The 51,937-nt window shown below is 66.5% G+C and carries 63 protein-coding genes, 2 tRNA genes and 1 other RNA gene (2 of these 66 running past the window's edge); 31 read left to right on the forward strand and 35 right to left on the reverse strand.

Features of this window, described 5'->3' with window-relative positions; genetic code table 11:
- The 9 genes in view from sufB to AAC067_RS01190 are tightly spaced (at most 10 nt apart) and all read left to right on the forward strand, a layout consistent with a single transcriptional unit that may run on beyond the window.
- Positions 1 to 287, forward strand: the end of a protein-coding gene (gene sufB, locus AAC067_RS01150; RefSeq protein WP_339928716.1) for a Fe-S cluster assembly protein SufB. It extends 1,180 nt beyond the left edge of the window; the window shows 287 of its 1,467 coding nt (coding positions 1,181-1,467); the start codon falls outside the window, past its left edge; the stop codon is at positions 285 to 287.
- Positions 284 to 592, forward strand: a complete 309-nt coding sequence (locus AAC067_RS01155) for a hypothetical protein (protein ID WP_339928718.1) — start codon at positions 284 to 286, stop codon at positions 590 to 592. Before sufB ends, AAC067_RS01155 begins: the two co-directional genes overlap by 4 nt.
- Complete coding sequence (locus tag AAC067_RS01160) at positions 589 to 894, forward strand: hypothetical protein (RefSeq protein ID WP_339928720.1); 306 nt, start codon at positions 589 to 591, stop codon at positions 892 to 894. The genes AAC067_RS01155 and AAC067_RS01160 overlap by 4 nt, the downstream gene beginning before the upstream one ends.
- Complete coding sequence (gene sufC, locus AAC067_RS01165; RefSeq protein WP_339928722.1) at positions 895 to 1,644, forward strand: Fe-S cluster assembly ATPase SufC; 750 nt, start codon at positions 895 to 897, stop codon at positions 1,642 to 1,644.
- On the forward strand, positions 1,641 to 2,663 hold the full coding sequence (gene sufD, locus AAC067_RS01170; RefSeq protein ID WP_339928724.1) for a Fe-S cluster assembly protein SufD: 1,023 nt from the start codon (positions 1,641 to 1,643) through the stop codon (positions 2,661 to 2,663). The genes sufC and sufD overlap by 4 nt, the downstream gene beginning before the upstream one ends.
- A complete protein-coding gene (locus tag AAC067_RS01175) occupies positions 2,663 to 3,898 on the forward strand; it encodes a cysteine desulfurase (RefSeq protein ID WP_339928726.1) in 1,236 nt (411 codons plus the stop codon). Before sufD ends, AAC067_RS01175 begins: the two co-directional genes overlap by 1 nt.
- A gap of 8 nt (positions 3,899 to 3,906) precedes the next feature.
- Entirely contained in the window at positions 3,907 to 4,299 is a 393-nt protein-coding gene (locus AAC067_RS01180) for an SUF system Fe-S cluster assembly protein (protein ID WP_339928728.1), read from the forward strand.
- Positions 4,300 to 4,309: 10 nt separating this feature from the next.
- Positions 4,310 to 4,705, forward strand: coding sequence for an iron-sulfur cluster assembly accessory protein (locus tag AAC067_RS01185; protein ID WP_339928730.1), 396 nt, complete (start codon positions 4,310 to 4,312; stop codon positions 4,703 to 4,705).
- A gap of 3 nt (positions 4,706 to 4,708) precedes the next feature.
- Positions 4,709 to 5,071 carry a TfoX/Sxy family protein gene (locus AAC067_RS01190; RefSeq protein ID WP_339928732.1) on the forward strand — a complete coding sequence of 121 codons (363 nt, stop codon included), beginning with the start codon at positions 4,709 to 4,711 and terminating at the stop codon, positions 5,069 to 5,071.
- On the opposite strand, the gene AAC067_RS01195 is transcribed toward AAC067_RS01190, so the two are convergent.
- The 3 genes from AAC067_RS01195 to AAC067_RS01205 all read right to left on the reverse strand — a co-directional run bounded on the left by AAC067_RS01195 (position 5,068) and on the right by AAC067_RS01205 (position 8,756).
- Positions 5,068 to 5,835 (reverse strand): 1-acyl-sn-glycerol-3-phosphate acyltransferase, encoded by a 768-nt coding sequence (locus AAC067_RS01195; protein ID WP_339928734.1) that lies wholly within the window; start codon positions 5,833 to 5,835, stop codon positions 5,068 to 5,070. The genes AAC067_RS01190 and AAC067_RS01195 overlap by 4 nt on opposite strands.
- A 56-nt stretch (positions 5,836 to 5,891) precedes the next feature.
- Positions 5,892 to 6,950, reverse strand: a complete 1,059-nt coding sequence (locus AAC067_RS01200; RefSeq protein WP_339928736.1) for a GGDEF domain-containing protein — start codon at positions 6,948 to 6,950, stop codon at positions 5,892 to 5,894.
- A 105-nt stretch (positions 6,951 to 7,055) separates the two neighbouring features.
- Complete coding sequence (locus AAC067_RS01205; protein WP_339928738.1) at positions 7,056 to 8,756, reverse strand: DEAD/DEAH box helicase; 1,701 nt, start codon at positions 8,754 to 8,756, stop codon at positions 7,056 to 7,058.
- Positions 8,757 to 8,995: 239 nt separating this feature from the next.
- Between AAC067_RS01205 and AAC067_RS01210 the strand changes: the two genes are divergently transcribed.
- A complete protein-coding gene (locus AAC067_RS01210) occupies positions 8,996 to 9,379 on the forward strand; it encodes a hypothetical protein (RefSeq protein ID WP_339928740.1) in 384 nt (127 codons plus the stop codon).
- Positions 9,380 to 9,512: 133 nt separating this feature from the next.
- Positions 9,513 to 10,841 (forward strand): MATE family efflux transporter, encoded by a 1,329-nt coding sequence (locus tag AAC067_RS01215; RefSeq protein ID WP_339928742.1) that lies wholly within the window; start codon positions 9,513 to 9,515, stop codon positions 10,839 to 10,841.
- Here the strand turns inward: AAC067_RS01215 and parE are convergent.
- From parE to AAC067_RS01240, 5 genes are all read right to left on the reverse strand, one after another.
- The gene (parE, locus tag AAC067_RS01220) at positions 10,838 to 12,937 is read right to left on the reverse strand and encodes a DNA topoisomerase IV subunit B (protein ID WP_339928744.1); all 2,100 of its coding nucleotides are present in this window, start codon (positions 12,935 to 12,937) and stop codon (positions 10,838 to 10,840) included. The genes AAC067_RS01215 and parE overlap by 4 nt on opposite strands.
- Positions 12,903 to 14,180 carry an O-antigen ligase family protein gene (locus AAC067_RS01225; protein ID WP_339928746.1) on the reverse strand — a complete coding sequence of 426 codons (1,278 nt, stop codon included), beginning with the start codon at positions 14,178 to 14,180 and terminating at the stop codon, positions 12,903 to 12,905. The genes parE and AAC067_RS01225 overlap by 35 nt, the downstream gene beginning before the upstream one ends.
- Before the next feature lie 116 nt (positions 14,181 to 14,296).
- Entirely contained in the window at positions 14,297 to 14,575 is a 279-nt protein-coding gene (locus AAC067_RS01230; RefSeq protein WP_339928748.1) for a type II toxin-antitoxin system RelE/ParE family toxin, read from the reverse strand.
- On the reverse strand, positions 14,572 to 14,898 hold the full coding sequence (locus AAC067_RS01235) for a hypothetical protein (RefSeq protein ID WP_339928750.1): 327 nt from the start codon (positions 14,896 to 14,898) through the stop codon (positions 14,572 to 14,574). The genes AAC067_RS01230 and AAC067_RS01235 overlap by 4 nt, the downstream gene beginning before the upstream one ends.
- 130 nt (positions 14,899 to 15,028) lie before the next feature.
- The gene (locus AAC067_RS01240) at positions 15,029 to 17,368 is read right to left on the reverse strand and encodes a UvrD-helicase domain-containing protein (protein WP_339928752.1); all 2,340 of its coding nucleotides are present in this window, start codon (positions 17,366 to 17,368) and stop codon (positions 15,029 to 15,031) included.
- A 167-nt stretch (positions 17,369 to 17,535) separates the two neighbouring features.
- On the opposite strand from AAC067_RS01240, the gene AAC067_RS01245 reads away from it, so the two are divergent.
- A complete protein-coding gene (locus AAC067_RS01245; RefSeq protein WP_339928754.1) occupies positions 17,536 to 17,748 on the forward strand; it encodes a hypothetical protein in 213 nt (70 codons plus the stop codon).
- A gap of 7 nt (positions 17,749 to 17,755) precedes the next feature.
- The gene (locus AAC067_RS01250; RefSeq protein WP_339928756.1) at positions 17,756 to 18,019 is read left to right on the forward strand and encodes a hypothetical protein; all 264 of its coding nucleotides are present in this window, start codon (positions 17,756 to 17,758) and stop codon (positions 18,017 to 18,019) included.
- A gap of 15 nt (positions 18,020 to 18,034) precedes the next feature.
- On the opposite strand, the gene AAC067_RS01255 is transcribed toward AAC067_RS01250, so the two are convergent.
- From AAC067_RS01255 to AAC067_RS01265, 3 genes are read right to left on the reverse strand one after another with little or no spacing between them, the layout of a single operon-like run.
- The gene (locus AAC067_RS01255) at positions 18,035 to 18,247 is read right to left on the reverse strand and encodes a ribbon-helix-helix domain-containing protein (protein ID WP_339928758.1); all 213 of its coding nucleotides are present in this window, start codon (positions 18,245 to 18,247) and stop codon (positions 18,035 to 18,037) included.
- On the reverse strand, positions 18,241 to 18,738 hold the full coding sequence (locus AAC067_RS01260) for an isoprenylcysteine carboxylmethyltransferase family protein (RefSeq protein WP_339928760.1): 498 nt from the start codon (positions 18,736 to 18,738) through the stop codon (positions 18,241 to 18,243). Before AAC067_RS01260 ends, AAC067_RS01255 begins: the two co-directional genes overlap by 7 nt.
- Positions 18,738 to 19,790: a 3-oxoacyl-[acyl-carrier-protein] synthase III C-terminal domain-containing protein gene (locus tag AAC067_RS01265; RefSeq protein ID WP_339928762.1), complete on the reverse strand. Its 1,053-nt coding sequence runs from the start codon at positions 19,788 to 19,790 to the stop codon at positions 18,738 to 18,740. Before AAC067_RS01265 ends, AAC067_RS01260 begins: the two co-directional genes overlap by 1 nt.
- A gap of 107 nt (positions 19,791 to 19,897) precedes the next feature.
- Here AAC067_RS01265 and AAC067_RS01270 point away from each other — a divergent pair, with 107 nt between their 5' ends.
- A complete protein-coding gene (locus AAC067_RS01270; RefSeq protein WP_339928764.1) occupies positions 19,898 to 20,662 on the forward strand; it encodes a Coq4 family protein in 765 nt (254 codons plus the stop codon).
- 19 nt (positions 20,663 to 20,681) lie between these two features.
- Here AAC067_RS01270 and AAC067_RS01275 read toward each other — a convergent pair whose 3' ends face one another.
- On the reverse strand, positions 20,682 to 21,224 hold the full coding sequence (locus AAC067_RS01275; protein ID WP_339928766.1) for an OmpA family protein: 543 nt from the start codon (positions 21,222 to 21,224) through the stop codon (positions 20,682 to 20,684).
- Positions 21,221 to 23,086, reverse strand: coding sequence for a sodium:proton antiporter (locus AAC067_RS01280; protein WP_339928768.1), 1,866 nt, complete (start codon positions 23,084 to 23,086; stop codon positions 21,221 to 21,223). Before AAC067_RS01280 ends, AAC067_RS01275 begins: the two co-directional genes overlap by 4 nt.
- Positions 23,087 to 23,273: 187 nt before the next feature.
- Between AAC067_RS01280 and AAC067_RS01285 the strand changes: the two genes are divergently transcribed.
- Positions 23,274 to 24,185, forward strand: a complete 912-nt coding sequence (locus AAC067_RS01285; RefSeq protein WP_339928770.1) for an EamA family transporter — start codon at positions 23,274 to 23,276, stop codon at positions 24,183 to 24,185.
- Here the strand turns inward: AAC067_RS01285 and AAC067_RS01290 are convergent.
- Positions 24,178 to 24,348 (reverse strand): hypothetical protein, encoded by a 171-nt coding sequence (locus tag AAC067_RS01290; protein ID WP_339928772.1) that lies wholly within the window; start codon positions 24,346 to 24,348, stop codon positions 24,178 to 24,180. The two genes, AAC067_RS01285 and AAC067_RS01290, sit on opposite strands and share 8 nt — an antisense overlap.
- A gap of 3 nt (positions 24,349 to 24,351) precedes the next feature.
- Positions 24,352 to 24,528 (reverse strand): DUF4169 family protein, encoded by a 177-nt coding sequence (locus AAC067_RS01295; RefSeq protein WP_339928774.1) that lies wholly within the window; start codon positions 24,526 to 24,528, stop codon positions 24,352 to 24,354.
- A 189-nt stretch (positions 24,529 to 24,717) separates the two neighbouring features.
- Here AAC067_RS01295 and AAC067_RS01300 point away from each other — a divergent pair, with 189 nt between their 5' ends.
- On the forward strand, positions 24,718 to 25,110 hold the full coding sequence (locus AAC067_RS01300; protein ID WP_339929748.1) for a YccF domain-containing protein: 393 nt from the start codon (positions 24,718 to 24,720) through the stop codon (positions 25,108 to 25,110).
- Here AAC067_RS01300 and AAC067_RS01305 read toward each other — a convergent pair whose 3' ends face one another.
- The 5 genes from AAC067_RS01305 to fumC all read right to left on the reverse strand — a co-directional run bounded on the left by AAC067_RS01305 (position 25,111) and on the right by fumC (position 28,543).
- A complete protein-coding gene (locus AAC067_RS01305) occupies positions 25,111 to 25,842 on the reverse strand; it encodes an AAA family ATPase (protein WP_339928776.1) in 732 nt (243 codons plus the stop codon).
- Positions 25,843 to 25,844: 2 nt separating this feature from the next.
- Positions 25,845 to 26,159: a CcdB family protein gene (locus tag AAC067_RS01310; protein WP_339928778.1), complete on the reverse strand. Its 315-nt coding sequence runs from the start codon at positions 26,157 to 26,159 to the stop codon at positions 25,845 to 25,847.
- Positions 26,156 to 26,401 (reverse strand): type II toxin-antitoxin system CcdA family antitoxin, encoded by a 246-nt coding sequence (locus AAC067_RS01315; RefSeq protein WP_339928780.1) that lies wholly within the window; start codon positions 26,399 to 26,401, stop codon positions 26,156 to 26,158. The genes AAC067_RS01310 and AAC067_RS01315 overlap by 4 nt, the downstream gene beginning before the upstream one ends.
- Positions 26,402 to 26,480: 79 nt before the next feature.
- Positions 26,481 to 27,152, reverse strand: coding sequence for a phytanoyl-CoA dioxygenase family protein (locus AAC067_RS01320; RefSeq protein ID WP_339929750.1), 672 nt, complete (start codon positions 27,150 to 27,152; stop codon positions 26,481 to 26,483).
- Entirely contained in the window at positions 27,152 to 28,543 is a 1,392-nt protein-coding gene (gene fumC / locus AAC067_RS01325) for a class II fumarate hydratase (RefSeq protein WP_339928782.1), read from the reverse strand. Before fumC ends, AAC067_RS01320 begins: the two co-directional genes overlap by 1 nt.
- An 82-nt stretch (positions 28,544 to 28,625) precedes the next feature.
- Here fumC and AAC067_RS01330 point away from each other — a divergent pair, with 82 nt between their 5' ends.
- Positions 28,626 to 28,991, forward strand: a complete 366-nt coding sequence (locus AAC067_RS01330) for a RusA family crossover junction endodeoxyribonuclease (RefSeq protein ID WP_339928784.1) — start codon at positions 28,626 to 28,628, stop codon at positions 28,989 to 28,991.
- A gap of 8 nt (positions 28,992 to 28,999) precedes the next feature.
- Here AAC067_RS01330 and AAC067_RS01335 read toward each other — a convergent pair whose 3' ends face one another.
- From AAC067_RS01335 to miaA, 3 genes are all read right to left on the reverse strand, one after another.
- Positions 29,000 to 29,476 carry a ClpXP protease specificity-enhancing factor SspB gene (locus tag AAC067_RS01335; RefSeq protein WP_339928786.1) on the reverse strand — a complete coding sequence of 159 codons (477 nt, stop codon included), beginning with the start codon at positions 29,474 to 29,476 and terminating at the stop codon, positions 29,000 to 29,002.
- Between the two features lie 111 nt (positions 29,477 to 29,587).
- Positions 29,588 to 29,955: a transfer-messenger RNA gene (ssrA, locus tag AAC067_RS01340) on the reverse strand.
- Entirely contained in the window at positions 29,955 to 30,836 is an 882-nt protein-coding gene (gene miaA / locus AAC067_RS01345) for a tRNA (adenosine(37)-N6)-dimethylallyltransferase MiaA (protein ID WP_339928788.1), read from the reverse strand. Before miaA ends, ssrA begins: the two co-directional genes overlap by 1 nt.
- Before the next feature lie 76 nt (positions 30,837 to 30,912).
- On the opposite strand from miaA, the gene AAC067_RS01350 reads away from it, so the two are divergent.
- Entirely contained in the window at positions 30,913 to 32,010 is a 1,098-nt protein-coding gene (locus AAC067_RS01350; RefSeq protein ID WP_339928790.1) for an Mrp/NBP35 family ATP-binding protein, read from the forward strand.
- A 62-nt stretch (positions 32,011 to 32,072) separates the two neighbouring features.
- A complete protein-coding gene (locus tag AAC067_RS01355; protein ID WP_339928792.1) occupies positions 32,073 to 33,170 on the forward strand; it encodes an NADH:flavin oxidoreductase in 1,098 nt (365 codons plus the stop codon).
- Positions 33,171 to 33,240: 70 nt separating this feature from the next.
- Here the strand turns inward: AAC067_RS01355 and AAC067_RS01360 are convergent, their stop codons facing one another.
- From AAC067_RS01360 to AAC067_RS01385, 6 genes are all read right to left on the reverse strand, one after another.
- A complete protein-coding gene (locus AAC067_RS01360; RefSeq protein ID WP_339928794.1) occupies positions 33,241 to 33,561 on the reverse strand; it encodes a YbjQ family protein in 321 nt (106 codons plus the stop codon).
- A 17-nt stretch (positions 33,562 to 33,578) separates the two neighbouring features.
- The gene (locus AAC067_RS01365) at positions 33,579 to 34,106 is read right to left on the reverse strand and encodes a dihydrofolate reductase (RefSeq protein ID WP_339928796.1); all 528 of its coding nucleotides are present in this window, start codon (positions 34,104 to 34,106) and stop codon (positions 33,579 to 33,581) included.
- Between the two features lie 8 nt (positions 34,107 to 34,114).
- The gene (locus tag AAC067_RS01370) at positions 34,115 to 35,140 is read right to left on the reverse strand and encodes a hypothetical protein (RefSeq protein ID WP_339928798.1); all 1,026 of its coding nucleotides are present in this window, start codon (positions 35,138 to 35,140) and stop codon (positions 34,115 to 34,117) included.
- Entirely contained in the window at positions 35,137 to 35,436 is a 300-nt protein-coding gene (locus AAC067_RS01375; protein WP_339928800.1) for a phosphoribosyl-ATP pyrophosphohydrolase, read from the reverse strand. Before AAC067_RS01375 ends, AAC067_RS01370 begins: the two co-directional genes overlap by 4 nt.
- A gap of 181 nt (positions 35,437 to 35,617) precedes the next feature.
- Positions 35,618 to 36,484, reverse strand: a complete 867-nt coding sequence (locus tag AAC067_RS01380) for a thymidylate synthase (RefSeq protein WP_339928802.1) — start codon at positions 36,482 to 36,484, stop codon at positions 35,618 to 35,620.
- A gap of 103 nt (positions 36,485 to 36,587) precedes the next feature.
- The gene (locus AAC067_RS01385; protein ID WP_339928804.1) at positions 36,588 to 37,130 is read right to left on the reverse strand and encodes a DUF924 family protein; all 543 of its coding nucleotides are present in this window, start codon (positions 37,128 to 37,130) and stop codon (positions 36,588 to 36,590) included.
- Between the two features lie 17 nt (positions 37,131 to 37,147).
- On the opposite strand from AAC067_RS01385, the gene AAC067_RS01390 reads away from it, so the two are divergent.
- Entirely contained in the window at positions 37,148 to 37,654 is a 507-nt protein-coding gene (locus AAC067_RS01390) for a hypothetical protein (RefSeq protein WP_339928806.1), read from the forward strand.
- Positions 37,655 to 37,725: 71 nt separating this feature from the next.
- Here the strand turns inward: AAC067_RS01390 and AAC067_RS01395 are convergent.
- A tRNA-Pro gene (locus AAC067_RS01395) sits at positions 37,726 to 37,802 on the reverse strand.
- Positions 37,803 to 37,958: 156 nt separating this feature from the next.
- Between AAC067_RS01395 and AAC067_RS01400 the strand changes: the two genes are divergently transcribed.
- Positions 37,959 to 38,032: transfer RNA gene (locus AAC067_RS01400), tRNA-Gln, on the forward strand.
- A gap of 236 nt (positions 38,033 to 38,268) precedes the next feature.
- Entirely contained in the window at positions 38,269 to 38,697 is a 429-nt protein-coding gene (locus tag AAC067_RS01405; RefSeq protein ID WP_339928808.1) for a response regulator, read from the forward strand.
- A 15-nt stretch (positions 38,698 to 38,712) separates the two neighbouring features.
- Here AAC067_RS01405 and AAC067_RS01410 read toward each other — a convergent pair whose 3' ends face one another.
- Positions 38,713 to 40,884: a S9 family peptidase gene (locus AAC067_RS01410; protein WP_339928810.1), complete on the reverse strand. Its 2,172-nt coding sequence runs from the start codon at positions 40,882 to 40,884 to the stop codon at positions 38,713 to 38,715.
- 90 nt (positions 40,885 to 40,974) lie between these two features.
- Between AAC067_RS01410 and AAC067_RS01415 the strand changes: the two genes are divergently transcribed.
- Entirely contained in the window at positions 40,975 to 41,772 is a 798-nt protein-coding gene (locus tag AAC067_RS01415; RefSeq protein WP_339928812.1) for a serine protease, read from the forward strand.
- 9 nt (positions 41,773 to 41,781) lie between these two features.
- Here the strand turns inward: AAC067_RS01415 and AAC067_RS01420 are convergent, their stop codons facing one another.
- Positions 41,782 to 43,566 carry an acyl-CoA dehydrogenase gene (locus tag AAC067_RS01420; RefSeq protein ID WP_339928814.1) on the reverse strand — a complete coding sequence of 595 codons (1,785 nt, stop codon included), beginning with the start codon at positions 43,564 to 43,566 and terminating at the stop codon, positions 41,782 to 41,784.
- A 131-nt stretch (positions 43,567 to 43,697) separates the two neighbouring features.
- On the opposite strand from AAC067_RS01420, the gene AAC067_RS01425 reads away from it, so the two are divergent.
- The 4 genes from AAC067_RS01425 (at position 43,698) to AAC067_RS01440 (ending at position 46,507) form a co-directional block, all read left to right on the forward strand.
- Positions 43,698 to 44,258, forward strand: a complete 561-nt coding sequence (locus AAC067_RS01425) for a cytochrome b (protein WP_339928816.1) — start codon at positions 43,698 to 43,700, stop codon at positions 44,256 to 44,258.
- Positions 44,255 to 44,815, forward strand: a complete 561-nt coding sequence (locus AAC067_RS01430) for a YceI family protein (protein ID WP_339928818.1) — start codon at positions 44,255 to 44,257, stop codon at positions 44,813 to 44,815. The genes AAC067_RS01425 and AAC067_RS01430 overlap by 4 nt, the downstream gene beginning before the upstream one ends.
- Position 44,816: 1 nt before the next feature.
- The gene (locus AAC067_RS01435; RefSeq protein WP_339928820.1) at positions 44,817 to 45,728 is read left to right on the forward strand and encodes an L-threonylcarbamoyladenylate synthase; all 912 of its coding nucleotides are present in this window, start codon (positions 44,817 to 44,819) and stop codon (positions 45,726 to 45,728) included.
- Positions 45,729 to 45,793: 65 nt separating this feature from the next.
- On the forward strand, positions 45,794 to 46,507 hold the full coding sequence (locus tag AAC067_RS01440) for an XRE family transcriptional regulator (RefSeq protein ID WP_339928822.1): 714 nt from the start codon (positions 45,794 to 45,796) through the stop codon (positions 46,505 to 46,507).
- A gap of 148 nt (positions 46,508 to 46,655) precedes the next feature.
- Here the strand turns inward: AAC067_RS01440 and AAC067_RS01445 are convergent, their stop codons facing one another.
- The 3 genes from AAC067_RS01445 to yaaA form a co-directional block, all read right to left on the reverse strand.
- On the reverse strand, positions 46,656 to 48,236 hold the full coding sequence (locus tag AAC067_RS01445) for an LA2681 family HEPN domain-containing protein (RefSeq protein WP_339928824.1): 1,581 nt from the start codon (positions 48,234 to 48,236) through the stop codon (positions 46,656 to 46,658).
- Between the two features lie 69 nt (positions 48,237 to 48,305).
- On the reverse strand, positions 48,306 to 49,154 hold the full coding sequence (locus tag AAC067_RS01450; RefSeq protein ID WP_339928826.1) for a 3-hydroxybutyrate dehydrogenase: 849 nt from the start codon (positions 49,152 to 49,154) through the stop codon (positions 48,306 to 48,308).
- A 70-nt stretch (positions 49,155 to 49,224) separates the two neighbouring features.
- Positions 49,225 to 50,001, reverse strand: coding sequence for a peroxide stress protein YaaA (gene yaaA / locus AAC067_RS01455; RefSeq protein WP_339929752.1), 777 nt, complete (start codon positions 49,999 to 50,001; stop codon positions 49,225 to 49,227).
- 138 nt (positions 50,002 to 50,139) lie between these two features.
- On the opposite strand from yaaA, the gene AAC067_RS01460 reads away from it, so the two are divergent.
- The 4 genes from AAC067_RS01460 to AAC067_RS01475 form a co-directional block, all read left to right on the forward strand.
- Entirely contained in the window at positions 50,140 to 50,358 is a 219-nt protein-coding gene (locus tag AAC067_RS01460) for a hypothetical protein (protein WP_339928828.1), read from the forward strand.
- Between the two features lie 50 nt (positions 50,359 to 50,408).
- A complete protein-coding gene (locus tag AAC067_RS01465; RefSeq protein ID WP_339928830.1) occupies positions 50,409 to 50,732 on the forward strand; it encodes a hypothetical protein in 324 nt (107 codons plus the stop codon).
- Between the two features lie 100 nt (positions 50,733 to 50,832).
- Positions 50,833 to 51,636: a helix-turn-helix domain-containing protein gene (locus AAC067_RS01470; protein ID WP_339928832.1), complete on the forward strand. Its 804-nt coding sequence runs from the start codon at positions 50,833 to 50,835 to the stop codon at positions 51,634 to 51,636.
- A gap of 69 nt (positions 51,637 to 51,705) precedes the next feature.
- On the forward strand, positions 51,706 to 51,937 hold the start of the coding sequence (locus AAC067_RS01475) for a serine hydrolase (RefSeq protein ID WP_339928834.1). It continues 869 nt past the right edge of the window; the window shows 232 of its 1,101 coding nt (coding positions 1-232); the start codon lies at positions 51,706 to 51,708; its stop codon lies off the right edge, out of view.

Genomic DNA, 51,937 nt, shown 5'->3' on the forward strand with positions numbered 1-51,937 from the left:
ATTTCACCCAGTGCGACAGCCTGCTGATCGGCAAGGACTGCGGCTCGCACACCATCCCCTATATCGAGGCCCGCAACGGCTCGGCCCATCTGGAGCACGAGGCGACGACGACCCGCCTGTCCGACGACCAGCTGTTCTACGCCCAGCAGCGCGGCCTGACCGAGGAAGAGGCCGTGGCCCTGCTGGTCAACGGCTTCGTCCGCGACGTGATGCAGAAACTGCCGATGGAGTTCGCCGTCGAGGCCCAGAAGCTGGTGGCGATCAGTCTCGAGGGATCGGTGGGATGACCGATGATCGAGCGCGCAACCGCCTCAATGCAGGAGAAGGTCTGATGGAGACGATTTCCGTTCCGTTCCAGTCGGATGCGGCCGACCGCCTCAAGCGCGCGGCGGCGGAAATCGGCATGCCGCTCGAGGTGTTCATCGCCTCGGCAGCCGAGCAGTTCGTCACCGACAACGAGGCCCGTCTGGGCGATCCGCTTTCGCCCGAACAGGTGGCGGCGATCGAACGCGGGCTGGCTGACGTCACGGCCGGTCGGACATCTTCCCACGCCGAGGTTTTTGAGGAGTTGAAAGTCCGCTTCGCGCGATGAGACAGGTGCGATGGTCAACGGAGGCTCGGAACGCCCAGCGAGACTGGCTCGATCATCTTGAGACCATCGATCCACGCCTGACCGATCGCGCCCTGGTGGAAAGCGAAGCGCTTTCGATCAGTACCGGCAAGCGACCCTACAGCTTTCGCCCCTCTCGCTGGGGCGGACTGCGGGAAGCGAGCCTTATCCGGTGGCACAAGGTCGTTGTCTTTCACGTGACGAAGGACGCGGTCGCCATCATCGCCTTCTACGACGCGCGGCAGGATCTGAGCCGCGTTCACCCCACGCCAGAGTCCAGTTGAATGCTCACCATCCAGAACCTCCACGTCACCATAGGTGACACCCCCATCCTCAACGGCCTGACGCTCGACGTTCCCGCCGGGGAGGTCCACGCCATCATGGGGCCGAACGGGGCCGGCAAGTCGACGCTGGGCTATGCCGTGGCCGGACGGCCCGGCTATGGCGCGACCGACGGGTCGGTCAGCTGGAAGGGCGAGGATCTGCTGGCGCTGGATCCGGCGGAACGGGCGGCCCACGGCGTGTTCCTGTCGTTTCAGTATCCGATCGAGATTCCGGGCGTCCCGGCGCTGACGTTTGTGCGCACGGCGCTGAATGCCCAGAAGCGCGCCCGGGGAGAGGACGAGGTTTCGGCCCCGGCCTTCCTGAAGCAGGTCAAGGCGGCGGCGGCGGCGCTGAAAATGGATTTCGACATGCTGAAGCGGCCGCTCAACGTCGGCTTCTCGGGCGGTGAGAAGAAGCGGATGGAGATCCTGCAGATGGCGCTGCTGGAGCCGTCGCTGCTGATCCTCGACGAGACCGATTCCGGGCTCGACATCGACGCCCTGCGCATCGTCGCGGACGGGGTCAACGCCATGCGGTCGCCGGACCGGGCCATGCTGATCATCACCCACTACCAGCGCCTGCTCGACTACATCAAACCCGACCGGGTGCATGTGCTGGTCGCCGGTCGCATCGTCGCTTCGGGCGGTCCCGAGATGGCGCATCAGCTTGAGGCGGAAGGCTACGATCAGTACCTTCCGGCGGCGGCGTGAACGCGCCCGTCCGTATCGATCTGAACGACGCCACGAGCTTCCCGTCGCGTCGGGTCGAGACGTGGAAATACACCGACCTGAAGCGCTGGCTGCGCGATGCGCCGCCGCCGTCACCGCCGGGTGTGGTCGACGGGGGCGGGCCCTTCTTCGCCCTGGGCGGGGACGGGGTGGTGTTCGCCAACGGCCGCGCCGTCGGGGCCGACGCCTATGTCGGTCGGGGCGAGAAGACCCTGCGTCTGCGCTTCGTGTCGGATGCGGTCGAGACCGGCCATACGACCACCGTCCGCATCGCGGCCCAGCCTGACGCCGACCTGCTGATCCTCGAGAGCCATGAGGGCCGGGGCTCGGCCTATGCCGCGCATAACCGCCTGACCATCGACGTCGCCGCCCGGGCCAGGGTGACCCGCATCGTCCTGGTCGATGAGCCCGAGGACGCCGTCTCGATCACCGAGGCCACGGTCAATGTCGGGCAGGGGGGTGTCTATCGCCAGACCGTCCTGACCACCGGTGCGCGGTTGCAGCGGCTGGAGACCCGGGTGGACCACGCCGGTCACGGGGCCGATGTGCGGATGGACAGCGTGTATCTGTTGTCCGGCAGTCGCCACGCCGACCAGACCACTGTGGTCGACCATGTCGGCCCCGACGGCCTGACCTCACAACTGACCAAGGGGGTGGTGCGCGACACCGCCCGTGGCGTGTTCCAGGGCCAGATCATCGTCGAGCGCGGGGCCGACGGCACCGACGCCCGCATGGGCCATCACGCCCTGATCCTCGGCGAACGGGCCGAGGTCGATGCCAAGCCGGAACTGCAGATCTATGCCGATGACGTGCAGTGCGCCCACGGCAATACGGTCGGCAATCTGGACGAGGCGGCCCTGTTCTATCTGCAGCAGCGCGGTCTCCCGCTGGACGAGGCCCGCGCCCTGCTGACCGAGGCCTTCCTGCGCGAAGTGACCGACCGGATCGAGCCTGAGGCGGTGCGAGGTTTGGTTAATCAATGGTTGACGGAGCGGCTGTGATGGACGGTTCCGTGCCGCCGCGCTTTGATGTGAACGCCGCCCGGGCTCAGTTCCCGATCCTGTCGCGTCAGGTCAACGGCAAGCCGCTGGTCTATCTGGACTCCGCCGCCTCGGCCCAGAAGCCGCGCGCGGTAATCGCCGCCATGACCGGTCTGATGGAAGCCCACTACGCCAACGTCCATCGCGGCCTGCACACCCTGGCCAACGAGACCACAGAGGCGTTCGAGGCCGCGCGCGAGACCGTCGCCCGGTTCCTGAACGCCGAGAGTGCCGACCAGATTGTCTGGACCAAGGGCGGCACCGAGGCGATCAATCTGGTCGCGGCCGGTCTTGGTCAGTCGATCAAGCCGGGCGACGAGATCGTGGTCACCCAGATGGAGCATCACGCCAATATCGTGCCGTGGCACATGCTGCGCGAGCGTTTCGGGGCGGTGCTGAAATGGGCCCCGGTGCTGGACGACGGGTCGCTGGACATGGACGCTCTCGCAGGCCTGATCGGGCCGCGCACGCGACTGGTGGCGGTCACCCATATGTCGAACGTGCTGGGCACGGTGAATGACGTGCGCGCTATCGCCGATCTGGCGCATGCGGCCGGGGCGCTGGTGCTGGTCGACGGTTGCCAGGGGGCGGTGCACTGCATGCCCGACGTTCAGGCGCTGGACGCCGACTTCTATGTGTTCACCGGCCACAAGCTGTACGGCCCCACCGGTATCGGCGGCCTGTACGGCAAACGCGCCGCGCTGGAGGCTCTGCCGCCGTATCAGGGCGGGGGCGAGATGATCGGCATCGTCGAACAGGACCGGGTCACCTATGCCGGGGTGCCGCACCGGTTCGAGGCCGGCACCCCGCCGATCATCGAGGCCATCGGTCTGGGCGCGGCGCTGGACTGGCTGTCCGGCTTCGATCGCGCCGCCATCGCCGCCCAAGAAGCGGCGCTGTATGACCACGCCCGCGACCGGCTGGCCGAATTCGACTGGCTGCGTATCCTCGGCACTGCAGAAGGGAAGGGGGCTATCCTGACCTTCACCGTGGCCGACGCCCACGCCCATGACATCGCGCAGATCATGGATCGCTACGGCGTGGCGGTGCGGGCCGGACTGCACTGCGCCGAGCCGCTGGCGAAACGATTTGGGGTGAGTTCAAGCGCCCGGGCCAGTTTCGCCCTATATAATACGACGGAGGACGCCGATGCCTTCGTCGATGCGCTGATCAGGGCGCGCGAGTTTTTTGTATGACGGATAAGATGGACGACGGAACCCTTACCACCAGCAGCGGCACCTTCGCCGAGACCTGGGACGAACCGGCAAAGAGCGCGATCTCGCAGGCCGAGCTCGACAAGCTGACGGACGACCTGATCACCGCGCTCAAGACCGTGTTCGATCCGGAGATCCCGGTCGACATCTATGAGCTGGGCCTGATCTACAAGGTCGACGTTTCCGACGACAAGGAAGTCCTGATCGACATGACCCTGACGGCCCCGGGCTGCCCGGTCGCCGGCGAGATGCCGGGCTGGGTCGAGGATGCGGTGATGACGGTGCCGGGCATCAAGTCGGCCCACGCCAGCCTGGTGTTTGACCCGCCGTGGGATCCGTCCAAGATGAGTGACGAGGCCAAGCTGGCCCTGAACATGTTCTGAGGATCAATCATTGACTGCACTACAGACCACGACCCGTCCGCGTCGACCCCGTCCCAAGGCTGTGACCTTGACGGATGCCGCCGCCGCACGCGTGCGTGAGATCATGGAGCGGGCCGAAACGCCGCGCGTCGGCCTGCGCGTCGGGGTCAAGAACGGCGGCTGTGCCGGGCAGGAATACACCTTCGCCTATGCAGACACGATCGAGCCGCTGGACGAGGTGGTCGAGGACAAGGGCGTCACCATCCTGATCGACCCCAAGGCCATCCTGTTCCTGATCGGCTCCGAGATTGATTTCGAGACCTCGACCCTGTCGTCCAAATTCGTGTTTCGCAATCCGAACCAGACCGACGCCTGTGGCTGCGGCGAGAGCGTCACCATCATCCCGGCCTCGGCGCTCGAGGACTGAGCGATGGCCTATGACCCGGCCTTCGGTGACTGGGTGCGGGAGCATTTCTCCGCCCTGGGGCCACTGGAGATCAAGCCGATGTTCGGCGCGGGCAGCGTCTATGCCAACGGGCTGATCTGGGCCCTGCTGGACGACGGCGTGGTCTGGCTGAAGGCCGATGACGACAACGAACCGGCCCTGCGTGCGGCCGGCGCGCGCCAGTTCACCTATTCGGCCAAGGACGGACGGTCGATGGCCATGGGCTACTGGAGCCTGCCGGACAGCGCCGCGGACGACACCGATGAGGCTGTGCGCTGGGCCCGGGCGGCGATGGCGGCGGCGGTGCGCAAGGCGGCGAATAAGAAGCCCCGCAAGCTGAAAGCCTAGAGCGAAGGGACCGCTTCGTTCGGACCGGTCACCCGCACCGCGGGGGTCACCGGCCGGCCAGTCGCCTCGGCGATCAGTTCAGCGGTGCGATCCTCAACCGCCGCTTCCAGCCGGGCCAGAAACTCGCCCTTGTCGAGGCCGGTGGGGATGGGCGGCAGGAACTCCAGCGTCGCCCGGCCGGGGGTCTTGCGATAGGCCTCCTGCGGCCAGAACAGGCCCAGGTTGCTGGCCAGCGGCACCACCGGCATGTCGAAGTCGCGGTACATGTGCCAGACGCCGGACCGATAACGGAATTTCTCACCGACCTTGGCCAGGCTGCCTTCGGGATAGATCAGGATGCGGCGGCCCCTGGCGTGGGCGTCGGCGGCGCGGGCCGCCAGCGCCTGACGCGCGTCATGGCCGCCGCAATTGTTGACGACGATCGCGCCCAGCTTGCGCAGCACCGTGCCCAGCAGCGGAAATCGCTCCAGATGGTCGCCGGTGACGAAGGCCAGGTCATCGAACTGGTCATAGGTGGCGAAGCCGTCGCCCCACGACTGGTGTTTCGATGCGATGACGAAGGCCCCGGCCGGCAGATGTTCGCGTCCGCGGACCTCGATATGGATACCGGCGAAGATCCGCATCGCCTGCACCATGCGGCGCACATAGCGGCGGATGATCCAGCCGGTCGCGGTCTGGCTGGGGGTCAGGGCTGCCAGGGCCGCCGCGCCCGCATAGGTGACGGACAGGATCCAGTAGGAGACGCTGAAGGTGAAGCTTCGCATTACCGGACTATGCCACCACAGGCCGCGGATGCATCAGCAAATCATCCCGCCGAAGATCAGGCGGCGGCCTGTTGCGGATCGTTGGCCCGGGTCGTCATGTCGCGACCGCCGCGCTTGGACTCATAGAGGGCGGCGTCGGCCCGTTCGAGCAGGGAGGTGGCGGTTTCGGACGGTCGACGTTCGGCGAAACCGATCGAGATGGTCACGGCCCCCAGGTCATCATCGGTCGAGCGTCGGCGCAACGAACGCGAGCGGATTTCCTTGCGGATGCATTCCAGCGCGGCCATCACCGCCGTCGTTTTCTCGGCCGGGAAGATTACCGCGAACTCCTCGCCGCCGTAGCGGGCGGCAAAGCGCGGCTCGGACGATATCCGCGCCAGCACACTGGCGACATAGCGCAGCACCTGATCGCCGGTCTGGTGGCCCCAAGTGTCGTTGAAACGCTTGAAATGGTCGATGTCGAGCACGGCCAGGGCCAGCGGCGTCGAATTCGCCTCGGCCGCTTCTGTGGCGCTGTCGAGCTGGATGTCGAAAGCCTTGCGGTTGGCCAGGTTGGTCAGGGCATCGGTCATGGCGTCGCGGCGCACCTGTTCGAGGTGTTCGCGCAGCCGGGCGACTTCCTGGGTCGAGTTGTCCAGCCGCTGTTCGAGGCTGGCGTTTTCAGCCTGGACCTGGTGGGTCGCGGCCGTCAGGCCGGTGACCAGAACCTTGAGTTGTTCCGGATCGTCGGCACTTTCGATATTGGCCGAAGCCTCGGCCAGGGTGGCGCCGAAGGCGACATTGCTGCTGTGGGCTTCGGAGATCGCCTCGGCGACGCTGGTCAACTCGCGGTCGAGCACGCGTCCGGCGTCACGGATTTCCTCGGACAGACGACCGCGCGGCAGGTATTCGGCGGCCAGCATGTCGGCGGTCGCTTCGCTGATCGGTTCGCGCGTATCCAGCAGGCGCTGGATCTCGCGCCCCAGGGCCCCGTCGGGTTCGCTGAGATAGTACAGCCAGAGCTCGAAATTGACCGGTGTCGGCCAGACCTCGGCGGCTTCCATCGCCTCAATGACGCGACGCGCCAGCGAGTAGGAGTCCGGTCCCCGAAGCGTGGTTTCTACCTGTGCAGCCATTCTTAGCCCCCACGGACCGCCGGAGGTCCTTGATGCGGAAAGACTAGGCCCGGCTTCCGTAACGTCGAGTTAAACCGACGGCAAAATAGAGACGGTCAGTTGGTTTCAACCCTTGAGGGTCGCGGGCCGGCGCAGGAAGGCGGGAACGTCGGACTCACCGAAGGCCTTGCCGGTGGCGGCGGACACCGGTTCGGCGGCCTCGGCTCCGGCACGGCGATCGACCTGGCGCAGCCGCGGTTCCTGAACCGGTCGTGCGTTGGGGGCGTCCGGTGTCACCGGTGCGGCTTCGACCGGCGCAGCCCGTTCGGGCCTGGCGGCCCGGCTACGTGTGCGTGTGCGTGTGCGTTCAGGCGCAGCAGACGCGGTCGGTGCGACAGGGACCTCGGCCGCGGGGGCTTCGGCCGGTGTCGGACGCGCGGTGCCGGGGGCGCTTTTGGGTGTGCGACGGCTGCGGGCGCGGCGCGGTGCGTCCTCGGTACCGGTGTCGGATACAGGCGTGACCGGCTCGGCCGCGACCTTGGCGACCGGTGCTTCAACGAGGGGGGCGTCAGCGGCCTTGGCGCGCGGGGCGCGGCCGCCCCGGCTTTCACTGCGGCTCTCGGCAGCGGGTTCGCTGCGACCCCGGCCGGACCGGCCTTCGTCGCGGCGCGGCGCGCTGCTCTTGCCAGTGCCGAAATTGAGATCCAGCACCAGTTCTTCCGGGTCCATCTTGATCAGCTTCAGGACCTTATCCAGCGACTTGTCGTCGCCCGGGGTCACGATCATGAAGGTCTGACCCTTCTTGCCGGCCCGGCCGGTACGACCGATGCGGTGCACATAGTCGTCGGCATGGTGCGAGACGTCGTAGTTGAACACGTGGCTGACGTCGGGGATGTCGAGGCCGCGCGCGGCCACATCCGAGGCGACCAGCAGCTTCAGTTCGCCGGAGCGGAAAGCCGCCAGGGTCTTGGTCCGCAGCGACTGGTCGAGATCACCGTGGATCGGCGCGGCGTCGAAGCCATGCTGCTTGAGCGACTTGGCGACGACATCGACCTCGGACTTGCGATTGCAGAAGACGATGCCGTTGCGAACATCGTCCCGGCCGATCAGGGCCCGCAGCGCCGCGCGCTTGGTCTTGGGGTCGCTGTTGGGGACGCGCACCAGATACTGGGCGATGGTCTCGGCGGTCATGGCCGGACGCGAGGCCTCGATGCGGGTCGGATCCTTGAGGAACTGCGTGGTCAGCCGGGTGATCTCGGGCGGCATGGTGGCCGAGAAGAACAGCGTCTGACGCTTGGGCGGGGTCAGTTTGAAGATGCGCTCGATGTCGGGGATGAAGCCCATGTCCAGCATGCGGTCGGCTTCGTCGACGACCATGATCTCGACGCCCGTCAACAGCATCTTGCCGCGTTCGAACAGGTCCAGAAGCCGGCCGGGCGTGGCGATCAGAACGTCGACACCCTTGTTCAGGGCCGCGACCTGCTCGCCCATGGAGACGCCGCCGATCAGCAGCACCCAGTTCAGCTTGGTGCCCTTGGCGTATTTCTCGAAGCTGGAGGCGACCTGGTCGGCCAGTTCCCGGGTCGGGGCCAGTACCAGCGCCCGCGGCATCCGCGCCCGGGCCCGGCCCTTGGCCAGGCGGTCGATCAGGGGCAGGGTGAAGGCTGCCGTCTTGCCGGTGCCGGTCTGGGCGATGCCCAGCACGTCGCGTCCGGCCAGGGCGACCGGAATGGCCTGCTCCTGAATGGGGGTGGCTGTGGTGTAGCCGGTATCAGCGACCGCTTTTAGGGTCGTGGGCGAGAGGCCCAGTTGATTAAATTCTGTCATGGATCCTTGGGAACAATAGGCGCCCCTCGCTAGGGGACGACGGCAAATGCACGGAACCGCCCCTCGATGGGCGAGCGGGCGGCGCGGATTCGCCAGACCTGTTCCGGATGGCAGCGGTATAGAAGACCCCGCGCCTGAGTCAAGTTTTCCGCCCCGGTCACGGTCTCGGCAAGTCGCTTGGCATTTCCTAACAGATCGTTAATGGTCGCTCCGACGGGATGGAAGTGGGGGCTTTGTCCATGCGCCTTATCGGTTTGATTATCGCACTGGCCGGATGCCTCGTGGCGTCTCCGGGTCATGCCGGTATTGATGTTGTCTTCGGCAACACCGTTGTCAGTCGTTATCCGGACGGCGGCTGGGTCAAACACTGGTTCAACCGTGACGGCTCCTATCTGGCCCGGTTTTCCGACGGTCGTGAGCTGCGCGCCCGGTGGGCGGTCAATGGCGATCGCGTCTGCCTCAACCGGATGCAGCCCAGCATGATCATCCCCCGTTTCTGCACGGCAATGATCGACGCCTCGGTCGGCGAGACCTGGCAGTCGCGCGACCCGCTGGGCCGTCGCGTCCAGAATGTCCTCGTCGCCGGACGGCAGGGCGACAATGCTGCGGGCGGCAGCCAATAATTTACCCGGGTAATATTGACGACGAGGTTTTGTCCGGGTAAATCCCCGACCGCCCGGCATGAATGGCTCATGTCCGGACATTCTGGACGGCCGCGATGCAACAAGACCTGACCCACGGCTCGATCACTTGTCCATGGCCGCCTTTATCGGCATCGGCCTGGTGTTCCAGACCGCCTATTTCCTCATCGATCTGTATTTCGTCGCCGGTATCGGGCCGACAGCGATTGCCGGTGTCGGCCTGGCGGGAACCAGCTTCTTTCTGTCGATGGCTGCGGCCCAGATGATCTCGGTCGGGGCCCTGTCGTTGATCGCCCGGGCCATCGGCGGCAAGCGCCCGCAAGAGGCAGCGGCCGTCTATCATCAGTCGATGATCCTGGCCCTGGGCCTGACCGTCCTGACCCTGGCGGGGGGTTATCTGTTCGCGCGATCGGGCATGGCGCTGCTGGCTGCCGATGCCGACACGGCCGGGCAGGGGACGGCCTATCTGTACGGCTTCCTGCCGGCCTTGGCCCTGATGTTTCCGACCAATGCCATGGGCGCAGCCCTGCGCGCCGCCGGGGTGGTGAAGCCGACCATGCTGATCCAGACCGGCACCGTCGTTTTGAACGCCCTGCTGGCCCCGGTGCTGATCGCGGGCTGGGGCACCGGCGTGCCGCTGGGGGTGTTCGGGGCCGGTCTGGCCAGCACCATAGCTGCGGCCGTCGGCTTTCTCGGGGCCCTGTGGGTGTTCGGTCGGGTCCAGACCCTGATCGGCGGGCCGTTGCGCCTGCCGCGACCGGACTTCGCCGTCTGTCGCAGGATCATCGGTATCGGTCTGCCGTCGGCGGCGGAGTTCCTGCTGATGTTCGTCACGGCCGGGGTTGTCTATGGCGTGATCCGCCAGTTCGGCAGCGAGGCCCAGGCCGGCTACGGCGTCGGCACCCGGGTCATGCAGGCGGTGTTCCTGCCGGCCATGGCGGTCTCCTTCGCCGTGGCCCCGGTCGCCGGCCAGAATTTCGGGGCCGGACGTGGCGACCGCGTGCGCGAGACCGTGCGTCAGGCGGCCCTGATCAGCACCGGGCTGATGGTCTGTCTGACCGTGTTGTGCCAGATCGAGGCTGACACGCTGGTCGGCCTGTTCGCCCGCGACCCCGAGGTGATCCGGATCGGCGCGACCTTCCTGCGCATCATCTCGCTGAATTTCGTGGCCACCGGCCTGATCTTCACCGCCTCAGGCACCTTTCAGGCCCTGGGCGACACCCGTCCGGCCTTGTTCGGCAGTGGCTCGCGGCTGGTCACCTTCGCCGTGCCCGCCATTTGGCTGTCGACCCAGCCCTGGGCGCGGCTGGAGCACGTCTGGTGGCTGTCGGCCGCTTCGGTCGCCCTGCACATGCTGATTGCCCTGTGGTTCCTGCGACGCGAGCTACGACGGAAGCTGGCCGATCTGCCGTCGCCGGAGGTCGTTGTGGTCCCGGCCGTCTAGACGTCGAGGTCGGCCACCGCGAACTGGGCATTGTCCTGGATGAAGCGGAAGCGGGCGTCGGCCTTCTTGCCCATCAGGCGCTCGACCAGATCCTCGATCTCATCCTCGCTCTCGGGCAGGGTGACGCGGGCCAGGGTGCGCTTCTTCGGATCCATAGTGGTCTCCTTCAGCTGGGCGGCCATCATCTCGCCCAGACCCTTGAAGCGGCCGATCTCGACCTTCTTGCCCTTGAAGGTCGTGGCCAGAAGTTCGTCGCGGTGGGCGTCGTCGCGGGCATAGTCCGACAGGGCCCCGGCGCTGATCCGGTACAGCGGAGGCAGGGCCATGAACAACCGCCCCTGACGGATGACCTCGGGCATGGCGCGATAGAAGAAGGTGATCAGCAGGGCCGCGATATGGGCCCCGTCGACGTCGGCGTCGGTCATGATGACGATCCGCTCATAGCGCAGGTCGTCGATGTTGAAACGCGGCCCCGTGATCACGCCCAGCGCCAGCTGCAGGTCGGACAGTTCGATGTTCTGGCGCAGCTTGTCGGCCGTGGCCGAGGCGACGTTCAGGATCTTGCCGCGCAGGGGCAGGATGGCCTGGGTGGTGCGGTCGCGCGCCTGTTTGGCCGAGCCGCCGGCCGAGTCGCCCTCGACGATGAACAGTTCGGTGCCGTTGGCCGACTGGCGCGAACAGTCCGACAGCTTGCCCGGCAGGCGCAGCTTGCGCGTGGCCTGGGCGCGCTGGACCTCCTTGTCCTTGCGGCGGCGCAGTCGGTCCTCGGCCCGTTCGATGACGAAGCCCAGCAGGGTGTTGGCCTGTTTCGGACTTTCGGTCAGCCAGTGGTCCAGCGGGTCGCGCAGCAGCTGTTCGACCAGGCGCTGGGCGTCCGGCGATGACAGCCGGTCCTTGGTCTGGCCCTGGAACTCGGGTTCACGCACGAACACCGAGATCATCGCCCCGGCATTGGCGATCACATCCTCGGCCGTGATCAGGCTGGCGCGCTTTTCGTTGCTGAGCTCGCCATAGGATTTCAGCCCCTTGACCAGGGCGGCGCGGAAGCCTGCCTCGTGGGTGCCGCCGTCGGGTGTCGAGACGGTGTTGCAGTAGGACTGGACGAAACCGTCGGACTCGCCGAACCCGATCGGCGACCAGGTCACGGCCCATTCAACGGCCCCGGCCTCGCCCTTGCGCTCGACCCGACCCTCGAAGGCTGGAGTGACCGTCTCCAGATCGCCGACCCGTTCGGCCAGGGCGTCGGCCAGGCCGTTGGGGAAGTGGAACACCGCCTCGGTCAGGGTGTGATCGATGATCCGTTCCGGCGCGCAGCTCCAGCGGATCTCGACCCCGCGGAACAGATAGGCCTTGGACCGGGCCATGCGGAACAGACGGGCCGGTTTGAACGATGCGCCGGTACCGAAGATCTGCTCATCCGGGCGGAAGCGGATCAGGGTGCCCTTCTTCTTCGACGCGGCACCGCGTTCGATCGGACCCAGTGGCAGGCCGCGACTGAACGACTGTTTCCACTCATGGCCGTCGCGCCAGACGGTAACGTCCAGCCGCTCGCTCAGGGCATTGACGACACTAACGCCGACACCGTGCAGGCCGCCCGAGGTCTCATAGGCCTTGCCCGAGAATTTGCCGCCCGAGTGCAGCACCGTCATCACCACTTCCAGCGCCGACTTGCCGGGGTGTTTGGGGTGGGGGTCGACCGGGATACCGCGCCCGTCATCGCGCACCGACAGGAAGCCATCGGCGTCGAGGTCGACGGTGATCAGCTTGGCATGACGGGCCACGGCCTCGTCCATAGCGTTGTCGAGGACTTCGGCGAACAGGTGGTGCAGCGCGCGCTCGTCGGTGCCGCCGATATACATGCCGGGCCGCTTGCGCACCGGCTCCAGCCCTTCCAGCACCTCGATCGACGAGGCGGAATAGCTGCCGGGGACGGGCGGGGCCGACGGTGCGCTCACCGTCGTGGCTGTGCGGGCCGGGGTGGCTGCGGCCGGGGCCGGCGGAGCAGCAGGCGTGGTTGGGGGTACCGCAGCGGCGGTCGTTACCGGCGTCGGCTGGTCGTCGTCAAAGGCGGAAAAGAGGTCTGCGGGCTGGCCCATAAGCATACTGTGCGGCGATTCGGGAACGGGTCTGGTAGGCCGCATGGGGGTTCGGGGCAAGCGATGTGGATATCGCCGCCGTCCCGGGTGACAGGGCGCGCGCCAATATCGCCAGGAACAGGGTCCAGGGCAGGTCGGCGTGGCTCAGCAGCACGCTCTCCGACAGGCTCAGCAGCAGAAACACCCCCAGATAGGCGATGGCCCAGTAGCCTTCGCGCACCCCGGCCGATCCCAGCCGTGTCAGGGTCATGATCGTGGCGGTCACGAACAGGCTGCCGACGGCGATCGCGCCCGGCCAGCCCAGTTGCACCAGCAGGTCGATCCAGCCGTTGTGGGCCGAGGGTACCGGCCAGTCGGTCTCCTGACGGACGAAGGCGGCCGGGATCGACTCCCGGCCCCAGAAGGCGCTGTAGCCGTAGCCGGTCCACGGCCGCTCGGCGACGCGGCGCATCAGACTGTCCCAGATGTGGGTGCGCCCGGTCAGGGACGGGTCCTTGCCCAGGGCCACCAGGATCGATTCCGGGTCGGTCAGGAAGACATAGGCACCGATCCCGACCACCACGATTCCCAGCCAGACGCAGACAACGGCAAAGACCGGGCCGCCGCGCCGCATCGCCCACAGGGCCGAGATCAGACCCAGGCCGAGCAACAGGCACAGCAGCGAGGTCTTGGACTGGGTCGCGATCACCAGCGCCGTGCTCAGCACCAGGGTCAGGGCCGGGGCCTTCCAGCGCCCGGTGCCCGCCGCCAGACAGGCCGCCGCCGCCGTGGCCCCGGCGACCATGACGATGCCCATCTGGTTTTTCTCGTACCAGAGGCCCCGCCACAGCCCGGCATTGTCCTCCTGGTGTATGCCGATGGCCGGGAAGGCGAACACCATGACCAGACTGCCCAGCGCCATGATCAGCACCGACTGCATCAGCAGGCGTGGCAGGCGCTCGCCGGTGAAGGCCGTGCCCAGATACAGGGCGAAACTGCCGGTCATGGTCATGGCGATGACCCGCCGCCCGGTCACCGCCGGATCGATCGACCAATATTTCGATGCATAGGCGAGGGCGATCAGCCCCGCCAACGCCAGCCAGGCCGGCCAGGCGCGCAGCACCTGCTGGAACCGGGCCGCGATCAGGCCGAAAATGATCGCATAGACCGGCAGCCAGATCAGCCGCAGCATCGGCGTCTCGCCCTGGTTCGGGGCGAACACCGGCCCGATCAGGGCCCCGGTCAGCATGACGATACAGATCATCGCCCCGACCCGCTCCCACAGGGGCGGCTCGCGATCGGTCAGTCGGGAATCAGGACGGGACGGGCGCACCGGCGCAGGGTGCGCGGTCGTGCTTAACGAAGGGTTGGGGGCGCTGTTCAGCTGCGATTCTGACGTGAGTGCCTGAACCGGACCACGAATACGTCCTGATGCCGGACGACGTAGCAGATGACATAGCCGTCTCGTCCGAATTTCACGGCCTTCTCGCGCCAGCCCCGCTCCGTCTCCGTCCCGATCAAGGGATTGTCGTTCAGCAGGTCGAAGACGCGAAGGATGTGGGTCGCCGCCCTGCGTGCTGATTGCGGCGACCGCTCGGTCAACCAGATGATCTGCTCAGCCAGGTCGCGTTCGGCCTGCGCCGACAGCGTCAGAGTCATCTGGATTTGCTGAGCTTGCGCTCCAGGAGGGCTTCCAGCTCGGCCCTCACTTCACTCCAGGGGCGTCCGCCCTCGTTCAGATCGTAGTTGCCGGCATTGTCTTCGTGCGGATCACGATCTTTGTCAGTCGTGCCCACCCAGGCGCGAGCCGGCTCGCTAACCATGGGCGGAACATGGTCCGGGAGTGGACTTTCATCGTCTGTTTGGGCCCATGCCTCGAGCCTTGTCTCAGCCAGGCGCTCGGGCGTCACGCCCGCCAGCCGTGCTGCTGCTGTGAGTTTCCGGAGCGCTTCATCGCTCATCTTGATGGTGAGGCTCGCCATGTGAGCAGTGTCGCACAGCATCAACGAGGGGAATAGTGATTGCGACCAAGGATTGATTCGTTGTTCGCGAGTCACCCCTTCAGGTTGAAACCGCCAATTGCCAACCCGTCGAATGTGATCGTAGAAGGCATCACCCCGTCTTCTCCACGAAGCTGTCGATGACCCGTTTCTCGCCGGCCTTTTCGAAATCGACCAGCAGCTTGTTGCCCTCGATGATGCGCACGGAGCCGTAGCCGAATTTCTGGTGGAAGACGCGTTCGCCTTTCGCCCATTTCGAGCCGGCTTTCGGGTCGGCGGTGGCGATCAGACGGCCCTGGCCCTCAATCACGGTCTTGCGGGCCTGGCGGTCACGCGGGGTCGAGCCGGCGGTGAAACTCTGGGCCCGTTTCCAGCCGGGGGATGAATAGCCGGCCCCGAAGCTGGGGGCCTCGTCCCAGCGGGACTTGGCCTCCTTCATGCCGTCCGACGCGCCGTAGTAGCCGGTCTCGCTCTGGGCCTCGACGTGGACCAGCGGCAGTTCGTCGACGAAGCGGCTCGGCAGCTGGCTGGTCCAGCGACCATAGACCAGCCGGTTGGCGGCGAAGCTGATGCGGGCGCTGGCCTTGGCCCGGGTCACGCCGACATAGGCCAGGCGGCGTTCCTCCTCGAGGCCCTTCTCGCCCTTCTCGTCGATCGAGCGCTGCGACGGGAACACGCCTTCTTCCCAGCCCGGCAGAAACACCAGCGGGAATTCCAGCCCCTTGGCCCCGTGCAGGGTCATGATCTGGACCGCGTCGTCGCCGGCCCCGCGGTCGATCTCCATGACCAGCGACACATGTTCCAGATAGGCCCCCAGCGTCTCGAACGCCTGCATCGCCTGGGTCAGTTCCTTGAGGTTGTCGAGGCGGGTCTGGCCGGTGGCGCGGTCGGCCTTCTGCATGTCGGTGTAGCCGCTCTCCTCCAGGATCGTCTCGGTCACCTCCCAGTGGTGGGAGTCGACGGACATGGCGCGCCAGCGGTCAATGTCGCGCACGAAATTCGACAGGGCCGTGCGGGTCCGGGCCTGCAGCTCGTCCGAGATGATCAGGTCGCGTACCGCCGCCATCGCCGAGACGCCGGACAGCCGAGCGATCGACAGCACCTTCTGCACGCTGGTGTCGCCGATGCCGCGCTTGGGCACATTGACGATGCGCTCGAAGGCGAGGTCGTCGTCCTCGGAATTGAGCAGCCGCAGATAGGCGTGGGCGTCGCGGATCTCGGCCCGTTCGTAGAAGCGCGGCCCGCCGATCACCACATAGGGGATGGCCAGCATGACGAACCGTTCCTCGAACGCCCGCATCTGGAACGAGGCCCGCACCAGCACGGCCATGTCGCAGTATTTCATGCCGGCTTCGCCCGCGTGGGGGCGGCGCGCCGTCTCGATCTCGTCGGCGATCAACCGGGCCTCGGCCTCGCCGTCCCAGACGCCGCGCACCTGGACCTTGTCGCCGCTGTCGTCCTCGGTCCACAGCGTCTTGCCCAGCCGGTCGCGGTTGGCCGCAATCAGGCCCGAGGCGGCACCGAGGATATGCTGGGTCGAGCGATAGTTGCGCTCCAGCCGGATGACTTTAGCGCCGGGAAAATCGCGCTCGAAGCGCAGGATGTTGTCGACCTCGGCCCCGCGCCAGCCATAGATCGACTGGTCGTCGTCGCCGACGCAGCAGACATTGCCGGTCGAGGAGGTCAGCAGCCGCAGCCACAGATACTGGGCCACATTGGTGTCCTGGTACTCGTCGACCAGGATGTAGCGAAACCGTCGCCGGTATTCCTCGGCAATATCCGCGTGTTTCGACAGAATAGTCAGATTGTGCAGCAACAGATCGCCGAAGTCGCACGCGTTCAGGCTGCGCAGCCGCGCCTGATAGGCGGCGTACAGGCCGTGGCCCTTGCCGTTGGCGAAATCCTCGGCCGGGGGCAGGGTCTCGGGGGTCCAGCCGCGGTTCTTCCAGTGGTCGATCAGGCCGTTCAGTGACTTGGGCGTCCAGCGTTTGGTGTCGAGATTGGCCGCTTCCAGCAGCTGTTTGCAGACCCGCTCCTGATCGTCGGTATCGAGGATGGTGAACCTGGACTTGAGCCCGACCAGTTCGGCATGCCGTCGCAGGATCTGCGCCGCGACCGAGTGAAACGTGCCCAGCCAGCGCAGCCCCTCGGCCGACGGACCGATCAGATGGGTGATGCGCTCGCGCATCTCGCGCGCCGCCTTGTTGGTGAAGGTGACGACCAGCAGTTCCCAGGGTTTGGCCCGGCCGGTGGCGAGGATGTGGGCCAGTCGGGTGGTCAGAACCCGGGTCTTGCCGGTTCCGGCCCCGGCAAGCACCAGCACCGGGCCGTCGACGCTCTCGACCGCCTCGCGCTGTTCGGGGTTCAACCCGGCCAGATAGTCGCCAGTCCCGCCGCCCGGCGGACGGGCGCGGGCGAGGTCGGAAATCTTGGGAACAGGCAGATCAGTCACGGGTGGCGGGGTTCCGGATCAGTCGGGAGCGGGGAGGGCGATGTCTAGAACATAATGAGCACATCCGTCGACCGGCTACCGGCCGGTGTTGTCATCGTGCGGGGGCGCTGGAACCGCAAAGCCTGACTGTCGTTTGCCTATCAACCGAAGCGGAGCAGGAGTTCCCAATGACTGACAACAGCAACAACGGCGGCAACAGCAACAGCGGCGGCGGCGGCGGCAATGCCGGTCTGGCCTTCATTGTCGGCGGCATCGTCGTGGTCCTGGCCATCGTGGCCTATTTCGTCTTTTCCGGCGCCTCGCCCGAGCCCAAGCAGGTTGATGTCGATGTGAGCCTGCCCGAGGTCTCGGCCCCGTCCGTGCCTGCACCCGCCGGCTGATGCCGTCATGACCGCACCCCGCGACCCCTCGCCCGGACGCCGGCCTGGTCCCGGCTGGCCGGGCCTGGTGGTCGCGGGCCTGGTGGTCGGGCTGGCGGTCGTCATTATCGCGCTGATTATCAACGGCACCGCGCCCCTGCCATATCGTCGGCCGGTCCAGGTCGACATCACCCTGCCGGAGCCGACCTTGCCGGATGCGCCGCGCCTGCCGGATGGACCGATTGTGCCGCCGGTCGATCCGCGCGTGGCGAGCCCGGAGGCGGGCGACTGACACCCGTAGCCCTGGTCAGTCCCGGGGGCTGGCGGCCCAATCCAGGGCCAGTAGCCGACAGGCCGAGGCCAGCGGCTGCCGTCCGCGCGTCTCGTCGACCCAGGCCAGAAGGGCCGCGTGGCTTAACCCGCGCGCGTCGGCGATCCGGTCCAGGATCACCCAGAACTCCGGCTCCAGCGCCACGGAGGTGGCGTGGCCCGACAACATGACCGATCGCTTCTTCAGCATCTGTTCCGCTCCGACAGCGCGCCTTCCTCGACGCGCACCCGATGATGAATCAGTAGCGCGTTGGCCACGCTCCAGACCAGCGCGATCCAGAGCTGACCGAAGGCCAGTGGCAGCACGGCGAGTTCGAGCGAGGCGATCCAGTAGTTGGGATGGCGCACGAACCGGTAGGGACCGCGCCGAACAAGTGGCGCACCCGGCAGGGTGATGATCCGTGTCGTCCAGAACCGGCCCAGGCTGGCGATGACCCAGATGCGGGCGAGCTGCAGGGCCACGAACCCCGCGATCAGCCAGGGGTTCGGTACCGTGGTCCACGGGGTGAGCACCGCCAACGCCGCCAGCCAGCTGGCGTGCAGCAGCACGAACAGCGGATAGTGGCCGGCTCCGATCTCGACCGCACCGGCCGCGATCAACCGGGCGGTGTTGCGCCGGGCCAGAACCAGCTCGCCCATCCGCTGGACCGCGACCAGGCCAAGGATCAGCGGCACCCACATCACGGGTGGACCAGCATCAGGGCTGTGGTGAAGCCGGGCCCCAGGGTGGTCAGCAGCAACGGCCCTTCGGTCCTGTCTTCCAGCACGGCCTTCATCACGAACAGCACGGTGGCGGCGCTCATATTGCCGTGGTCGCGCAGCACCTGACGGGTGTGGACCAGCGCGCCCGGGTCCAGCGCGAAACACGACTCCAGCGCCTCGATGACCTTGGCCCCGCCCGGATGGCAGACGAAGCCGCCGATCTGGTTCGGGGTCAGCCCCTGCCGCGCCAGGAAGTCGAGGGCGACCGGGCGAAAATCATTCTGCACCAGAGTCGGGATGTCGCGGCTGAACACGACCTTCAGCCCGTCGTCGGCCACCTCCCAGCCCATCACGTCCAGACTGTCCGGCCAGGTGTGTTCATGGGCCGCGCCCAGAGCCGGGCCGGTGACGTCGTCCCGGCACGAGATCACCGCCGCGGCACAGCCGTCGCCGAACAGGGCCGTCGCGACCAGATTGCTCTTGGACCGGTCCTGGGCCCGGAAGGTCAGGGCGCACAGTTCGATGACCAACAACAGCACCCGGTCCTGGGGATGGGCCCGGGCCATGTCGGCCGCCCGGGCCAGGCCGATCACGCCGCCGGCGCAACCCAGACCGAACAGCGGAAGCCGCCTCACGTCAGGCCGGAACGGCATCACCTGCATCAGCCGGGCGTCCAGCGAGGGGGTGGCGATCCCCGTGGTGCAGACCACGACGATGGCGTCGATCTGTTCCGCCGCCAGCCCCGCCTGATCCAACGCCTTGCCGGCGGCCTCCGCCAGCAGCACCACGGCATTGTCCAGGAACAGATCGTTGCGTTCGGAAAAGCTGTGCGGCTTCAGATACCAGTCGATCGGCACGCAGGAGTGCCGGGTCTCGATCAGGGCATTGCGATAGATCGGGGCCAGCCGCTCGAAGCCGCCGTGGGTGGTGGCGAACATTTCGGCCCCGTTGGCGGCCACGTCCTCCTGTCTCAGAATGTGCGGCGGCCAGGCCACGGCCAGGGAAGCGAGGCGGGCAGGGGACTGGGTCAAATGGGCTGATCCTGGACGACGATGAACCCTTAAGGTCTGACCACAGTGCGCCGTTCCCGTTCGGCGCGAAAGCCGCTATGTTGTCAGTGATCAGGAAGGCCCTTGGCATGACAATGACGACCGCGACCGGCTCCGATGACTTCATGCGCCAGCGTTCCGAACGCCTGCGCCCGATCAAGGCCATTCAGGCCTTCGGTCGTCTGATCCGCGACAAGGAAGACACCGCCCAGGTGTTCGAGATCATGAAGGCCCTCAGCGGCCGCTCGGTGTCGCGCGGCTACAACCAGTTGCTCAAGACCACAGAGGGCGGCCGCCAGGCCTTTCTGCGCGACGAACTGGCGCACAAGCTCGATGATCCCGTCTGGCTGGCCCGGTTTCCCGAGGGCAGCGTCGGGGCGGAATACCGGGCGTTCCGAACCGCCCGGGGCTTTACCGCCGACGGCCTTGCCGCGGTCGAGCGGGAAGTGGTGCCCTTCATCGACGCCCCGCATCCGTTGATCTGGTATTCGCGCCGCCTGCGCGACGTGCACGACATCTGGCACGTGTTGACCGGCTATGAGACCGACGCCCTGGGCGAGGCCTGTGTCGTGTCGTTTTCCTACGGCCAGACCCGTAACCTCGGCTTCGCTTTCATCGGCTGGGGCGCGGCGCGTGAGGTCCAGCGCGAAAATCGCAGCATCCCCGCGCGCAAGGCGGTGTTGCAGGCGTGGCGCAACGGCCGCGCCGCGCGCTGGCTGCCGGGGCTGGACTATGAGGCCCTGTTCGACCGGCCGCTGAGCGAGGTGCGTCAGGCGCTCGGTATCCGGCCCCCGACTGTCTATGACGCGGTACCTGTGGCGGTGCGTCAGGGCCTGAAACTGCGTTCAGTCTGATCCGGCCCGTTTTCGGTCCCTATGTCGGGGGCGGCGGGGTGGCCAGCACATCGACGCGGCGGGCAGCGGACGCATCCATCCCGGCCTGATCCGGAGCGGGTTCGACTTCGCCGGCCGCAACGACCGTGATCTGCTCGATCGCAAGGCCGCCGGCGACCAGATAGTCGCGGACCGCCTCGGCGCGCTCTTGCGCCATGCGCTGGTTGGCCTGGATTCCCCCGCGACTGTCCGTGCGACCGGTTAGCGTCAGGGTCCAGCCGCTGTCGACGAGCCCCTCGGTGGCCAGAACCTCGTCCAGACGGGTCCGCGCGGCATCGGACAGATCGGCGCTGCCATAGTCGAACAGCACCCGGGCCTCGACCGGTTCCGGTGCCGGTTCCGCCCTCTTCTCGATCTCGGCCCGGACCGACGGCCGGATTATGGACGCCGTGGGCGGTGTTTCATCCCCGGCGGCCGTCGCCGGAGCCGGAGCGGGATCGCGATCGGCGGGCCGGTCTTCGCAGGCGGCCGTCAGACCAGCGAGAACGAGACCGACACTCAGTGCGGGAAGATGGCGGATCATGCGCCTGCTGGCGAAGGAAGTTGGGTCATGCCTTCGTCTCCTTTCGGGGGCGGGGATTTGCGGGCCCGGGCCTTGGCCGGGTCGCGCGGCGGGACATAGGACACGACGGTATCGCCGGGCTGCGGCTTGGGGCGTGAGGCGTGGCTGAAGAAGTGCAGCTTACCGTCGTCGCGGACCAGCAGCAAAAGGTCAGCTTCGGCGGGCAGTTCATCGCGCGCGTCGTCCATGCTGAACTTTTCGCTCAGACGGGTCTTGCGAAAGCCCCAGCCCTCGCGTTCGCGCCGTTCGATCTCCTCGACGCCCAGGCCAGAGGCGAACAGGGTGCGGCCGCGCAGGCTCGGGGGCAGGGCCCGCGGGTTCTTTGCCGATGTATCGCCCAGCTGGAAGACGGCGTGACGCCCCATCTCCGGCACCAGCTCGTTGCAGACCAGGGCGTTGTAGGCCTCGTTGTCCGTCGTCGCGACCAGGGCCTGGAACTGGCTCATGTCGACATCGTCCTCGGTGACTTCCGACAGGATCTCGCCATGGAACACAGGCATGCCCATCTGCCGCGCGGCGGCCAGGCGCTGCCAGCTGGTGTCGGCGATCAGGACGGGGATCTTCAGCGATGTCAGCAGCTGGGCCAGTGACAGGCTCCAGGGGGTGGTCCCGACGATCAGCACACCCTTGTCGGTCGACCCCGTGACCCCCAGCCAGCGGGCGGCCAGCTTGGCGGTGAAACTGTGCGCGACAATGGTGGTGATGACCACGGCAAAGGACAGCGTCACCAGCGTGTTGCCATCCGCATAGCCCAGCTCGTCGAGGCGCAGCGCGAACAGGCCGGTGATGGCGACGGCGACAATGCCGCGCGGGGCGATCCAGCCGATGAACAGCTGCTCGCGCATCGGCACCCGGCTGAAGGCCAGGCTGAGCAGGACGGTGGCCGGCCGCACCACGAACAGCAGCACGATCAGGAAGGCGATGAACCGCCATTCGAACTGGCGCAGCACCTCGAGGTTCAGCGACGCCGACAGCATCACGAACACGCCCGACACCAGCAGGACGGTGATGTTCTCCTTGAAGTGCCGGAAGTCCCGGAAACTGGCCAGATTCATATTGGCCAGGGCCACGCCCATGACGGTCACAGTCAGCAGACCCGCTTCGTCCTGGATCATGTTGGCCCCGACGAAGACCCCGATGACGGTGATCAGCAGCACCGGCGATTTCAGGAATTCGGGCACATAACCCCGGGGGAAGGCCCAGGCGATCGCCCGGGCCGCGCCCCAGCCGATCAGTCCGGCCACCACCGCGGCCAGCAACAGTGAGACGACGACGCCGACAACGGTGTCACCCTGACCCGCCCGGTGCAGCACCTCATAGGTCAACACCGCGCACAGGGCCCCCAGGGGGTCGTTGACGATTGCTTCCCATTTCAGGATCGCGCGCGGGCGTTGCGCCAGATTGGTCTGGCGCAGCAGGGGCAGGACGACGGTCGGGCCGGTCACCACCAGAATGCCCGCGAACAGGATGGCCACGGGCCAGATCAGGCCGGCGACGTAGTAGCAGGCCAGGGTGCCCAGCACCCAGGCGATGGGCACACCCAGCACCACCAACCGGTGCACGGCACCCTCGGCATGGCGTAGCTCACGGAAATTGAGGTTCAGCCCGCCCTCGAACAGGATGATGGCGACGGCCAGTGAAATGATCGGCTTCAGCAGATCGCCGAAGTCGCGCTCGGGCTGGATGAAACCGGTCAGGGGGCCGCCGATGATCCCGGCCAGAAGCATCAGGACGATGGCCGGCCACCCGGTACGCCAGGCGATCCATTGCGCGCCGATACCCAGCACGCCGATTGCCGCGAGGACCAGACCCTGATGTTCCATTATCCCCCACTGTTACGGACTGCTGAGTCAGACAAATGGTTCAGGCGGCCAAGCGTTGCAGCGAAATGCAGATAGATGAAATCGGCTGGAACCGTATGTGACCGGCTTCAGCGGTCGCGTGCTCGCAATCTTCGCCGATTCGGCTCAAGGGTCGCGGCCTCCTCCCGTATCGATGGGTTCCCGCTCCTTGCCCTCTCCGTCACCGTCACCTGTCGCCTACCGTTGGCTGATCGCGGGCATTGTCGTGTGCGCCCTGATCTGGGGGACCACCTGGTTCGCCATCACTCTGCAGCTGGGCACGGTCGATCCGGTCGTCTCGGTCGTCTGGCGCTTCGGCCTGGCCGCGATTGTCCTGTTTGCCGGCTGTCTGGTGACCGGTCGCCGAATTCGCCTGACCCGGGCCCAGCATCTGGCGGCCCTGGGGCAGGGGGCCTTCGTCTTCGCGCTTAGCTATGCCTTCGTCTATGCCAGCGAGCAGCGTGTCGCCTCGGCCATCGTTGCCGTCATCTTCGCCGCCCTGGCCTTCCTCAACCTCGTGCTGTTCCGCGTCGTCGCCGGTCAGAAGGCCGCACCGATCGCCTGGGCCGGAGCCTGTCTGGGACTGCTCGGTGTCGCCGTCCTGTCGGCCAGTGAGATCATCGGAGCCCGGATGGAGACCGCGGCCCTGATCGGCATCGGTTTCGCCGTCATCGCCGTCACCAGTTCGACCGTCGGCAACTATTTTGCCTGGCGCGGCCAGATGGCCGGCGCAGGGGTGATCCCGGGCACGGCCTGGGCCATGGCCTATGGCACCGGCATGTTGATCCTGTACGGCCTGGCCACCGGTGTGCACTGGAGCTTCGAGCCGACGGCCGCCTATCTGGGGTCGCTGCTCTATCTGTCGATCTTCGGCTCGGTCGTAGCCTTTGTGATCTATTTCACCATCGCCCGGTCACGCGGCTATGCCCTGGCCAGCTATATCTCGGCCCTGACCCCGCCGATCGCCATGCTGGTTTCGGTGCTGTTCGAAGGTGCCCGTTTCGGCTGGCCCGCCCTGGCCGGTCTGGCTCTTGTCCTGTCCGGTCAGGCCCTGCTGATCCGCGCCCCGAAGCCTAGCTGAACCAGCGCCGGCGGCGGCGTTTGCGCGGTTTGCCGTCCCGGGCGTCTTCCGCCTCACGCGCCGCCTTTTCCTCACGCGCCTTGCGCTCGGCCATGACCCGCATGGCGACCAGCAGCGGGACCAGTCCGTGGCGGATGCGCATGTTCTCGCGCGGATCGGCCATGGCTCAGTCCTCGCGCTTCTGGCCGTCCAGCAGGCGCGCGGCCCGGGCCTTGGCCTTGGCGGCGGCGCTGCGGTCGGCCTTGGTTCGTCCGCTGGCGGCGCGGTTGGTCACGGCTTCCGCCTTGGCCTCGGCCTTCGCCCGCGCCTTGCGAACCTGGTTCAGATTGATGATCTCGGCCATCCGGGCCTCCGATGCTCTGAGCGACAGTTGACCGACAGGCTGGGCGCAGACGGCCGCCGGATCAAGCCTGTACGGTCGTGGCCAGGTATCCGGACGGGGGCGGCTTACCGCGAATTCACCCCGGTGCCGCCGGTCGCCGTGCATAATCCGGATGTCGCATCCGCCCGCGACGTTGAGGAGACGACCGCCGTGATCCGCCTGATCCTGAACATCCTGTGGTTCATCATGGGCGGCTGGCTGTCCGGTTTCCTGTGGCTGGTCGGCGGCGCGATCCTGGCCCTGACCGTGGTCGGCCTGCCGTGGAGCTTCGCGGCCTGGCGCATCGCCAGCTATTCCTTCTGGCCCTTCGGCCGCGAGGTCGTCTGGGCCGGCGAGGTGACCGGCAAGGATGTCGGTTGCTTCGGCATCGGGCTCAACGTGATCTGGTTCGTCTTCGCCGGCTGGTACATCGCCCTGTCGCACATCCTCATCGCGGTGGCCGAGGCCATCACCATCATCGGCATCCCCTTCGCGCTGAAGGATCTGGAACTGGCCAAGCTGGCCATGTTGCCGGTCGGGGCGACGATCCGGGTGAAGCCCTGATCAGTCGTCGGCCAGCAGGATGTCGAGGTAGGTCTGCGGCCGATTGAGAAAGCCGCGCGTCACCTGGTAGTGGTCGGTGTCTTCCCAGCTGACCCGCTCGAGCCCGGTCGCCGAGGCCTGGTAGATCCAGGCGTCGGGATAGCCGAGCAGGATCGGCGAATGGGTGGCAATGATGAACTGGGACTGTCTGTTCACCAGCTCATGCATCCGGGCGAGGAAGGACAGCTGGCGTGAGGGCGACAGCGCCGCCTCGGGCTCATCCATGATGTAGAGGCCGTCGCCCTCGAACCGGTTGTCGAACAGGTTGAAGAAGCTTTCGCCATGGGACTGTTCGTGCAGACCGGTCTGACCCGCGCGGCTCGTCCCGGAGGCTTCCAGATAGGTCGCCGTATTGAAGAAACTTTCGGCCCTCAGGAAATAGCCGTCCGTCGCCTTGACCGGTGCGCGGACGGGCCGGACGAACCGGTGCAGCGGCGAGTGCGAGGCGTGGGTTGTGAACTGGTGGTCCTTCGACCCGCCCTCGGCATTGAAGCCCCAGGCGATGGCCAGGGCCTCGATCAGGGTCGACTTGCCCGACCCGTTCTCGCCGACAATGAAGGTCACGCGCGGGTGGAAGGCCAGGGTGTCGGTCGTGCGCACGACCGGCAGGTTGAACGGGTAGACGCCGTCGTCCCAGCCCTCGCGTCGTTCGAAACGCGCCTCGATCCAGTAGGGGCGGTTGAGGGCGGTCATGATCAGAACCCTGTGAACAGGCGATCAAGGGATCGGCGGATGCGGTCTTCATACCGGGCCAGTGAGCCGACAGCACGGGTGGGCGGTCGACGATCTATCGCACCGATCTCGGAGAGCAGGAGTACGAAAGGTTCTCCTTCGAACTCCACTCTGAGGCTCACTCTCGTCAGCACGGCTTGCATCGGCATATTCAACAAGGGCGCGACGAGTACGGTCGGGGTTTCGTCGTAGAACTGCGACTGGACAACGACCAGGTACGGCGCAATCGCTTGCGAGCGCACCGACGGATTGTCGATGACGTCGAACTGCCGGATCACCAGCGGCGCAGGTCTTCGCCGAAGACGCCATGGCGGTCTATCCGTTCGTTGTGGAGGCGGATTGCCTCTGCGTTCTCCTCGGCCCAGCGCTTGGCGCGGGCCTCGGCTCCGGCAGGATCGACCTTCTGAAGGTACAGGCGCAAGCTGCGCTCATCCACGCCGGTGACGTCGATGCCGAGCCGCGCGGCCTGTTCCAGCAGTGCCGGCTCTATCTCGATCTTCTTCAATTCGGGTTTGGCCATGGGGCGAGGTTACGCCGAAACCCGCGGCCTCGCTACCAACCCGAAGTAGGTACCCATCACCCCGGGGCCATCGGCCTCGCTACAGCGGCCGCCATTCCAGACCGCCGGGCAGGTCAAAATCGGCGTAGTCCACCTGCAGCACCCGCCGTCGCGTCGGCGTCATCGACCGTTCGGAGGTGTGCAGGATGGGCGTGCGATAGGCCCAGATGTCTCCGGTGTTTGCGTGACACACTCTTTGTGCCGCAGACGCCGCGATGCGGTCCGCCTGATCCGCCGGAACACGGCCGAGGCGATGGGTTCCGAGGGCTACCCGCAACGGCGCATTGGATTCGTCCACCGCGTCGAGATGAACCCTCAGCGTCACCATCCGAGCCAGAATTTCGAACGGCGGCGCGACGTGCGGAACGCCGTCCTTGGTCGACCATGGCCCGAAGCCTTCGACGTCAATCCGCGTCCTGACCGGAATGGTTCGGTCCTGATGCCAGGCCACGACCCAGTTGGCGTCCTCGGTCTTGTCGAACAGGACAGCGCGAACTGCCCGTGCGCGCGAAGACGTCAAGCCCGCCGCCACGCCGCCGACCGTACCTGACACAGCCAGCATATGGGTCAGTCGGGGCTCGCCATCGAGCCGCGCGCCTGGCCGGCTGCCGATCCGCTCGTCTGCCACGGCGCGCAGGCTGTCGATCTCATCCTTCGTCAGCTGCCGCTCGAACCGTAGCGCGCCGTCATGTTCAAAGGCCGCTGGATCCATCACCCCGGCGAGATCATCTTCCCGGGCTGCACCGCCTCGTCGAACTCGGCGTCGGTGAGGTAGCCGCCGCCGACCGCTTCCTCGCGCAGGGTCGTCCCGTTCTTGTGCGCGGTCTTGGCGATTTTGGCGCAGGCGTCGTAGCCCAGCTTGCCGTTCAGGGCGGTGACCAGCATCAGCGAATTGTCGAGGCCGCGCTTGATGTTGTCCTCGCGCGGCTCGATGCCGACGACGCAGTTGTCGGTGAACGACACTGCCGCGTCGGCCATCAGCCGCACCGACTGCAGGAAGTTGTAGGCCATCACCGGGTTGTAGACGTTCAGTTCGAAATGGCCCTGCGAGCCGGCGAAGGTGACGGCGGCGTTGTTGCCGAACACCTGCACACAGACCTGGGTCAGGGCTTCGGACTGGGTCGGATTGACCTTGCCCGGCATGATCGAGGAACCCGGCTCATTCTCGGGCAGGGCCAGCTCGCCCAGACCCGAACGCGGACCCGAGCCGAGGAAGCGGATGTCATTGGCGATCTTGAACAGCGAGGCGGCGACCGTGTTGATAGCCCCGTGGCTGAACACCATGGCGTCATGGGCGGCCAGGGCCTCGAACTTGTTGGGAGCCGTGGTGAAGGGCAGGCCGGTGATGGTGGCGATCTGCTCGGCCACCTTCTCGGCAAAGCCAACCGGCGCGTTCAGTCCGGTGCCGACGGCGGTGCCGCCCTGGGCCAGCTCCATCAGTTTCGGCAGGGTCTGTTCGATCCGCTCGATGCCGTTGGCGACCTGCTGGGCATAGCCGCCGAACTCCTGGCCCAGCGTCAGCGGGGTGGCGTCCTGGGTGTGGGTGCGGCCAATCTTGATGATGTGGGCCCAGGCCTTGGCCTTGGTGTCCAGCGCCGCGTGCAGATGCTTCAGCGCCGGGATCAGGTCGTTGACCACCTGTTCGGCGCAGGCGACGTGCATGGCCGTGGGGAAGGTGTCGTTGGACGACTGGCTCATATTGACGTGGTCGTTGGGATGGACCGGCTTTTTCGAGCCCATCTCGCCGCCCAGAATCTCGATGGCGCGGTTCGAGATCACCTCATTGGCGTTCATGTTCGACTGGGTGCCCGACCCGGTCTGCCAGACCACCAGCGGGAAATGATCGTTGAGCTGGCCCGAGATCACCTCGTCGGCGGCGGCGATGATGGTCTGGCCCAGTTTCGGATCCAGCTTGCCCAGCGCCATATTGGTTTCGGCTGCGGCGCGCTTGACGATGCCCAGCGCCCGCACGATCGGCAGCGGCTGCGTTTCCCAGCCGATCTTGAAATTGCCCAGACTGCGCTGCGCCTGCGCGCCCCAGTAGCGGTCGGCGGCGACCTCGGTGGGGCCGAAGGTGTCGGTCTCGGTACGGGTCTTGGTCATCTGAACGGGCTCTTCAGGCGTGGCTTGAGGGGTGGCGGCGGTGTAGCACGGAGGACCGGCAGGACAAGGTGAGGAAAGCGGCATGACGGCGGACTGGATCGGCACGGGCAAGGTCCGCGCCCGTGAGACCGGCGATGTGGTCGAGATCACCATCGACGGCCTGACCACCCAGGCTAAATACTACAAGCCGCTGGCCTATGAGTTCTTCCGCAAGGAGTGGAGCTCGCGCCCCAGCTACGGCGACTTCACCGTCGAGATCGTCATGGAGCACGTGGGCGACCCGCCGTGGATGGACCTCGACAACCTGGCCAAGGCCCTGCTGGACGCGATCAAGGGCTATCTGTTCCACGACGACAGCCAGGTGGCGCGACTGCTGGTCGAGCGGCGACAGGGTGAGCGCGAACGGATCACGATCCGGGTGTTTCCCCGGGTCGGCGCCGACGGCTGAACCGCAGTCTATTTCTTGCGGAACTGATCCAGCGACACGACCTTGGGGCCGTCATCGCCCGACGGCGGCGGCGGGGTCGGTTCGGGCTCGGCGGTCAATTCCTCGATCGTCTCCGGGGGCTCAAACTGCAGCATGAACTGCACCGCGGGATCGTAGAACCGGGTCACGGCCGAATAGGGCACGTTGAGCACCTTGGGCATGCCGCCGAATTTCAGCATCACGCTGAACCGGTCCGCATCGACGCTCAGGTCCCAGTACTGGTGCTGCAGGATGACCGTCATGTCGTCCGGGTATTTGGCCAGGATGTCAGGCGGCACGCTGACGCCGGGGGCCCGGGTCTTGAAGGTGATGTAGAAATGGTGGGCACCGGGGATGCCGCTGGGCCCCGCAGCGAGCTCGAGGGCAGCACGGATCACGCCACGTAGGGCGTCCTGCGCGAGCTGCTCATAGTGCATCTCGTCGACCGGGGGGGTCTCGTCGGCCATCGTCACCTCGGTTGTTCGCCGTGACTGATAGCCGTGCTGGCCAGTCGGCGGAAGGTGGTGATGAAAGGAAATGTCAGTCCAAGGGCTTCGGCCGGGGCCGAAAACCGGAAAAGTGCCGGGGGTTCTGTTGACGGGCCCCCCGGCGGCCCCGCCCCAGGAACTGATCCCTGAGGACTTAAGAGTTCGAAATCAACCGAACCGCATTACGCGGCGAGGCGGACTTCTCCAGCGAAGTTATCGTTCGCAGTTAGAAAATGGCCCGATACGGTAGGCCAGGACGGGCGAAAGAAACCTTTTTACACGTCCGTCGATGCTAGTCGGCCCCATGCTCGCTCCGCCGATAACGCGGGGAAGAAATGGTGGAGCCGCCGGGAATCGCACCCGGGTCCGGTCCGCTTATTACAAGCACGTTTATCGCCATATCCGGAGCAAGCCCCGGCACACCCAATATAGGCGCTTAGGGGCGGTATTCCAAGGGTCAGGTGAAGCCGGGGTGGCGCGCCCAGTCCGGCGTCTGGTTCCGGAACCAGGTCAGCTGGCGTTTGGCATAGTTGCGAGTCGCCTGCTGCACAGCGGCGACGGCGTCGTTCAGGCTGACTTCGCCGCGCAGATGGGCAGCGAAATCGCGCACACCGACGGCCTTCATCGCCGGCAGGGTCGGATCCAGGCGTCGGGCCACCAGCGCCCGCACCTCATCCAGCGCCCCCTGTTCGATCATGGCCGAGACCCGGGCATCACAGGCGGCATAGAGACGGTCACGCGGCGGTTCCATCACCACGGCCTGCCAGCTGTCCTCGGCCAGCAGGGGGCGGGTGTCGGCGCGCCAGACGCTGAGCGGTTGCCCGGTCACGGTCAGCACGGCGAGGGCGCGGATCAGCCGCTGGCGGTCACCGGGGGCAATGGCGGCCTCGGACTCGGGATCGGCCTCAACCAGACGCCGACGGACCGAACCCTCTCCGGCCGAGTCGTAGAGCGCGCCGATCTCGTCGCGCACGGAATCGGGGATGTCGGGAATGTCGGCCAGTCCCCGTGTCAGGGCGTTGAAATACAGACCGGTGCCGCCGACCAGCAGGGCAGGGCGGCCCTCGGCGGTCAGTTCGGCCAGCACCGGCATCACGGCCCGACTCCAGCGACCGACCGACCAGGCGTCGGCGGCGTCGGCAATTCCATAGAGGCGGTGTTCGGCGCGCGCCTCGTCCTCGGCCGTGGGTCGGGCCGACAGGATGCGCAGGTCGGCATACAGTTGCTGGCTGTCAGCATTGACGATCACCGCCCCGGTCTGCTCGGCCGTCTCCAGCGCCAGCCGGGACTTGCCCGAGGCGGTCGGGCCGGCGATCAGCTGGATCAGGGGCTGTGACAATGCAGTGGCTCGCGGTTTGTGTCCGGGGGCGATAGAACGCCCCGGCCCCCGCCTCAAGGTTTGTCGGAGTTTCCCCGTGGTTGACCGTGCCGCCGTTCTCGCCGCCCTCGAGGCGGTGATCGATCCGAAATCGGGTAAACCGCTGTTCGAGGCGGGTCTGGTGCAGGGTCTGGTGGTGGCCGAGGACCGGGCCGGATTCGTCATTGAGGTGCCGGCGGGCGAGACCGGCCAGTATGCGCCGGTTCGGGACGCAGCCGAGGCGGCTCTGGCGGCGCTGCCCGGGATGGCGCGTGTGTCCGTCGTCCTGACCGCCGAGGCCGTTCAGGCCCCCGCCCGGCGCACGGCGGGCCTGTCGCCCCAGGCCATGGACCAGTCGCGGGCCAAGGCCCCGGTGGCGACCGAACGCCCGGCCCATGTGCGGCGGGTCATCGGCGTGGCCAGTGGCAAGGGTGGGGTCGGCAAGTCGACCGTGGCGGTCAATCTGGCCTGTGCGCTGGCGGCGCGGGGCCTGCGCATCGGTCTGCTGGACGCCGACGTCTATGGCCCGTCCCTGCCGACCATGCTCGGCGTCTCGGGCAAGCCGGACTATGTCGACGGGGCCCTGATCCCTCACGAGGCGTTCGAGCTGAAGGTGATGTCGGTGGGCCTGCTGACGAAGGCCGAGGACGCGATGATCTGGCGCGGGCCGATGGCCTCGCAGGCCCTGACCCAGATGCTGACCCAGACGCGCTGGGGCACCGAGGCCGAACCGACGGACATTCTGGTCGTCGACCTGCCGCCCGGCACCGGCGACGTGCATCTGACGCTGGTGCAGAAGACCCTGCTGGACGGCATGGTCATCGTCTCGACCCCGCAGGAGGTGGCCCTGGCCGACGCTCGCCGGGCCCACACCATGTTCGAGAAGGTCGGGGCCAAAACCCTGGGTCTGATCGAGAACATGAGTGGCTTTCCCGATCCGGTCACCGGCGATCTCATTCCGATCTTCGGTCACGGCGGAGCGCGGGACGAGGCCGAACGCCTCGGTGTGGCCTTCCTCGGCGACCTGCCGCTCAGTCAGGCCCTGCGCGAGGGCGGCGACGCGGGTCGGCCGCTGGTCGCGGTCGAGCGGGACGGGGATATGGCGCGCCGTTTCGGCGTGGTGGCCGCCGCCGTCGTTGAGAAACTCGACCTCTGAGGGTTTCCAAACGCAACTCTAATCGCCACCTTGTCGGTTCCAGTATGCGATGAGGAATCCCGATGAGCGTCGACGCCCTGTTCCAGCCCTTCCAGGTCAAGTCCCTGAAGATGCCCAACCGCATCGTCATGGCCCCGATGACGCGGTCCTTCTCGCCCGGTGGCATCCCGACCAGTGATGTCGCCGCCTACTATCGCCGTCGGGCCGAGGGGGACGTCGGCCTGATCATCACCGAGGGCACCGTCATCGACCGCCCCGCCGCCCGCAATGACGCCGCCGTGCCGGTCTTTCACGGCGAGGCCCTGCCGGAATGGAAGACGGTGGTCGAGGAAGTTCACGCCGCCGGCGGCCTGATCGCGCCCCAGCTGTGGCACGTCGGTTCGGCCCGCGGTCGCGGCGACGACTGGTCCCCGCTCGGCAAGGTCGACAGCCCCTCGGGCATGACCACGCCGGGCAAGCGGGGCCTCGCGCCGATGTCGGACGAGGACATCGCCGACACCATCGCCGCCTTCGGTCGCTCCGCCCGCGCCACGCGCGAGCTGGGATTCGACGCGGTCGAAATTCATGCCGCCCACGGCTATCTGATCGACCAGTTCTTCTGGTCCGGCCTCAACGACCGCGACGACCGCTGGGGCGGGGCCACGATCCGCGACCGTGCCCGTTTCGGGGCCGAGGTGGTCAAGGCCGTGCGCGAGGGCGTCGGCCCGGACATGGCCCTGATCATGCGCCTGTCGCAGTGGAAGCTGCAGGACTACGCCGTCCGGAACGCCCTGACGCCGGATGAACTGGCGGAATGGCTGGCCCCGCTGGCCGAGGCCGGGGTCGATGTCTTCCATTGCTCGCAACGCCGCTTCTGGGAGCCGGAATTCGACGGCTCGGACCTCAACTTCGCCGGCTGGACCAAGAAGCTGACCGGCCTGCCGACCATCACCGTCGGCTCGGTCGGTCTGGACGGCGAGTTCATCGCCGCCTTCGGCGGGGCCGGCTCCAAGCCCGCCTCACTGGACGGTCTGGTCAAGCGTCTGGAGGCCGGGGAGTTCGATCTGGTCGCCGTCGGCCGCGCCCTGCTGGCCGATCCGCATTGGGTCGAGAAGATTCGCGACGGACGTCATGACGAGCTGAAGGATTTCGAACGCTCGGCGATGGCGACGTTGAGCTGAGGAATTAGGGAGTAGGGCTTAGGAATTAGGGCGAGCGCTCCCCTAAGACCTAAGCCCTAATTCCTACGACCTAATCAGCCTCAACCACCACCGCCGTGCCATAGGCCAGCACCTCGGTGATGCCGTCCATGATCTCGTTGGCGTCGTAACGCATGGCCAGGATGGCGTTGGCCCCTTGCTCCTGAGCGTGTTCGATCAGATGCTCCAGCGCCTCCTGCCGGGCCGTCTCGGCCAGGTTGACGTAGATCGACAGCTTGCCGCCGAACACGGCCTGGATCTGTCCGCCCAGATTGCCGACCACGCTGCGCGACCGCACGGTGATGCCGCGCACCAGCCCGACCTGTCGCACGATGCGATAGCCGGACAGCTCATTGGTGGTGACCACGATCATTGAGGGCCTCCTGATGCTTAGCGTCGTTTCAGGACGCGGAAGGTGAAGGCGTGGTCGTCCTTCTCGCCGGGCTCGTGGCGTTCGCTGGCGACCTCCTCGAAGGCGGATTCATCGAAGGGCGGGAACAGGGCGTCGCCCTCGGGCTCGGCCTCGACCTCGGTGATGTACAGGGTCTTGGCCCGGCCCAGGGTGGCCGCGAACAGGGCGGTGCCACCGATCACGCAGATCTCGTCGACCTCATCCTCGGCCCCGTGCTCGCGGGCGATGTCCAGCGCCTCGTCCAGGGTGGTGCAGACCAGCGCCCCGCGCGACTTGCCGTCGGCCTCATAGCCCTCGTCGCGGGTCAGGACGATATTCAGCCGGCCGGGCAGGGGCCGCAGCGGCAGGCTCTCCCACGTATTGCGGCCCATGATGCAGGGCTTGCCCACGGTGATGGCCTTGAACCGCTGCAGGTCCGAACGCAGCTTCCACGGCAAATCCCCGTCGCGGCCGATCACCCCGTTGCGGGCGCGGGCGACAACGAGGGCGAGGGAGGGAATGGGCATGGGCGCTTCTATCCGGCGGGCAGGGCGACGACAATGTCGGACGGAGACGTCCCCGGCCTTACAAGGCGGCGAAGTAACTCGATAATCCGGGCGCGAAGCCTCGCCCGCTCGTTCGCCGAGAGCTGACCTTCCGGATCGGCCACCCCCAGAAAGGCTCCGTCGGCGGCCTGGCCATAGGCGAACATGGTCAGCAGCCTGTCTACCGATGACGCGTCATCCCAATCGACGTCGTCAGGCCCGAGACGGATGATGACCATGTTGGGTGTGCCGTCGTCCTCGGTCAGCTGGAAGAATTCGCGGAACCTGGCGCGGGTGATCCGGTTCTGGCCGGGAGCCCAGGCACCGATGACATAGCCCTTACCTTCGAACCAGCGCTCGCCCCCGGGCGGAAGGCTTTGGGCAAAATCGGTGCAGTCGACGGGTTGGGTCAGATCGCAGATGTTGCGCCTCTCAAGGTCGGGCGCGAGGACCGGCTCCCAGGCGGCCGTCAGGGCGGCGAAACTGGTTTCATCCAGGTTTCCGGGAACGAGGTTGGCGAGGCCCGTCCGCGCTGCGAGTTCGGCAAACGGGGCGCGGTGAGCACGCCAGACGCGGTAGACGGCCTGGCTGGTCGCGGTGGTGACGGCGAACTCCAGCTCAGCGATGTCGGTTTCGGCTCCGTCCCGCCCGACGCAGATGCGGGCGAGCGCGAACCAGCCGTCAGGCGCGACTCGCTCGTGCATCGCCGAGATACGGCAATCACCGGAGGCGTCCCGGGATTCGAAGTCCCGCAGCTTATCGACCGTGTCGAGCCTGCTCGCGGCTTGCGGCAGGGCGCTGTAGCCGAGAACGTCGATGTAGGCCGCGCCGGTCTGCCCCGGAGGTGTGAACTCGCCGAGTTCGAAGGTTCCACCCCGCCAGACGCTCGACACCCACCCCTCGGGCGGTGTGATGGTGATGATCTCCGTGCGCAGGGTTTGAGCGGCCGAGGGGGATGCGACGATCGCCAGTCCGAAAGCGACGACCAGTCTGGTCAGGCGATGCGTGACCCTCATGCGGTTTTTTCCAGCCAGTGCAGCCACTTCCGCTGCATCGCGGTTTCGAGATCGATGCCCGCACGATCGCAGTATAGCAGCAACATCCCCAGCACGTCCGCTGCCTCGTCGCCCAGCTTGTCCTTGTCCGGTGTGCCGCGCGCCCGGCCGGTCAGGCGCAGATGCTCGGCCGTCAGCTCACCCAGCTCCTCCTGCAGCTTCAGCAGGGCCCAGTCGCGGTCGCGGTCGATATTGTGCTCGGCGGCATAGATGTCGGAGATGCGCAGGACGGATGCGGTTAGATCAGAGAGGTTCATGGGACGGTCCTACAGGCTGGACGGCGGCCCTGTCTCCTCCTTGCCGCGTAGCGGTGGGGAGGGGGACCACGAAGTGGTGGAGGGGAGACGCTCAGGCGTGGACCCTAACCCCTCCGTCACGGCGCGAAGCTGCGCCGCGCCACCTCCCCATTCGCGACGCGAACAGGGAGGAGACCGGCCATCAAACCGCGACCGCGGCCTTGATGTGGGGCCAGGGCGCATAGTCGCTGAGTACGAAGTCGGCGGGCGTATAGGCGAACAGGTCGTCGTGCGGGGTGATGGTCATGACCGGCAGGGGCAGGGGCTGGCGCGTCAGCTGCAGCTCGGCCTGTTCGACGTGGTTCAGATACAGGTGGGCGTCGCCGAACGTGTGCACGAACTCGCCCGGCTCCAGACCACACACCTGCGCCACCATCAGGGTCAGCAGGGCGTAGGAGGCGATGTTGAACGGCACGCCCAGAAACACGTCGGCGCTGCGCTGATACAGCTGGCAGCTCAGCTTGCCGTCGGCGACGAAGAACTGGAACAGGCAGTGGCAGGGCGGCAGCGCCATGTCGTCGATATCGCCCGGGTTCCAAGCGCTGACGATGTGGCGGCGGCTGTTGGGATTGGTCTTCAGCCCTTCGACCAGTCGGGTGATCTGGTCGATGGTCTCGCCGTTCGGCGTGGCCCATGAGCGCCACTGCTTGCCGTAGACCGGGCCAAGGTCACCGCTGTCGTCGGCCCATTCGTTCCAGATCGAGCAGCCGTTCTCCTGCAGCCAGGCGATATTGGTGTCACCACGCAGGAACCACAGCAGTTCAACCAGAATGGACCGCAGGTGCAGCTTCTTGGTGGTCAGCAGCGGAAAGCCCCTGGCCAGGTCGAAGCGGATCTGGCGACCGAACACGCCCAGGGTCCCGGTGCCGGTCCGGTCATCGCGCCGCACGCCGTTGTCGAGGATGTCGCGCAGCAGGTTCAGATACTGGAACTCGGGGTGGTCCGCTGACGCGGCCGGAACGGCCCCGGTGCGGGTCTGAAGGTCAGCGATCTGGGCCAGGGCGTTCATGCCCCGAAGGATGCCGCTGATTCGTGCGCGTGATCAGCCGTCTGATTCGCTTGCCCACAGAAAGGTGACCGGTTTCCGGGATGGTTTGGGGCGATTCTGGCCTTCAGCCCCCGAAACCGCCGCTGTCGAGGAAGGTCTGTTCCTCCGACGTGGTCTCACGGCCCAGGGCGGCGTTGCGATGCGGGAAGCGGCCGAAGCGCACGATGATGTCGCGGTGGATGCGGCCCCATTTCTCGGAATCGGCATTTCCGGCGACCAGTTCCAGATAGCGGTCCTGATCCTCCAGCCGTTCGGAATGTTCGAACGGCAGCAGCAGGAAATTGCGCAGGGTCGGGTCGACCGCATCGTGATGGCCGCGCGTTACAGCCTCGCGCGCCAGGCTGAGGGCCAGCGGGTCGGTGGCGAAGGCATGGCCGGTGCCGCGAAACACATTGCGCGGGAACTGGTCCAGCAGGATCAGCAGGGCCAGGGCCCCGTCCGCCGTCTCCATCCAGGCGTCCAGCTCGCGTCGTGCGGCGGTGAAATGGGCGTCTTCAAAGCGACGGCGGAACTCGGCATCAAAGGCGTCGTCCTTGGCGAACCACTTGCCGGGGCCGGCATCTTTCCAGAAGGTGATGACCTCGTCGGGTGTGATCTTGGCACTCATGACCGAAGGATGATCGAATGTCGTCAGACTTTCCATCAGATATCGCCGGGCCGGCTCCGACGGACGCACCGCTGGAGGCCGAGATTCGGGTCGCTGGCCAGCGCGTCGAGGCCCGGACGGTCGCCTTCAGCCAGTTCAATTTCGGCCGACAGTCCGATCCCCCCCTGAAGACATACCCGTTCGTTCTGCTCGCCGAAGAGGCCCCGTTCCTGCTCCGCTTCCGGCCCCGCTTCGAGCAGGTCATGGCCGAACTGCGTGAGGACGACGCGGGCGTTGGCTTCGAGCCCCTTTACGAGGGCGCGACCGGCCATCCGTCGCTTGATGAGATGTTCGTCCTGCCGCACGACAAGCGAAAGCGGGTCCTGGCGGCCTTCTTCGCCTTCGATATCCTCGACATGTACGTCAACGTCGCCGGCGGCGACCTGCAGTGGGTCGGCATGAGCCTGGACGACATCACCATGACCGATGGCGAGCTTCGTATCGAGGGAACGGTGCGCCGCCCGGTTGGATGGGCACCGGAGTAGAACCGTGGGCCGGGTCTGCCCCGCTGCAACCGGGCGTTTGGCCGGTCCGATCCGGGGGGAAACCGGATATTTGGTCGGAGTGAGAGGATTCGAACCTCCGACCCCTGCCTCCCGAAGGCAGTGCTCTACCAGACTGAGCCACACTCCGACTTAAGGACGCGGCTTATAACGGTGGGGCCAGACCGCCGCAAGCGGGGATATTCGCTCCTGCAAAATTGTCTGAAAAGCGGGTGTTGCATCGCCCGCGACGTTCGCGTATCCCGACCGCCTCCTGACGCACTGTCGTCAGGGATGCCGGACCTGCTGGGGAATGGTGTAATGGTAACACAGCGGTTTTTGGTACCGTCGTTCAAGGTTCGAGTCCTTGTTCCCCAGCCATCCGTCCGCCGCTGCCGGCGGTGTCGCGGGACCGTCGTGAGCGGCGATTTCGCCCGACCCGGACAAATCTGACATTTTCACCTCCGGCCCTGACGGAAGTCCGATCCCCGCACGGTCAATACGCGTGAACCATTTCCGGTGACGCGCGTTCAAAGTGTCCGCTATCCGACACATGATCGTGCCGGGGCGCTGTACGAGTTGGGATCGGTTTGTCCGCAAAGCCTGACCTTCGGGTCATGATCGTCGAAGACCAGGCCTTGCTGGCCATGGAACTTGAGCTGGTCCTGGCCGACTCAGGCTGCGCGGTCGTGGGCTGCGCCATGGACCGCGCCGGTGCCCTGGCCCTTGCCGAGCGCGAGCGCCCGGACCTGGCGCTGGTCGACATCAATCTGCTGGACGGCATGACCGGGCCGCTGGTGGCGCAGGCCCTCGTCAAACAATTCGGCGCGGCGGTGGTCTTTCTGACGGCCAATCCCGAACAGATCCCCGAAGGCTTCTCCGGAGCGCTTGGCGTGATGTCCAAGCCGATCGACGAACGAACGGTCAACGACGTCGTCGGCTTTGCCCGCGAGTTCATCGTCAACCACACCGTCGGCGCGACTCCACGCCGGTTCCGGATCGCCCCGTGGATGACGCGGTTGGATCCCAACGTCAGGCTCCACTGAGCCGGGGACGGTCGATCAGACCACCGCCCAGCCCTTGTCGATGGCCCAGACCGCGAAGGCGTAGTCGTGGGCGACCTCTTTCAGATAGTCGAACCGCCCTGACGATCCGGCGTGGCCCGCCTCCATGTTGATCTTCAGCAGGATCGGCTTGCCCGAGGTCGTGGCGGGTCGCAGCTTGGCGACCCATTTCTCCGGTTCCCAATAGGTCACGCGCGGGTCCGACAGGCCGCCGGTGGCCAGCACGGCCGGATAGGCTTTGGCCTCGACGTTGTCGTAGGGGCTGTAGCTCATCATGTAATCGTAGGCCTCGGGGTCCTCGATGGGGTTGCCCCACTCGGGCCATTCCGGCGGGGTCAGCGGCAGGCTGGTGTCGCTCATCGTGTTGATCACGTCGACGAACGGCACCTGACCGATCACCCCGGCCCACAGGTCGGGCCGCATGTTGTTGACCGCCCCCATCAGCAGTCCCCCGGCCGAGCCACCCTGGGCGACGATATGACCGACCTTACCGTGGCCGCTGCCGATCAGATGTTCGGCCGCCGCAACGAAGTCGGTGAAGGTGTTCTTCTTGGTGAAACGGCGCGCGTCGAGGAACCAGCCCCAGCCCTTGTCCGAGCCCCCACGGATGTGGGCGATGGCATAGATCCAGCCCCGGTCGACCAGCGATAGCCGGTTGGTCGAGAAACTGGCCGACATCGGAATGCCATAGGAGCCATAGCCGTACAGCAGCAGCGGCGCCGATCCGTCGACCGGCGTCGACTTGCGCCGCACGATGGTCACCGGCACCAGCGCGCCGTCAGCGGCGGGGGCGTTCAGTCGCTCGACGACATAGTCGGCCGGGTCGTGGCCGGACGGCACCTCCTGAACCTTGCGCAGGGTCCGTTCGCGTGTCGCCAGATCGTAGTCATAGGTCGAGTTCGGCGTCGACGGTGAGCTGTAGCCGTAGCGCATGACCGTGGTGTCGAACTCCGACGCCCCGCGCAACGACAGCGCATAGGCGGGCTCGTCGACGGCGATCTGGTGTTCGGTGCCTGAGCGTTCGCGGATGACGATGGTGGTGTTGGCGTCGGCGCGCTCCTGGCGGCCGATGAAATCCTTCACCAGGGCGACGCCCTCGATGTAGCGGCCCGGCGCATGGGCGACCAGATCGGTCCAGTGGGCCTTGCCGGGCGTTGCGGTCGGGGCCTCGACGATCTTGAAGTCGATGCTGTCGTCGGCATTGGTGCGGATCACCCAGCGGTCGCCCCAGTGGTCGGCATCGTACAAGCGGGCGGTGTGGCGCGGTTCCAGAACGGCCGGCGTGGCGGTCGGGGTCGCGGCCGGAATGACCCGGGCCTCCGAGGTCTCCTGATTGGCGATCGAGATCAGCACGAAGGCGTCGTCGGAGGTGCGGCCGACGCTGATGAACATGCCCTCGTCGGCCTCTTCATAGACCAGGCTGGTCTCGCCGCCGCGCACCGGGCGGCGGAAGATCTTGTCCGGACGGCCGTTGTCGTTGCGATTGGTCCAGAAAATCCACTGGCTGTCCGGCGAGAAGGTGAAGTCGCCGGTGGCCGAACCGATCGGATCGGGCAGCAGGTCGCCGGTCGCCAGATCCTTGATATAGATCTGGTGTACCTCCGAGCCCTGGGCGTCCTCGGCATAGGCGAACAGGGCGTGGTCGGGGCTGTGGTCGGCAGCTGAGACCTGCGAATAGGCCTTGCCTTGGGCCAGGGCGTTGGAATCGAGCAGCGACTGGGCCGTACCGGAACCGTCGCGGGGTGTGCGCATGAACCGCGGGTGCTGATCCCCGGTCTTGAACTCGGTGTAGTACGCCCACGGACCATCCGGCGACGGCACCGAACTGTCATCCTCCTTGATACGCCCCTTCATCTCCTCGAACATCGTCGCCTGCAGCGGCACGGTCGAGGCCATCATCGCCTCGCGATAGGCGTTCTCGGCGGTCAGGTGCTCCTTGACCTCGGCCTTGATCAGGGTGGGATCGCGCAGCACCGCTTGCCAGTTGTCGTCCTTCATCCACTGATAGTCATCGGTCCGGACCCGGCCCAGCTGTTCGATGGTCACGGGAATCTTCTTCGCGACGGGGGCTTGGGGACGGGTCATCGAGGCTCCGGAAGGCTGGCGGGCGAGGGCAGGGCCGGCGACGGCGGTCGCGGCGGCGGTGGCGATCAGTTCACGGCGGTTCATCGAGCCTGGCTCCTGTCGGTGTGGCCGGACCTTGTGCGCGCGCGGTGTGCGCCGTCAAATGAAGTTCCGCCCCTGTGCCCCGGAGTTTCCATGATCGCGATCCAGATCCCGCCCGTGCCCGTGCCGGTTTCAGCGCCGTCGTGGGACCTGACCCGGGGGCTGATCGACGCCACGGTGCAACTGGACCAGCCGGACGGAAACGGTCGGCGCACGGTCGGGACCGGCTTTCTGGTCGAGGCTCCGCGGCCGGACGGTACGCCGCGCACCGTGCTGGTCACCGCCGCCCATGTGCTGGAGCGGATGCCGACGACCGAGGCACGGATCGGCTGGCGCATCGCCCTGCCGGACGGGGCGTGGCGGTTCACGCCGGAACCGCTGCGTATCCGCGAGGTCGACCGGACGCCGGTCTGGACCCGCCATCCGGACCACGACATCGCGGTGATGGCGATCGTCGCCCCGGAAACCTTCGCCCGGGCGGCCATCCCGCTGGGCTGGCTGGCCGAGGCCACCGAGTTTGACCGGTGGCAGGTCGGGCCGGGCGACGAACTGCTGTCGCTGGGGTTTCCGCGTGGCCTGTCGGCCAACCGGGCCGGGTTCCCGATCCTGAGGGTCGGACGGATCGCCTCGTGGCCGCTGACCCCGATCAGTGCCTTCCCGACCTTCCTGCTCGACTTCCCGGTCCATGCCGGGGACTCGGGCGGGCCGGTATTCTGGACGCCGAGCGCGCGGCGGCTGCCGGGCACGCCGATGCCGGACCATCCGTTCATCGCCGGGGTGCTGGTTCAGGCGGTTGAGGTCGACGGCGAAGGGCTGGGCATCGGTGTGGTCGCCCACGCTCAATATGTGCGCGAGGCCATCGCCCTGATGGACGCCGCGCCGGAGCCGTGACGGCGGGGTTCAGCCGGCCAGAACCTCGGCCGTCATCCGTTCCAGCAGGGCCCCGCCCTGACCGACGGCGGCGAGGCGGCTCGACGCATGGCCCAGCACATTGGCGGCATAGACCTCGTACAGCGTAATCTTGCCGTTGAGCCAGACCGCGTCGCCGTCACCGGCGTCGAGCCGGGCCTTAGCGGCCAGCGCCCCCTTGGCCAGTAGCCAGCCGCCGACAACATCGCCCAGCAGCTTCAGATAGGCATCGGCGGCGGCCAGTACGTCGGCCTCGCCGTCCTCGGCGGCCTTGCGGTCGAGAATCCAGTAGGTCGCGTCCTGAACGGCCTCAACGGCATTGGCGAACCGTTCCAGCGGCTTGCCGTCATAGAGGCGCGGCAGCTCCAGCAGGGTCAGCTTCATCTCCTGGATCAGGGCCCGGGCCGAATCCCCGCCGTCCTGGGCCAGTTTGCGACCGACCAGGTCCATGGCCTGAATGCCGTTTGTGCCTTCGTAGATCGGGGCGATACGGGCGTCGCGATAGTACTGGGCCGCACCGGTTTCTTCGATGAAGCCCATGCCGCCGTGAATCTGCACACCCAGCGAGGCCACCTCGCAGCCGACATCGGTCGACCAGGCCTTGGCGATCGGCGTGAACAGGTCCTCACGACCCTTCCAGGCCTGACGGTCTTCCGCGCTCGCGGCGTGCTTCGCCAGATCGGCGGCGACGCCGGTCGACAGGCAGATGGCGCGGGCGGCGGCGATCTTGGCCTTCATCACCGAAAGGGTGCGTCGCACGTCGGGGTGGTCGAGGATCGGCGCGTTCTTCTCGCCCGTCCAGATCGACCGACCCTGCCGCCGCTCGGCTGCATAGGCGAGGGCGTGCTGATAGGCGCGTTCGGCGATGCCGACCCCTTCCATGCCGACGGCGAGACGGGCCGCGTTCATCATGACGAACATATGCGACAGGCCCTGATTGGGCTGCCCCACCAGTTCGGCGGTCGCGCCCTCATAGCTCATCACACAGGTCGGTGAGGCGTGGATGCCCAGCTTGTGCTCGAGGCCGACGGGCCTGAACGCGTTGCGCGCGCCCAGCGAGCCATCGGCATTGACCGCATATTTCGAGGCGAGGAACAGGCTGATGCCCTTGGGGCCCGCGGGGGCGTCGGGCAGACGGGCCAGCACCATGTGGACGATGTTGTCGGTGGCGTCGTGGTCGCCCCAGGTGATGAAGATCTTCTGGCCGCTCAGGGCATAGGTGCCGTCGCCGTTCGGCACGGCTGTGGCGGTCAGGGCCCCGAGGTCGGACCCGGCCTGGGGCTCGGTCAGGACCATGGCCCCGGTCCATTCGCCGGACACCAGTTTGGTCAGATAGGTCGACTTCTGATGGTCCGTGCCGTGCGCCTCCAGCGCTTCGATCGTGGCCAGCGACAGCATCGGGCACAGGCCGAAGGCCATGTTGGCCGAATGCACGGTCTCATAGGCCGCCAGTTCCAGCGCCTTGGGCAGGTGCTGGCCACCGGCCCCGGTCGAGGCCGACAGGCTGGTCCAGCCCCCGGCGGCGAACTGGCGGTAGGCGTCGGCGAAGCCGGGGGCGGCGGTGACATTGCCGTCGGTGATGGTCGAGCCCTGCTGGTCGCCGGTGCGGTTCAGCGGGGCCAGCACGCCTTCGGAAAACTGCCCCGCCGCTTCCAGCACCGCGCCCATCAGTTCGCTGTCGTAATCGGGGAAGGCCCCGCTGGCGGCGACCTGTTCGATGCCGGCGATAGCCTCGAGGGTGAAGGCAAGATCACGGACGGGCGCACGGTAGGTCATCGGAGGGTCCTGACGAGGTCTTCAGTGTATCTGTGAGTGTCTGCCGGTGTAGACAGGGTGGTGCAAGGGTCCTTGGAAAACCCCGGCATGTCCGGCAATCTCGCATCCTGCCGCCACGGAATGGAAGACACATGGCTGAGCCCCGCCACCGTTATTCGACCGTGTCCCTGACCCTGCACTGGGGACTGGCCCTGCTGGTTGTGCTCCAGATCGTTCTGATCACGATCTATGAAGGCTACGATGCGTCCGACGATCCGATGGCCGGGACCTATATCGGTCTGCACAAGTCTGTCGGTCTGACCATTCTGGTGCTGACGCTCGCGCGTCTGTTGTGGCGGATATTCAATCCGGCCATTCCCCTGCCGGACGCGACGCCGCGCTGGCAGAAAATCATCGCCCGGAGCAGCCATGTGCTGTTCTATATCCTGCTGATCGGCCTGCCGCTGGGAGGCTGGGCCGCATCTTCGGCGGCCGGGCGCGCCATCGAATGGTTCGGCCTGTTCACCTGGCCAGGTCTGCCGGTTCCGCTGGACCGCGATCTGGCCAAAACCTTCATCACGGCGCACGGGACGGGGGTTAAGGTCCTGTACGTGTTGATCGGTCTTCACGTGCTGGGTGCGCTGAAGCATCATTTTGTGAACCGCGATAACGTCCTGCACCGGATGCTGCCGTTCATTCGCCGTCGACCGTGAGGCGGCGCGCCGTCCTGCTGGCGGGTCTGCTGGCCCTGATGACGACGGGTCTGGCCTCGCCGCCCGGATGGACCGTCGTGCGTCAGAGCTCGACCATCGATATGCAGGTCCGCGCCTTCGGCGGGGATCATTCCGGCCGGTTCGAAACCTGGGACGGCGACATCCGCTTCGACCCGGCGGCACCGGCCCGGACCCGGGCGACCGTGGTGGTACAGGCCGCCTCGCTGCAGATGCGCCCGGCCGTCGCCACCCGGCGAGCCACGGGCCCGGCCTTTCTCGACGCCGCCCGCTATCCGCAAATCCGGTTCGAACTGCGGTCGCTGGCCCCCCTCGCTGACGGCACCTTTACGGCGCTGGCCGACGTCTCGATCCGGGGGCGCACCCGGCCGGTGCGCTTTCCCGTAGTCCTGAACGTCGACGGCGACCTCGCCCGCATGGTCGGTGGCTTCAGCCTGGACCGGACCGATTTCGGCATCGGCACATCGGGTCCGCTGAACCGGTTTGTCGGTCGCCAGGTTCAGATCCGGGTGGCCTTGCAGATCCGCCGTGAGGCCTGACGTGACGGATCGGGAGGCCGCGGAGGCTCTGAAGGCCGGCAAGCTGGTGATCCTGCCGACCGAAACGGTCTATGGGCTGGCTGCCGACGCGGCCAACCCCGAGGCCGTGGCCGCCATTTTTGAGGCCAAGGGCAGGCCGCGTTTCAACCCGTTGATCGCCCATGTCGCCGACGCGGTGGCGGCCGAGCGGATCGGTGTGTTCGACGACCGGGCCCGGGCCATGGCTGCGGCCTTCTGGCCCGGACCCCTGACCCTGGTGGTCCCGGTGCGTGACCGCGACCGGGTCTGCGACCTGGCCCGTGCCGGGCTCGACAGCGTGGCGATCCGGGTGCCCGGTCACAGGCGGGCCCGTGCGGTAATCGCGGCCTTCGGCGGCCCGGTCGTGGCCCCCTCGGCCAACCGTTCGGGACGACCCAGCCCGACCACCTTCGCTGATGCGGTCGAGGAAACCGGCTTTGCCGCCGCCGCCGCCATCGACGGCGGCGACTGCGCCGTCGGGGTCGAGAGCACCGTGGTCTCGGTGCTGGACGGGCGGGTGACCCTGTTGCGACCGGGGGCCGTGACCCGGGCCGAGATCGAGGCCCTGGTCGGGCCGCTCGATACGGACGGGCAGGGGCATCGCTCGCCCGGACGGCTGGCCCTGCACTATGCCCCGGACGCCCCGGTGCGGATCGATGCCGACTCGGCGGGGGAGGGTGAAATCCTGCTCGGCTTCGGCCCCGGCGTCGGTGACCTGCGCTGGAGCCTCAGCCCCGCCGGCGACCTGCGCGAGGCGGCGGCCAATCTGTTCCGGCGACTGCGTGAGGCGGATCGGGAGCATCCCGTCGGGATCGCCGTGGCCCCGGTCCCCGATCAGGGGCTGGGCGAGGCAATCAATGACCGGCTCAAGCGGGCGGCAGGATTCGTGGGGTAGAGTTCGCTGCCTGGGTGAGTTCTCGACACTTGCAAAATATACCCATATTGGTATATGAACTTCGTATGGCCCTTACGCCACCGCCTCGGGACAGACCGGTCCATTGGGTCGGCTCTTGCAAGTCTGATCTTCTGGCCTTGCCGCCAGAGGTGGTGAGCGACATCGGTTACGCGCTGGGCCTCGCTTCGCTCGGCGGAAAACACCCCGACGCCAAGCCCTGGAAAGGCGAGGGGCCGGGCGTGTTCGAGATCGTGGAACGCTTCGAGGGCGACGCCTACCGAGGCGTCTACACCGTGCGTTTCGAAGGCGTGGTTTATGTCCTCCACGTCTTTCAGAAGAAGTCGCCATCGGGCGTACGCACGGCGCGGACGGATGTGGGTCTGGTGCATGACGCCTCAAACGCGCCCGCGAGCACTATGAGAGCAACTACGGGACGCCCAAGGGCAAGGCAGGCAAGCATGGCAAATGACATCACTGAGGGCGGCGGCAACGTCTTCGCCGACCTGGGTCTTTCCGACCCCGCCGACCGTCAGACCAAGACGCGGCTAGCGATGGCCGTCAACGCCCTGATCAAGGAACGTCGGCTCAAACAGACCGATGCGGCCGTGGTGCTGGGCGTCCCTCAGTCCAAGGTGTCGGCGCTCGCCAACTACCGGCTGGACCTGTTCTCCGTCGAGAAGCTGATGAGCTTCCTCAACGCCCTTGAGCATGACGTGGAGATTGTTATCCGTCCCAGCCGCGAAGCCGTTGGGCACACCTCGGTCCACGCGCTGACGTGAGGTCTGGCTTGGGCGAAGTTGCCACCGCCTTCTGCGGCTGAAGGTGGCGGATCGCGAGAAGCCGGCGCGGATCGCGGTGTCGCCCATACCGGCGACCGGGCCGGCGAGGCGATCAACGACCGGCCGAGGCGGGCGGCGAGGTTGTTCGCTACCACTGCTCGCGCCGCTTATCCGCGTCTCGGAACGTATAGAGGCCCATGGGCATACTTAAACCGCCGGGGCCGCGTTGTGCCTCCCGTCTTCCCTCCTCGGCATGGACCCCAAGCGACAAATAGATGAGGGCAGCGCGCGATAGCTTAAGTTGGCGCAGCGCGCGGGCGGTGAGATTAGTAAAGTCTATGTCGTAAAGACCCGCCGTCGGCTTGCGCTTGGAAAGGGCCATGTCCTCCAAGATGTCGTCGTGCACTGAAACGAACTTGTGCTCGAGGTGATTGCGCAGCTCGTAAAGTTCCCGGGCATCCGTCGTGGTGACGGATTTGAAGGCGTCGTCGAAGATGTCCTTCGACAGCCAAAAGAGTCCACAAAGTGGCCAGTTGCCAGCGTCAACAAAGAAAGGATGAAGTTCTTTGTCCTTCTTGTTGGGCGACGCGAACCACACGTTTCGAAAGGATACCTGACGCTCAGGGTGGCCCAAAGAAAGGTAAGCATTGAGGAAGTAGCCGACTTTGTCGAGGATGGCGTAGGCGGTTCGAAAAGCTAGCTTGGCCCGCTCGACAGCGAACCCGAAAGCCGGAAAATCGAGGGTGTCGTGCAACAGCACGCCTCTGTCAGAGAAGTGAACGTGTCGGGAGGTAAGGGCCTCGTAGAGCGCGTACCGGGCAGTCACATATTCCTGTTTCAGAAGATTGTATTGCCGGATGGCCAACGGCGGACCGAAGTTTTGGCGGTCAAGGCCAACCTCCACGAGAGTCGGGAGAGTTAGGGCATCGTGAGCCGCCACCGGGTCCGCGCAGATGTCATTGAGCGGACTAAGGAATAGGCGCTCGGCGAGACACCACTGCCGATAGGCACGCTCGTCTTTTGACCGACCGAGGGAAAATCGACGACCCGTCATCGTGCGTTCGACGGCCTCGACATCGATCTGGCGGTCGATCGAGGCTCCGTACTCAGCGAAAGTCTTGAGGGCTGGTTCTAGTCCCTCGCTCTCAATCAGGGCATCGTCAGCCACGGCGAAGCCAAAGGACCGGCGAGCGGCTGTGGCGATCAGAGCGGCATGACCGGAATCGTAAAGCCGCCCGGAATACCAAGCGAGCCCGATCCCCCGGTTGCCGTTCGCCATAGCCATCTTTGGCACCAAGGCGAGTGCCTGATCCCATGCCTCGATGGCCTCGACGAAACGTCCGATGTGATTGAGAAGGTTGCCGTGATTGGTGTGGATTTGGGCTTGTTGAACGGTGTGCAACTGAATGAAGCCCGCGTGGGTAACGGCGCTTCGTATGGCCAGTAGTTCGTTGTCGATCGCTTCGGAGACCCAGGGCCAACCTTGGGGCTGGATGTGGCGGCGCCCGCTCCAAGCGTTAGCCCGAAAATACTGAAGCCGAGCGCCGTTGGGTGGCGATAGCGGGCGAGTCACAAGTTGATCTATGAGTGCCAGTGCCTGTGAAAGAGCTTCGTCGTCTCCCTCATCAGACGCGAGATCGACTATCGACGCGACGAGGTTCATAGACTCGCCTTCGTCGAGGATCGGCAGATCTAGTTCCAAAAGATCGTCGAGAACGGGAGAGCGCATACTTGGCCTCTTACCGGAACAGCGAGTGTGTCATCCAGTAACCCTTGTCCCGAACCGAAGCCTCGCCCGCTACTGCGCCGTCCAGCCGCCGTCGATCGAGAAGCTGGCCCCGTTGGCCGAGGCCCCCAGATCGCTGACCAGATACAGGAAGATGCCGGCCAGTTCGTCCGTGGTGACGAACCGTTTGGTCGGCTGCGAGCCGAGGATTACATCCTTCAGGATCGCCTCTTTCGACATGCCGCGCGTGCGGGCCTGATCGGCGATCTGCTTTTCGACGATCGGCGTCTCGACGAAGCCGGGGCAGATGGCGTTGCAGGTGATGTTGTCCTGGGCCAGTTCCAGCGCCACCGTCTTGGTGAAGCCCAGCACGCCGTGTTTGGCGGCGACATAGGCTGACTTGAACGGGCTGGCGACCAGGCCGTGGGCGCTGGCGATGTTGACGATCCGGCCGCGGCCCTGGGCCTTCATGATCGGGATCGCCGCCCGCGTCGCATAGAAGGTCGACGACAGGTTGATGGCGATGATCTGTTCCCATTTGTCGGACGGGAAATTCTCGACCGCCTCGACGTGCTGCACCCCGGCGTTGTTGACGAGAATGTCGAGCCGGCCGAGTTCGCGACGGGCGAAGGCGACCATGTCGGCCACCTCGTCGCCCCGGCGCATGTCGGCCGCGTGGTAGCGGACCCGCACGCCGCAATCGGCTTCGATCCCGGCCCGGGTCGCCTCGATCTCGGCCGGGTCGCCCAGGCCGTTCAACACCACCTCGCCGCCGCACGCGGCGACCGACCGGGCCAGCGCCAGACCGATGCCCGAGGTCGAACCCGAAATCACCGCGACCTGACCCTTGAGGTCACCGATATCGCGAAAAGGTGCCTGTCCGGCGTCGGAGCCGTCGCCGCGTTTGGGCCAGTGAAACATGGAGGTGTCGTCCGTCTTGTCTTGAGAAGTCAGCCTAGCCTTTCGCGGTCGCGAAGGCGACAGGTCCGGATCAGTTATTTCCTGATCGGGTGAATATCCAGTCAGTGGCTGTGGAGGCAAGCTTGTCGAAGCGATATCCGTCGCGGTTAAAGGCCTTCAGACCCTCGCTGCGGTCGATACGCTCGTCGATGGCGAAGCGGGCCATCCCGCCCCGCGCCTTCTTGGCGAAGAAGGAGATGATGCGGCTTTCGCCGTCCTTTTCCTCGCGGAAATGCGGGGTGACCACCGGCAGTTTCAGGGCCCGGGCGTCGACGGCTCCGAAATATTCCTGGCTGGCCAGATTGATCAGGACGGGATCGGTGTGACCCTCGGCGTCGGCATTGAGCTGCTGCGAGATACGGTCACCCCAGAAGTCATACAGGCTGCCGCCGCGCCGGGTCTTGAGCCGGGTGCCCATTTCCAGCCGATAGGGCTGGATCCGGTCCAGCGGACGCAGCAGGCCGTACAGACCCGACAGAATGCGCACCCGGTCCTGGGCCCAGGCCAGGCCGGCGGCATCAAGATCGCGCGCCGCGAGACCCTCATAGGTGTCCCCGGCGAAGGCCAGGGCGGCCTGCACGCCCAGATCGTCGGCTGGCTCGGGATCGAAGGCCTGGAAACGCTCGCGGTTCAGGTCGGCCAACTTGTCCGAGATCGACATCAGCCGGCGCAGGTCGGCCCGGGTCAGTCGACGGGTGGCCTTCGACAGGGTGGCCGTCTCCCCGGCGAATCGCGGGGTAGTTGCGGGCAGCGACGGCGCGACGTCGGTAAAATCCAGCCGCTTGGCCGGGGACAGGACGATCAGCAAGGCGAGGCTCCGGGCGGCGAGGGCCGTCACATAGGCGGATTTGACGACGAATTGAACCGGGGGTGCGACGTCATTGCGCCGGAACACCTGGGGATGGCGAGGGTTGATCCTGTATCCCCACAGCAAGGAGCGCGTTCCATGACCAAGGGCAAAGAGACCCCAACCGAGACCCAGAAGGACCTGGCCGAGAAGGCGATGGCCCTGAAGGCCGCTGCCCCCGACCCGTCCCATCCTGATCCCGGCCGGACGGCGGACGAGGGCATGACGGCGACCCCGCGCGGCGGCATCGCCCCCTCGGGCGCGTTCGGCGCGGAGGGGCAACGCCCCGTGCTGGAACGGTCCCGCAAGGTCCGCTGACGGCCTTTCGGAACGACAGACGAATCCCTCTCAATAACGACGGAAACACCATGCAAATTCAGATCAACACGGCGAACAATATCGATGGGCGCGAGGCCCTGGTTTCGGCAGTGGAAGCGGATGTCCGCGCCGGCCTGTCGCGCTTTGGCGACCGGTTGACCCGGCTCGAGGTTCATATCGGCGATGAGGCCAACGGCCACAGTGGACCCGCCGACACCCGCTGCATGATGGAGGCCCGCCCACAGGGTCAGGGCCCGCTCACCGTCACCGATCACGCGGCCACCCCCGACAAGGCCGTGAGCGGTGCGCTGCGCAAGATGACCACGGCGCTGGACCGCGAGTTCGGCAAACAGGACACCCGCCGGGGCCACTGACGCCCTTTGCCGGCTCCGCGGCCTGTTTGATGGCGAATTGAACCTCGGGAGCGATTGTTGTTAACTGGCTCCCGGTCCCACTGGCCCGGGAGTCGTGACGATGACGCAGAGACGACTGGCGCGCGGGGACTTCCTCGGCGCGCTGAGGAAGTCCGTCTCAGGTGGCGGGTTTTGTGTCGAGCTGCGCATCGCCACCCTGCCGCCTGAGGCCGTCGTTGAGCATGCCCACGACGAGGCCCATTTTATCCTGCCCTTCGACGAGGGATATCGCAGTCTTGCGGGACAGGACGGGCGCGGTGGCCCGATCAGGGCAGGGGGGCTCATCTACAATCCACCCGGTACCACCCATCAGGACTGTTTCGACGAGGCGGGCGGACGCTTCCTGTCCGTTTCTATCCCTGTGACCTCTGAGATCGGTGGAGATCTGCCCGTCCTGCTGGATGACGTGGTTTCGACGGCGGCAGTGCGCCGACTGGTCGGGGGTTGTATCCGCTTCGCCCCGGGCGACGAACTGGCATTGGAAGACCACGCGCTGGCCATGGTCGCGGTCGCCGCCCGGCGCTCGTCGGCACGACGGGGGGCTCCGCCTGACTGGCTCGAAACCGCGCGAGTGATGATTGCCGACCTCGCCGGCAATCAAGGGCTGGAAGTGCGCGGCATCGCGGCGGCGGTCGGCGTCCACCCCGTGCATCTCGCGCGCGCCTTCCGACAGTGTTTCGGGATCAGCCCGGGCGATGCGATCCGCCGCCGCCGGGCCGACATCGCCATGGCGGCGCTGGCGCGGGGGCTTCGCCCGGTCGAGGCAGCGAATGCCGCCGGCTATGCAGACCAGAGTCATATGACCCGCGAGCATGGCCGCATCTATGGCGTCAGTCCGATGACCAGCGCGGCCGCCCTGGCCTGAGAATGTTTCACGGGTTCAAGACAGTGGGGTCCCAACGGCGCCATTGAACCGGTGAAACCGGAGTGTCTCATGCGTAATCTCGTCCTCGCCGCCTGCCTGTCCCTGCTCGCCGCCGCGCCCGCCTTGGCCCAACAGGCCAATGACTGGCCGATTGTCGCCCCTGCGGAGGGCACCGCGACCGCCGCCGCCTTCAACCGGATGGACACGGCGGTGCGGGCCGGTGAGTTCCAGACGATCACCAGCGTGCTGGTCTCCCGGGACGGTCAGGTCGTCCATGAGGCCTATTTCGATGACGCCGGGG

Source organism: uncultured Brevundimonas sp. (assembly GCF_963977465.1).
Taxonomy (GTDB): Bacteria; Pseudomonadota; Alphaproteobacteria; order Caulobacterales; family Caulobacteraceae; genus Brevundimonas.

What these genes read in the sequence shown, in the direction of transcription:
- AAC067_RS01155 (WP_339928718.1), top strand. Translation starts at nt 284, where the DNA reads ATGACCGATGATCGAGCGCGCAACCGCCTCAATGCAGGAGAAGGTCTG.
- AAC067_RS01160 (WP_339928720.1), top strand. Translation starts at nt 589, where the DNA reads ATGAGACAGGTGCGATGGTCAACGGAGGCTCGGAACGCCCAGCGAGAC.
- sufC (WP_339928722.1), top strand. Translation starts at nt 895, where the DNA reads ATGCTCACCATCCAGAACCTCCACGTCACCATAGGTGACACCCCCATC.
- AAC067_RS01175 (WP_339928726.1), top strand. Translation starts at nt 2,663, where the DNA reads ATGGACGGTTCCGTGCCGCCGCGCTTTGATGTGAACGCCGCCCGGGCT.
- AAC067_RS01180 (WP_339928728.1), top strand. Translation starts at nt 3,907, where the DNA reads ATGGACGACGGAACCCTTACCACCAGCAGCGGCACCTTCGCCGAGACC.
- AAC067_RS01190 (WP_339928732.1), top strand. Translation starts at nt 4,709, where the DNA reads ATGGCCTATGACCCGGCCTTCGGTGACTGGGTGCGGGAGCATTTCTCC.
- AAC067_RS01195 (WP_339928734.1), bottom strand. Translation starts at nt 5,835, where the DNA reads ATGCGAAGCTTCACCTTCAGCGTCTCCTACTGGATCCTGTCCGTCACC.
- AAC067_RS01200 (WP_339928736.1), bottom strand. Translation starts at nt 6,950, where the DNA reads ATGGCTGCACAGGTAGAAACCACGCTTCGGGGACCGGACTCCTACTCG.
- AAC067_RS01205 (WP_339928738.1), bottom strand. Translation starts at nt 8,756, where the DNA reads ATGACAGAATTTAATCAACTGGGCCTCTCGCCCACGACCCTAAAAGCG.
- AAC067_RS01210 (WP_339928740.1), top strand. Translation starts at nt 8,996, where the DNA reads ATGCGCCTTATCGGTTTGATTATCGCACTGGCCGGATGCCTCGTGGCG.
- AAC067_RS01215 (WP_339928742.1), top strand. Translation starts at nt 9,513, where the DNA reads ATGGCCGCCTTTATCGGCATCGGCCTGGTGTTCCAGACCGCCTATTTC.
- parE (WP_339928744.1), bottom strand. Translation starts at nt 12,937, where the DNA reads ATGGGCCAGCCCGCAGACCTCTTTTCCGCCTTTGACGACGACCAGCCG.
- AAC067_RS01225 (WP_339928746.1), bottom strand. Translation starts at nt 14,180, where the DNA reads ATGATCTGTATCGTCATGCTGACCGGGGCCCTGATCGGGCCGGTGTTC.
- AAC067_RS01230 (WP_339928748.1), bottom strand. Translation starts at nt 14,575, where the DNA reads ATGACTCTGACGCTGTCGGCGCAGGCCGAACGCGACCTGGCTGAGCAG.
- AAC067_RS01235 (WP_339928750.1), bottom strand. Translation starts at nt 14,898, where the DNA reads ATGGCGAGCCTCACCATCAAGATGAGCGATGAAGCGCTCCGGAAACTC.
- AAC067_RS01245 (WP_339928754.1), top strand. Translation starts at nt 17,536, where the DNA reads ATGACTGACAACAGCAACAACGGCGGCAACAGCAACAGCGGCGGCGGC.
- AAC067_RS01250 (WP_339928756.1), top strand. Translation starts at nt 17,756, where the DNA reads ATGACCGCACCCCGCGACCCCTCGCCCGGACGCCGGCCTGGTCCCGGC.
- AAC067_RS01255 (WP_339928758.1), bottom strand. Translation starts at nt 18,247, where the DNA reads ATGCTGAAGAAGCGATCGGTCATGTTGTCGGGCCACGCCACCTCCGTG.
- AAC067_RS01260 (WP_339928760.1), bottom strand. Translation starts at nt 18,738, where the DNA reads ATGTGGGTGCCGCTGATCCTTGGCCTGGTCGCGGTCCAGCGGATGGGC.
- AAC067_RS01270 (WP_339928764.1), top strand. Translation starts at nt 19,898, where the DNA reads ATGACAATGACGACCGCGACCGGCTCCGATGACTTCATGCGCCAGCGT.
- AAC067_RS01275 (WP_339928766.1), bottom strand. Translation starts at nt 21,224, where the DNA reads ATGATCCGCCATCTTCCCGCACTGAGTGTCGGTCTCGTTCTCGCTGGT.
- AAC067_RS01280 (WP_339928768.1), bottom strand. Translation starts at nt 23,086, where the DNA reads ATGGAACATCAGGGTCTGGTCCTCGCGGCAATCGGCGTGCTGGGTATC.
- AAC067_RS01290 (WP_339928772.1), bottom strand. Translation starts at nt 24,348, where the DNA reads ATGGCCGATCCGCGCGAGAACATGCGCATCCGCCACGGACTGGTCCCG.
- AAC067_RS01295 (WP_339928774.1), bottom strand. Translation starts at nt 24,528, where the DNA reads ATGGCCGAGATCATCAATCTGAACCAGGTTCGCAAGGCGCGGGCGAAG.
- AAC067_RS01305 (WP_339928776.1), bottom strand. Translation starts at nt 25,842, where the DNA reads ATGACCGCCCTCAACCGCCCCTACTGGATCGAGGCGCGTTTCGAACGA.
- AAC067_RS01315 (WP_339928780.1), bottom strand. Translation starts at nt 26,401, where the DNA reads ATGGCCAAACCCGAATTGAAGAAGATCGAGATAGAGCCGGCACTGCTG.
- AAC067_RS01320 (WP_339929750.1), bottom strand. Translation starts at nt 27,152, where the DNA reads ATGGATCCAGCGGCCTTTGAACATGACGGCGCGCTACGGTTCGAGCGG.
- fumC (WP_339928782.1), bottom strand. Translation starts at nt 28,543, where the DNA reads ATGACCAAGACCCGTACCGAGACCGACACCTTCGGCCCCACCGAGGTC.
- AAC067_RS01330 (WP_339928784.1), top strand. Translation starts at nt 28,626, where the DNA reads ATGACGGCGGACTGGATCGGCACGGGCAAGGTCCGCGCCCGTGAGACC.
- AAC067_RS01335 (WP_339928786.1), bottom strand. Translation starts at nt 29,476, where the DNA reads ATGGCCGACGAGACCCCCCCGGTCGACGAGATGCACTATGAGCAGCTC.
- AAC067_RS01355 (WP_339928792.1), top strand. Translation starts at nt 32,073, where the DNA reads ATGAGCGTCGACGCCCTGTTCCAGCCCTTCCAGGTCAAGTCCCTGAAG.
- AAC067_RS01360 (WP_339928794.1), bottom strand. Translation starts at nt 33,561, where the DNA reads ATGATCGTGGTCACCACCAATGAGCTGTCCGGCTATCGCATCGTGCGA.
- AAC067_RS01365 (WP_339928796.1), bottom strand. Translation starts at nt 34,106, where the DNA reads ATGCCCATTCCCTCCCTCGCCCTCGTTGTCGCCCGCGCCCGCAACGGG.
- AAC067_RS01370 (WP_339928798.1), bottom strand. Translation starts at nt 35,140, where the DNA reads ATGAGGGTCACGCATCGCCTGACCAGACTGGTCGTCGCTTTCGGACTG.
- AAC067_RS01375 (WP_339928800.1), bottom strand. Translation starts at nt 35,436, where the DNA reads ATGAACCTCTCTGATCTAACCGCATCCGTCCTGCGCATCTCCGACATC.
- AAC067_RS01380 (WP_339928802.1), bottom strand. Translation starts at nt 36,484, where the DNA reads ATGAACGCCCTGGCCCAGATCGCTGACCTTCAGACCCGCACCGGGGCC.
- AAC067_RS01385 (WP_339928804.1), bottom strand. Translation starts at nt 37,130, where the DNA reads ATGAGTGCCAAGATCACACCCGACGAGGTCATCACCTTCTGGAAAGAT.
- AAC067_RS01390 (WP_339928806.1), top strand. Translation starts at nt 37,148, where the DNA reads ATGTCGTCAGACTTTCCATCAGATATCGCCGGGCCGGCTCCGACGGAC.
- AAC067_RS01405 (WP_339928808.1), top strand. Translation starts at nt 38,269, where the DNA reads ATGATCGTCGAAGACCAGGCCTTGCTGGCCATGGAACTTGAGCTGGTC.
- AAC067_RS01410 (WP_339928810.1), bottom strand. Translation starts at nt 40,884, where the DNA reads ATGAACCGCCGTGAACTGATCGCCACCGCCGCCGCGACCGCCGTCGCC.
- AAC067_RS01415 (WP_339928812.1), top strand. Translation starts at nt 40,975, where the DNA reads ATGATCGCGATCCAGATCCCGCCCGTGCCCGTGCCGGTTTCAGCGCCG.
- AAC067_RS01420 (WP_339928814.1), bottom strand. Translation starts at nt 43,566, where the DNA reads ATGACCTACCGTGCGCCCGTCCGTGATCTTGCCTTCACCCTCGAGGCT.
- AAC067_RS01425 (WP_339928816.1), top strand. Translation starts at nt 43,698, where the DNA reads ATGGCTGAGCCCCGCCACCGTTATTCGACCGTGTCCCTGACCCTGCAC.
- AAC067_RS01440 (WP_339928822.1), top strand. Translation starts at nt 45,794, where the DNA reads ATGGCCCTTACGCCACCGCCTCGGGACAGACCGGTCCATTGGGTCGGC.
- AAC067_RS01445 (WP_339928824.1), bottom strand. Translation starts at nt 48,236, where the DNA reads ATGCGCTCTCCCGTTCTCGACGATCTTTTGGAACTAGATCTGCCGATC.
- AAC067_RS01450 (WP_339928826.1), bottom strand. Translation starts at nt 49,154, where the DNA reads ATGTTTCACTGGCCCAAACGCGGCGACGGCTCCGACGCCGGACAGGCA.
- AAC067_RS01460 (WP_339928828.1), top strand. Translation starts at nt 50,140, where the DNA reads ATGACCAAGGGCAAAGAGACCCCAACCGAGACCCAGAAGGACCTGGCC.
- AAC067_RS01465 (WP_339928830.1), top strand. Translation starts at nt 50,409, where the DNA reads ATGCAAATTCAGATCAACACGGCGAACAATATCGATGGGCGCGAGGCC.
- AAC067_RS01470 (WP_339928832.1), top strand. Translation starts at nt 50,833, where the DNA reads ATGACGCAGAGACGACTGGCGCGCGGGGACTTCCTCGGCGCGCTGAGG.